The organism is Microbacterium sp. GbtcB4, assembly GCF_019091465.1.
Lineage (GTDB): Bacteria > Actinomycetota > Actinomycetes > Actinomycetales > Microbacteriaceae > Microbacterium > Microbacterium paraoxydans.
Map to the genome: position 1 here is coordinate 1 of NZ_JAGXJJ010000002.1, position 56129 is coordinate 56129.

54 protein-coding genes (1 of these 54 running past the window's edge) are annotated in these 56129 nt (G+C 71.0%); 19 read left to right on the plus strand and 35 right to left on the minus strand.

Annotated features, from left to right (window positions below; genetic code table 11):
- Positions 1-145: 145 nt before the first annotated feature.
- The 3 genes from KVS71_RS03805 to KVS71_RS03815 all read right to left on the minus strand — a co-directional run bounded on the left by KVS71_RS03805 (position 146) and on the right by KVS71_RS03815 (position 5407).
- Positions 146-3271, minus strand: coding sequence for a lamin tail domain-containing protein (locus KVS71_RS03805; RefSeq protein ID WP_217583934.1), 3126 nt, complete (start codon positions 3269-3271; stop codon positions 146-148).
- Between the two features lie 133 nt (positions 3272-3404).
- Complete coding sequence (locus KVS71_RS03810) at positions 3405-4421, minus strand: ABC transporter permease (RefSeq protein ID WP_217583936.1); 1017 nt, start codon at positions 4419-4421, stop codon at positions 3405-3407.
- The gene (locus KVS71_RS03815; RefSeq protein ID WP_217583938.1) at positions 4418-5407 is read right to left on the minus strand and encodes an ABC transporter ATP-binding protein; all 990 of its coding nucleotides are present in this window, start codon (positions 5405-5407) and stop codon (positions 4418-4420) included. Before KVS71_RS03815 ends, KVS71_RS03810 begins: the two co-directional genes overlap by 4 nt.
- An 89-nt stretch (positions 5408-5496) precedes the next feature.
- Here KVS71_RS03815 and KVS71_RS03820 point away from each other — a divergent pair, with 89 nt between their 5' ends.
- Positions 5497-5895, plus strand: a complete 399-nt coding sequence (locus KVS71_RS03820; RefSeq protein WP_060922036.1) for a YccF domain-containing protein — start codon at positions 5497-5499, stop codon at positions 5893-5895.
- 9 nt (positions 5896-5904) lie between these two features.
- On the opposite strand, the gene KVS71_RS03825 is transcribed toward KVS71_RS03820, so the two are convergent.
- Positions 5905-6891: a glycerophosphodiester phosphodiesterase family protein gene (locus tag KVS71_RS03825; protein ID WP_105950754.1), complete on the minus strand. Its 987-nt coding sequence runs from the start codon at positions 6889-6891 to the stop codon at positions 5905-5907.
- A gap of 92 nt (positions 6892-6983) precedes the next feature.
- Here KVS71_RS03825 and KVS71_RS03830 point away from each other — a divergent pair, with 92 nt between their 5' ends.
- Together KVS71_RS03830 and KVS71_RS03835 are read left to right on the plus strand one after the other, a co-directional pair.
- Positions 6984-7904, plus strand: coding sequence for a Bax inhibitor-1/YccA family protein (locus tag KVS71_RS03830; RefSeq protein WP_217583940.1), 921 nt, complete (start codon positions 6984-6986; stop codon positions 7902-7904).
- A 160-nt stretch (positions 7905-8064) separates the two neighbouring features.
- A complete protein-coding gene (locus tag KVS71_RS03835) occupies positions 8065-8337 on the plus strand; it encodes a GlsB/YeaQ/YmgE family stress response membrane protein (protein ID WP_025103755.1) in 273 nt (90 codons plus the stop codon).
- A gap of 96 nt (positions 8338-8433) precedes the next feature.
- Here the strand turns inward: KVS71_RS03835 and KVS71_RS03840 are convergent, their stop codons facing one another.
- From KVS71_RS03840 to KVS71_RS03920, 17 genes are all read right to left on the minus strand, one after another.
- Positions 8434-9729: a sigma-70 family RNA polymerase sigma factor gene (locus KVS71_RS03840; protein WP_217583942.1), complete on the minus strand. Its 1296-nt coding sequence runs from the start codon at positions 9727-9729 to the stop codon at positions 8434-8436.
- A 13-nt stretch (positions 9730-9742) separates the two neighbouring features.
- Entirely contained in the window at positions 9743-10171 is a 429-nt protein-coding gene (locus KVS71_RS03845) for a YciI family protein (RefSeq protein ID WP_217583944.1), read from the minus strand.
- Between the two features lie 197 nt (positions 10172-10368).
- Complete coding sequence (locus KVS71_RS03850; RefSeq protein WP_105949371.1) at positions 10369-11757, minus strand: glycosyltransferase; 1389 nt, start codon at positions 11755-11757, stop codon at positions 10369-10371.
- 8 nt (positions 11758-11765) lie between these two features.
- Positions 11766-13352 (minus strand): glutamine-hydrolyzing GMP synthase, encoded by a 1587-nt coding sequence (guaA, locus tag KVS71_RS03855; RefSeq protein WP_060922040.1) that lies wholly within the window; start codon positions 13350-13352, stop codon positions 11766-11768.
- On the minus strand, positions 13349-13861 hold the full coding sequence (locus KVS71_RS03860) for a DUF3817 domain-containing protein (protein WP_060922041.1): 513 nt from the start codon (positions 13859-13861) through the stop codon (positions 13349-13351). Before KVS71_RS03860 ends, guaA begins: the two co-directional genes overlap by 4 nt.
- A gap of 102 nt (positions 13862-13963) precedes the next feature.
- Entirely contained in the window at positions 13964-18604 is a 4641-nt protein-coding gene (locus tag KVS71_RS03865; protein WP_105949370.1) for an ExeM/NucH family extracellular endonuclease, read from the minus strand.
- Positions 18605-18845: 241 nt separating this feature from the next.
- Positions 18846-19604, minus strand: a complete 759-nt coding sequence (locus KVS71_RS03870; protein WP_217584103.1) for an SURF1 family cytochrome oxidase biogenesis protein — start codon at positions 19602-19604, stop codon at positions 18846-18848.
- Positions 19605-19661: 57 nt separating this feature from the next.
- Entirely contained in the window at positions 19662-20777 is a 1116-nt protein-coding gene (locus tag KVS71_RS03875; RefSeq protein ID WP_025103746.1) for a GuaB3 family IMP dehydrogenase-related protein, read from the minus strand.
- A 45-nt stretch (positions 20778-20822) separates the two neighbouring features.
- Positions 20823-22511, minus strand: coding sequence for an ATP-binding cassette domain-containing protein (locus KVS71_RS03880; RefSeq protein WP_217583946.1), 1689 nt, complete (start codon positions 22509-22511; stop codon positions 20823-20825).
- Between the two features lie 46 nt (positions 22512-22557).
- A complete protein-coding gene (locus KVS71_RS03885) occupies positions 22558-24369 on the minus strand; it encodes an ATP-binding protein (protein ID WP_217583948.1) in 1812 nt (603 codons plus the stop codon).
- The gene (locus tag KVS71_RS03890) at positions 24366-24713 is read right to left on the minus strand and encodes a response regulator (protein WP_105949367.1); all 348 of its coding nucleotides are present in this window, start codon (positions 24711-24713) and stop codon (positions 24366-24368) included. Before KVS71_RS03890 ends, KVS71_RS03885 begins: the two co-directional genes overlap by 4 nt.
- Entirely contained in the window at positions 24710-24853 is a 144-nt protein-coding gene (locus KVS71_RS03895; protein WP_157524008.1) for a hypothetical protein, read from the minus strand. Before KVS71_RS03895 ends, KVS71_RS03890 begins: the two co-directional genes overlap by 4 nt.
- Positions 24850-26337: a glycosyltransferase gene (locus tag KVS71_RS03900; RefSeq protein ID WP_060922047.1), complete on the minus strand. Its 1488-nt coding sequence runs from the start codon at positions 26335-26337 to the stop codon at positions 24850-24852. The genes KVS71_RS03895 and KVS71_RS03900 overlap by 4 nt, the downstream gene beginning before the upstream one ends.
- Entirely contained in the window at positions 26337-27050 is a 714-nt protein-coding gene (locus KVS71_RS03905; RefSeq protein WP_060922048.1) for a PHP domain-containing protein, read from the minus strand. Before KVS71_RS03905 ends, KVS71_RS03900 begins: the two co-directional genes overlap by 1 nt.
- A complete protein-coding gene (locus KVS71_RS03910) occupies positions 27047-28036 on the minus strand; it encodes an ATP-grasp domain-containing protein (protein ID WP_105949365.1) in 990 nt (329 codons plus the stop codon). Before KVS71_RS03910 ends, KVS71_RS03905 begins: the two co-directional genes overlap by 4 nt.
- On the minus strand, positions 28036-29082 hold the full coding sequence (locus KVS71_RS03915; protein ID WP_105949364.1) for a response regulator: 1047 nt from the start codon (positions 29080-29082) through the stop codon (positions 28036-28038). The genes KVS71_RS03910 and KVS71_RS03915 overlap by 1 nt, the downstream gene beginning before the upstream one ends.
- 138 nt (positions 29083-29220) lie before the next feature.
- Positions 29221-29532, minus strand: a complete 312-nt coding sequence (locus KVS71_RS03920; RefSeq protein WP_060923105.1) for a DUF2277 domain-containing protein — start codon at positions 29530-29532, stop codon at positions 29221-29223.
- A gap of 100 nt (positions 29533-29632) precedes the next feature.
- On the opposite strand from KVS71_RS03920, the gene KVS71_RS03925 reads away from it, so the two are divergent.
- Entirely contained in the window at positions 29633-30043 is a 411-nt protein-coding gene (locus KVS71_RS03925; protein ID WP_105949363.1) for a hypothetical protein, read from the plus strand.
- A 72-nt stretch (positions 30044-30115) separates the two neighbouring features.
- On the opposite strand, the gene guaB is transcribed toward KVS71_RS03925, so the two are convergent.
- The gene (gene guaB / locus KVS71_RS03930; protein ID WP_025103734.1) at positions 30116-31618 is read right to left on the minus strand and encodes an IMP dehydrogenase; all 1503 of its coding nucleotides are present in this window, start codon (positions 31616-31618) and stop codon (positions 30116-30118) included.
- Positions 31619-31934: 316 nt separating this feature from the next.
- Between guaB and KVS71_RS03935 the strand changes: the two genes are divergently transcribed.
- The 4 genes from KVS71_RS03935 (at position 31935) to KVS71_RS03950 (ending at position 35954) form a co-directional block, all read left to right on the plus strand.
- Positions 31935-33221, plus strand: a complete 1287-nt coding sequence (locus KVS71_RS03935; protein ID WP_060923108.1) for a branched-chain amino acid ABC transporter permease — start codon at positions 31935-31937, stop codon at positions 33219-33221.
- A gap of 3 nt (positions 33222-33224) precedes the next feature.
- A complete protein-coding gene (locus tag KVS71_RS03940) occupies positions 33225-34202 on the plus strand; it encodes a branched-chain amino acid ABC transporter permease (RefSeq protein WP_025103732.1) in 978 nt (325 codons plus the stop codon).
- A 100-nt stretch (positions 34203-34302) separates the two neighbouring features.
- A complete protein-coding gene (locus KVS71_RS03945) occupies positions 34303-35190 on the plus strand; it encodes an ABC transporter ATP-binding protein (protein WP_234024260.1) in 888 nt (295 codons plus the stop codon).
- Positions 35187-35954: an ABC transporter ATP-binding protein gene (locus KVS71_RS03950; protein ID WP_105949360.1), complete on the plus strand. Its 768-nt coding sequence runs from the start codon at positions 35187-35189 to the stop codon at positions 35952-35954. Before KVS71_RS03945 ends, KVS71_RS03950 begins: the two co-directional genes overlap by 4 nt.
- Before the next feature lie 65 nt (positions 35955-36019).
- Here KVS71_RS03950 and KVS71_RS03955 read toward each other — a convergent pair whose 3' ends face one another.
- The 3 genes from KVS71_RS03955 to groES form a co-directional block, all read right to left on the minus strand.
- The gene (locus KVS71_RS03955; RefSeq protein ID WP_060923111.1) at positions 36020-37276 is read right to left on the minus strand and encodes an ABC transporter substrate-binding protein; all 1257 of its coding nucleotides are present in this window, start codon (positions 37274-37276) and stop codon (positions 36020-36022) included.
- Positions 37277-37420: 144 nt separating this feature from the next.
- Positions 37421-38353 (minus strand): EamA family transporter RarD, encoded by a 933-nt coding sequence (rarD, locus tag KVS71_RS03960; RefSeq protein WP_217583950.1) that lies wholly within the window; start codon positions 38351-38353, stop codon positions 37421-37423.
- A 131-nt stretch (positions 38354-38484) separates the two neighbouring features.
- A complete protein-coding gene (groES, locus tag KVS71_RS03965) occupies positions 38485-38781 on the minus strand; it encodes a co-chaperone GroES (RefSeq protein WP_017203655.1) in 297 nt (98 codons plus the stop codon).
- A 151-nt stretch (positions 38782-38932) separates the two neighbouring features.
- On the opposite strand from groES, the gene KVS71_RS03970 reads away from it, so the two are divergent.
- The gene (locus KVS71_RS03970) at positions 38933-40138 is read left to right on the plus strand and encodes an SAM-dependent methyltransferase (protein WP_217583952.1); all 1206 of its coding nucleotides are present in this window, start codon (positions 38933-38935) and stop codon (positions 40136-40138) included.
- Positions 40139-40144: 6 nt separating this feature from the next.
- On the opposite strand, the gene KVS71_RS03975 is transcribed toward KVS71_RS03970, so the two are convergent.
- The 10 genes from KVS71_RS03975 to flgN are packed head-to-tail and all read right to left on the minus strand — an operon-like array spanning position 40145 to position 48338.
- Positions 40145-41326 carry a hypothetical protein gene (locus KVS71_RS03975; protein WP_217583954.1) on the minus strand — a complete coding sequence of 394 codons (1182 nt, stop codon included), beginning with the start codon at positions 41324-41326 and terminating at the stop codon, positions 40145-40147.
- A complete protein-coding gene (locus KVS71_RS03980) occupies positions 41310-42434 on the minus strand; it encodes a hypothetical protein (protein WP_105949357.1) in 1125 nt (374 codons plus the stop codon). The genes KVS71_RS03975 and KVS71_RS03980 overlap by 17 nt, the downstream gene beginning before the upstream one ends.
- Positions 42435-42445: 11 nt before the next feature.
- Entirely contained in the window at positions 42446-42928 is a 483-nt protein-coding gene (locus tag KVS71_RS03985; RefSeq protein WP_060923329.1) for a hypothetical protein, read from the minus strand.
- Complete coding sequence (gene tsaD / locus KVS71_RS03990; protein ID WP_144880721.1) at positions 42925-44013, minus strand: tRNA (adenosine(37)-N6)-threonylcarbamoyltransferase complex transferase subunit TsaD; 1089 nt, start codon at positions 44011-44013, stop codon at positions 42925-42927. Before tsaD ends, KVS71_RS03985 begins: the two co-directional genes overlap by 4 nt.
- Entirely contained in the window at positions 44010-44498 is a 489-nt protein-coding gene (gene rimI, locus KVS71_RS03995; protein ID WP_217583957.1) for a ribosomal protein S18-alanine N-acetyltransferase, read from the minus strand. The genes tsaD and rimI overlap by 4 nt, the downstream gene beginning before the upstream one ends.
- Positions 44495-45112, minus strand: a complete 618-nt coding sequence (gene tsaB, locus KVS71_RS04000) for a tRNA (adenosine(37)-N6)-threonylcarbamoyltransferase complex dimerization subunit type 1 TsaB (RefSeq protein ID WP_217583958.1) — start codon at positions 45110-45112, stop codon at positions 44495-44497. The genes rimI and tsaB overlap by 4 nt, the downstream gene beginning before the upstream one ends.
- 57 nt (positions 45113-45169) lie before the next feature.
- A complete protein-coding gene (locus tag KVS71_RS04005) occupies positions 45170-45541 on the minus strand; it encodes a flagellar assembly protein FliW (protein ID WP_217583960.1) in 372 nt (123 codons plus the stop codon).
- Positions 45538-46407, minus strand: a complete 870-nt coding sequence (flgL, locus tag KVS71_RS04010) for a flagellar hook-associated protein FlgL (protein WP_306304914.1) — start codon at positions 46405-46407, stop codon at positions 45538-45540. Before flgL ends, KVS71_RS04005 begins: the two co-directional genes overlap by 4 nt.
- Positions 46408-46432: 25 nt before the next feature.
- Positions 46433-47842, minus strand: coding sequence for a flagellar hook-associated protein FlgK (gene flgK / locus KVS71_RS04015; protein ID WP_217583962.1), 1410 nt, complete (start codon positions 47840-47842; stop codon positions 46433-46435).
- 13 nt (positions 47843-47855) lie between these two features.
- Positions 47856-48338, minus strand: coding sequence for a flagellar export chaperone FlgN (gene flgN / locus KVS71_RS04020; RefSeq protein WP_025104341.1), 483 nt, complete (start codon positions 48336-48338; stop codon positions 47856-47858).
- Positions 48339-48556: 218 nt separating this feature from the next.
- Here flgN and KVS71_RS04025 point away from each other — a divergent pair, with 218 nt between their 5' ends.
- From KVS71_RS04025 to fliG, 10 genes are all read left to right on the plus strand, one after another.
- Entirely contained in the window at positions 48557-49360 is an 804-nt protein-coding gene (locus tag KVS71_RS04025; protein WP_060923201.1) for a sigma-70 family RNA polymerase sigma factor, read from the plus strand.
- 81 nt (positions 49361-49441) lie between these two features.
- Positions 49442-50272 carry a flagellin gene (locus KVS71_RS04030; RefSeq protein ID WP_071327492.1) on the plus strand — a complete coding sequence of 277 codons (831 nt, stop codon included), beginning with the start codon at positions 49442-49444 and terminating at the stop codon, positions 50270-50272.
- Positions 50273-50360: 88 nt separating this feature from the next.
- Positions 50361-51749, plus strand: a complete 1389-nt coding sequence (fliD, locus tag KVS71_RS04035; RefSeq protein WP_217583964.1) for a flagellar filament capping protein FliD — start codon at positions 50361-50363, stop codon at positions 51747-51749.
- A gap of 2 nt (positions 51750-51751) precedes the next feature.
- Positions 51752-52138 (plus strand): flagellar export chaperone FliS, encoded by a 387-nt coding sequence (fliS, locus tag KVS71_RS04040; protein WP_060923204.1) that lies wholly within the window; start codon positions 51752-51754, stop codon positions 52136-52138.
- On the plus strand, positions 52135-52431 hold the full coding sequence (locus tag KVS71_RS04045; protein WP_217583966.1) for a hypothetical protein: 297 nt from the start codon (positions 52135-52137) through the stop codon (positions 52429-52431). The genes fliS and KVS71_RS04045 overlap by 4 nt, the downstream gene beginning before the upstream one ends.
- A 112-nt stretch (positions 52432-52543) precedes the next feature.
- Positions 52544-52885, plus strand: coding sequence for a flagellar basal body rod protein FlgB (gene flgB, locus KVS71_RS04050; RefSeq protein WP_060923206.1), 342 nt, complete (start codon positions 52544-52546; stop codon positions 52883-52885).
- A complete protein-coding gene (locus KVS71_RS04055) occupies positions 52882-53277 on the plus strand; it encodes a flagellar basal body rod protein FlgC (RefSeq protein ID WP_060923207.1) in 396 nt (131 codons plus the stop codon). Before flgB ends, KVS71_RS04055 begins: the two co-directional genes overlap by 4 nt.
- 41 nt (positions 53278-53318) lie before the next feature.
- Complete coding sequence (gene fliE / locus KVS71_RS04060; protein ID WP_060923210.1) at positions 53319-53579, plus strand: flagellar hook-basal body complex protein FliE; 261 nt, start codon at positions 53319-53321, stop codon at positions 53577-53579.
- Positions 53579-55201 (plus strand): flagellar basal-body MS-ring/collar protein FliF, encoded by a 1623-nt coding sequence (fliF, locus tag KVS71_RS04065; protein WP_105949349.1) that lies wholly within the window; start codon positions 53579-53581, stop codon positions 55199-55201. The genes fliE and fliF overlap by 1 nt, the downstream gene beginning before the upstream one ends.
- Positions 55198-56129, plus strand: partial view of a flagellar motor switch protein FliG gene (gene fliG, locus KVS71_RS04070; protein WP_060923209.1) — the 5' portion only. 73 nt of this gene lie beyond the right edge of the window; 932 of the gene's 1005 nt are visible here — the first part of the coding sequence; it begins with the start codon at positions 55198-55200; its stop codon lies off the right edge, out of view. Before fliF ends, fliG begins: the two co-directional genes overlap by 4 nt.

The window sequence follows — 56129 nt, forward strand, 5'->3', positions numbered from 1 at the left end:
CGATTCTCCCAGCACCCCGCGCTATCCACCGGATTCACCCCGGCGCGTTAACGGAAGGATCTGACCCACGCACCTAGGCGGCGGCACCGACATCGCGGTCCGCGTCGGGGAGGGATGCAGGCGACCGCCCGCACCCCTCCCCCGGTCAGGCGGTGCGCTTCCGACGGCGCAGCGCGAGGACCCCGGTCGTGAGGAGCATCAACGCGAGCGCGGTGGCGGCCACCGGCAGGTCCGCTCCCGTCGCGGCCAGCCCCTCGCCCGCGGCGGTGACGCGCAGGTCGGCCCAGCCGAGGAGCGTCCCATCCGCCGCGTAGACCGCGATGCGGTGCGCGCCCAGTGGCGCGTCCACCGGAACGGTGACCGTGAGGGCACCCGTCGCCGAAAGCGTCCCGGCAGCCAGGCGGACCGGGACGGAGTACATCCAGACCTCCGCCCGCGCTCCCGCGGCATCCGCGCCGACCGTGACGGTGACCCGCTGCCCCGGTGCGGCCACCGCCGGATCGACGGTGACGCCGTGGCGGTTGCCGTCCACGAGCTCCGTGCCGGGAAGCGGCGGGTTCTCCGCACCAGGGTTCTCCCCACCAGGGTTCTCGCCGCCGGGGTTCTCCCCACCGGGGTTCTCGGCGCCTGTGCCGCCCGGCAGCGTGCCGGTGCGCAGCGCCTCCGAGGCGAAGCCATCGGCGAACCACCACACCGGACGCTGTCCGTCGACCGCGAGCGACGCGGGAGCCGTCGCGAAGCCCTCGTTGTTGATGTCGGGCATGCCGGCGGGCCGCGCGTAGTGAGCGATCCCGGGCCGGGCGGTCCCGTTCAAGGTGAGCTCTGCGGAGCGGCCCTGGCAGCCGTCGTCGCACACCGCCCACAGGGTGCCGCGGACGGCATCCCAGTCGAGCGCCATGACACCGGTGAGCCCGGGGGAGATCTCGGAGACGAGCGTGGCCGTGCCGTCCGCGGCGAGCGCGAAGGCGTAGACGTGCCCGTTGTCCTCCACCGCGACGAAGAAGAGGCCGTCGCCGTGTCCCGGATGCACGGCCGGGTCGTAGGCGGTCCCGGTGGTGTCGTCGAAGAGCTTTCCGTTCAGCGCACTGTCCGGCACCCACTGCACGGCCTCGATGCCGAGGTTCGCGCCGACCGCCGGGAGCATCGCCGTGAGATCCCATTCCCGCTGCGCCACGAGATCGCCGGCCGCCGCGTCCGGATCGACCTGCAGCAGCACGTTCTGGTTCACGCCCTTGGCGCTGTTGTCGCGCTCGGACGCCACGTAGACCAGGCCCCTCCCGTCGACCGTGATGCCTTCGGTGTCCGGCCCTGCGGCGCCCGGGTTCCCGGCGTCCCTGGCGAAGCGCACACGCTTGCCCTCGTCCCAGCCCGCGGCCTTCTCCACCGAGCCGTCCGCGTGGGCCTCGAGCTTCCAGATGCGCCCCTCGCCGTTGTCCACGGCCCAGAGGAATGCCCCGTCCGCGGTCTCCTGCACGTCGAGGCCGGAGCTGTCCTCGAGGAACGTCGGCACGTCGTCGAGCACCCGCACTTCGGCCGACCCCGGCCAGGTGCCGACGGCGACCTCGCCCGCGCACACGTTCGGCGCGCCCTTCGTCGGCGTCGCGGTCGCCGCGAAGGCTCCCGTGGTGTCAGGGCAGCGGCCCCAGGAGGTCGCCACGTGGCGCTCGCCCCAGGCGGTCTCGTCGATGAGCAGCTCACCGTCGAAGAGGCGGACGGCGTCGCCCGCGCCCAGCCCGAAGCCGAGGGCCGAACGCTCGATGACGAAGAAGCCTCCGGCCGGGATCGTCGTGCCGACGGGAACGGTGTAGGCATGGGCGTCGTCGTCGTCCTTCACGACGACGCCACCGATCTCGAGCGAGGCGCCGGTCGGGTTGACGAGCTCGATCCAGTCGTCCGGCGCGCCGCCGTCCGACTCGACCTCGTTGATCCGCACCGGGTTCCCGCAGGCGTTGCGCTGGCCCTTCGTCGCTGCCGGCGCGTCGACGAACGCGCCCGTCCCGTCGGCGCAGCGTGCCCAGACGCCGTCGGCGTGCGCGGAGTAGACGTGCTCGTCGATCATGAGTCCGTTCGCGTCCCGCAGCGTCACGGTGTCGCCGTTGCCCAGCCCGAAGACGAAGTCGGCGGGCTGATCGAAGACCCGGTATCTGCCCGGAGGCAGCAGCGTCCCCGCCGGCAGCGGCGTCGTCTCCGAGGCGTGTCCGACCGGATCGCCGTCCATGACGGTCCAGCCGGACAGGTCGACCGCGGTGCTGCCGGTGTTCACGACCTCGACCCAGTCGGTCGCGTCGCCGTTGGACTCGATCTCGTTGATCGCGACATCAGGGAGGACGCAGGAGTTCGCCGCTCCCGGGGTCGCGTACGCGAGCACGAAAGCGCCGGTACCGTCCGGGCAGCGCGCGAGCGTGGCGGCGGCGAAGTCCCCGTCGATGGCGGCGTGTCCCTCCCAGGGCTGCGTATCGTCGACGAGCGTGCCCGCGGTGTCGAAGAGGCGGATGCGGTCGGCGCTACCGATGCCGATCGGGTCGCGGAACGCCGCCTCCACGCCGTCGACGAGCCCGATCGTGCCCTCATCGACGACGAGGAACGCTTCTGGTTCGATCGTGGTGCCCGGCAGGAAGCGCCACCGGTGGTCATCGGAGTTATCGCGGATCTCGTACCCGGAGACATCGAGCGCCTCCGTCCCCGGGTTGTGGAACTCGACCCAGTCGGCCGGCTGCGAGTCGACCTCGTTGATGCGGATCGACCCCGCGACCGGCGCGACCTGACAGTCGTTGGGCGCGCCCGGTGTCGCCGCCGTGGCATGCGCCCAGTCGCCCGTCCCGTCGGGGCAGCGCGCCCAGACCGCCAGCGGCGCGGTGTTCGCGTAGGCGTAGGAATCGACCTCGACCCCCTCCGGGTCGTGGAGGACGACCTCGTCCCCCTTGCCCAGCCCGAAGGCGAAGTCCACGTCCTTCACCAGGACGAGGAACGCGCCCGGCGCGAGCACCGTCCCGGCCGGTGCCGCGCCGAAGCTGTCGCGCTTCTCGTCCGAGACCCGCCAGCCGGTCAGGTCGACGCTCGCCGAGCCCGCGTTGTAGATCTCGATCTGGTCGGCCAGCCCGGTCGCCGCGTCGTCGTAGACGATCTCGTTGAGGACGAGCCCTGCGTCGTCGGTCGGCGCAGGCTCGCCGGGAGGGATGGCACCGGAGGCGGCGACGGGGGCGGCGATCAGGGCGGCGGCGCTCAGCGCGCACGCCGCCGTGACGGCCGCCACGGAGTGCAGTCGGGGCATGGGGGCTCCTGGAAGATGGCTCGACTGAGCGCAGACGGGTACCCGTCCAGACCACCGCTGCCGCATGGCCGTCCGTCGACCCGTCGGTGGACGGCCGGTGAACGGTCGGTGGCGTCTTCCTCGGCCCCGCCGCTCAGGCGATCCGCGTGCCGGGCGGCAGCCGCCGCGCGGGCGTCCGGGTGCGAGCCCATGCTCCCGCGAACAGCGCTCCGGCGAGCACGACCTGCACGCCGAGCCCGACGAACCAGCTCGGCACGGTCTCGTCGATCACCTGTTCGGCCGTCTGCGAACCGCTCTCCGGATCGCAGTCGTCCCAGCGCTGCTCCAGCGGCGAGAGCTGCGCGCTGCGGACACCCCACTTGATCTGCCCGTACAGATCGACCGGGTAGCCGTCCTTGCTGAACTCGGTGGGGGTCGCGTCGGCGAGCACGACGAACGGGTTGGCGGCGAGCGCCCACCACACGAGGTCGAACCGCGGCGCCTCGTACCTGTACTCCTCCCAGCTCTCGCAGTCCACGTTGCCGTTGCTGTCGTAGGGGCGGCTGTAGCTCGTCGCCTCGCTGCGCACGGCCAGACCGCCGAGCGCGAAGACGATGATCGTGCCGATGACGAGCGCGGACACCACGAGGTAGGTGGACGCGACGGAGAAGAGCGGGCGGGCGATGAGTCCGCTCAGGCCGACGCCGATCGCGGCGACGATGATGATCTCGACGGCGAGGATGAGCAGCGCCACGAACAGCACGATTGGATCGGTCCCGCCCGCCAGCAGCGACGCCGCGAGGAAGGGAACCGCCACCAGGAGGAACGCGCCGCCCGTCGCGATCGCCGCGAGCAGCTTGCCCAGCATGATGTCGCCGGTCGACGCCGCGGTGACCTGGATCGGCGCGAGCGTGGCCGCCTCCCGGTCGCCGTTGATGGCGTTGCCGCTGAGGGTGGGAGAGACGAGCACGACGAGCAGCAGGACCACGTTGACGACGATGGACGACACGCCCGCCCCGACGTCCTCCCCCCAGGAGTACACGGCGAACGACAGGCCGGTGACGCCGAGGAGCACGAGCGCGAAGACGCCGAGGAGCACGTACCAGCCGACGCTCCGCAGCCGCTGGGTCAGTTCGAGGCGCGCGATGACGCCGATGTTCGCGAGGCTCATGCTCCCGCCTCCGTTCCGTGGGGCGCCGCAGGCGGCGGGGGCGGCGGGGTCGTCTCCGCGGGCGGCTGCGGGTGCCGGAGGGCGAGGAACGTGTGCTCCAGATCGCTCTGTGCAGGTGCGAACTCCGCGACCGGCAGCCCCGCCTCCACGAGGAGACGCAGCGACCGGGCGGCGGCATCCTCCCCGGGGAAGCCGACGAGGACGGCGCCGCGGTCCACGGCGAGAGACTCGGGCGCCAGCCCGAGAGTCGACGCGACCTGCCACGTGTCCGCGTTCAGGCGCTCCGCGGTCGCACCCGCGAGCCGCACCCGCCAGGCGCGGACCGTGCTCTGCGCCGGGGCGGCATCCACGACGGCCCCGCCGACGAGGAAGACCGCGTCGTCGACGACCTCTTCCAGCTCGGACAGCACGTGGCTGGAGATGAGGACCGTGCGTCCTTCGGCCGCGAAGCGGCGCAGCAGCACCCGCAACTGCACGCGGGCCTCGGGGTCGAGACCCGACGCCGGCTCGTCGAGGAGCAGCACCTGCGGGTCGTGGACGAGAGCGCGGGCGAGGCCGAGCTTCTGCTTCTGCCCGCGGGAGAGCACCTTCGCGGCGGAATCCGCGAGCTCTCCCAGGCCGACGAGACCGAGGAGGTGCTGCGCCCGCCGCTCCGCGTCCGCGCGGTCGATCCCGTAGAGGCGGGCCGTGGTCACGATCGTCTCGCGGGCCGTGAGCGAGGGCCAGGCGCCGAGGGCGTCCGGCATCCACCCCAGCACGCGACGGGCGGCGAGCGGGTCGGCTTCGGGGTCGATGCCGCCGATGCGGATCGAGCCGCTGTCGGGGGCGAGCAGCGAGGCGAGCATGAGGAGCAGCGTCGTCTTGCCCGCGCCGTTCGGGCCCACCAGTCCCGTCACCCTTCCCGCCTCTGCCCGCAGCGTGGCCCCTCGCACGGCCTGCACGTCCCCGAACGCCCTGCTGACGTCGTCCACCACTATTCCGGTCATGCGGTCAGTCTGGCATCGCCGGGCGCGAGCGCGGGGGACCTCCGGGCTGATGCCCAGCCGCGCCGCGCCGCGGGTGACACAATCGCTGTATGCGCACGATCCTCAACATCATCTGGGTCATCCTCGCGGGCTGGGCGCTCTTCCTCGGCTACGTGCTGGCCGGCCTGCTGCTGTGCATCCCGATCATCACGATCCCGTGGGCCATCGCGTCGTTCCGTATCGCCGCCTACGCCATCTGGCCGTTCGGGCGCGAGGTCGTCAGCAAGCCGACGGCCGGCGTCGGGTCGTTCCTCGGGAACGTGCTCTGGGTCATCCTCGCGGGGTGGTGGCTCGCGCTCGGCCACATCGTGTCGGGACTCGCGCTGTGCATCACCATCATCGGCATCCCGATGGGCATCGCCGACTTCAAGATGGTCCCGGTGTCGCTCATGCCGCTCGGCAAGGAGATCGTCTCCACCCGTCAGGGCGCGTTCGACCGCACGCTCTGACCCGACGGGTCAGCTGCGGAAGAACGCCACGCCGAGATCGGGGTGGTCGACGAAGACGCCGTCCACGCCCTGCCGGGCGATCACGCCCCACTCGGCCTCGTAGTGCCCGAACGCGCTCTTGCCTCCCGGACCGCGGTAGGGCGCCGCGAGGAAGGCGTTCTCCGGGCGGCAGGTCCACGTGAAGACGGTCAAGCCGCGGGCGTGCGCATCGGCGACCAGCGCCGTGCCCGGCACCAGGAGCATCTTCTTGTCGACGCTGATCCCGTCGACCCGACCGACCAGGCGGTCCAGACTCCCGGGGGTCACGGTCTCCGGGTAGCTCAGGGCCTTCGACCCCTCGGCGACGAGGAGGTCGTACGGCTGTCCCGCCGCCTCGATGAGGTAGACGAAGCTCGCGTCGACCCCCACGGCGCGGAGCTGTCCGAGCACGGTCGATTCGAAGCTCTCCACGATCAGCGGCAGCTCCCCCGCCGCCCACCCCGCATCCCGCAGCTCCTGCGCGATGAGGGGCGCGAGGTCGAGCCCGATGCTCGCGAAATGCGTGGCGTGCTTCACCTCGAGCACGACGCCGATCGGCCGGCCCTGCTCCTGCGCGGCCGCCCGTACGAGGTCCAGGACGTCGCGCAGGCGCAGGATGGGTTCTGTGCCGTCGAAGGAGGCGCTGGATGCCCGGAGCTTCGGCAGCCGTTCCCGGCAGCGCAGCGTGGACAGCTCCGCCCAGGTGAAGTCCTCCGTGAACCAGCCGGTCAGTGCGGCGCCGTCCACGCGCCGCGTCGTGCGGCGGTCGGCGAACTCGGGGTGATCGGCGACGTCCGTGGTGCCGGAGATCTCGTTCTCGTGCCGCACGACCAGGACGCCGTCCTGGGTGGCGACCACATCCGGCTCGACGGCGTCGACCCCCATCGCGAGGGCGAGCTCGTAGGACGAGCGGGTGTGCTCCGGTCGGTGGCCCGGGGCACCGCGGTGCCCGATGACGAGCGGGGATTTGCTGGGCACGCTCACAGCGTAAGGCACCCCGGGAGTGTCGCCTCACGGGTATCGTGGAGGAAAGCGACCTACGACCCCCCTTTTGGAGTGAGGCCCACCTGATGAGCAACTTCGCTTTCAACAATCCTGCTTTCCAGCAGCAGGACCCGCGCAACGTCGCGACCTACCCGGGTGCGCCCCAGGGCGCTCAGGGCGCGCAGGCCGCGTCGCTCCAGCACGGCGCGATGGATGCCGCCGCCAACGCGCAGCTCGAGGGCATGTACGCCGCTCCCGCCGCGGGCGCCCTCGAGACCGACCGGATGTCCGTCGAGGACACCGTGTGGAAGACCGCCGGCCTCTTCGGCATCCTCCTCGTCACCGCCGCCGTCGGCTGGGTGCTGACGCTCGGCGGCCTCGACGTGCCGCGCTACGACCCGTACAACCCCGCCGCCGTCAACGTGCTGCCCTGGGCCCTCGGGGCGCTCGGCGGTTTCGTGCTGGCGATGGTCATCACCTTCACCTCGCGCAAGAAGGTCCGCCCCGCGCTGATCTTCGCCTACGCGGCCTTCGAGGGCCTCTTCATCGGCGGCATCTCGGCGTTCTTCGAGGTCCGCTGGCCCGGCATCGTCTTCCAGGCGACGCTCGCGACCGTCTCGGTCGTCGGCGTGACCCTCGCCCTCTTCGCGAGCGGCAAGATCCGCGCGTCCAAGAAGGCCACGAAGATCTTCATGATCGCGATGATCGGCTACCTGGTCTTCTCGCTCCTGAACCTCGTCCTCATGTGGACCGGCGTCAACACCAACGCCTTCGGACTCTTCAGCCAGGAGATCATGGGCATCCCGCTCGGCCTCATCATCGGCGTCCTGGTCGTGATCATGGCGGCGTACTCCCTGGTGCTCGACTTCGACCAGATCCAGCAGGGCGTCCGCAACGGCGCTCCGCGCAAGTACGGCTGGCTCGGCGGCTTCGGCATCATGGTCACGGTCGTCTGGCTCTACGTCGAGATCCTCCGGATCATCGCGATCGCCCGCGGCAACAACTGACGCGATCCGTCGCGACAAGAGGCCCGTCTCCCTGGGAAGGCGGGCCTCTTGCCATATCCGGGAGGGAGCGCGCAAGGGGTTGGCACGCGATTCCGCGGCCGGGCACAGTAGGTGTCACGAAGCCCCGGCACCCCGGGGCTCCTGACCCAAGGAGCTGACCATGAGTTTTCTCGGCTTTCTTCTTCTCGGCCTCATCGCCGGAGCCATCGCGAAGCTGATCCTGCCCGGCAAGCAGGGTGGCGGATGGTTCATCACCCTGCTGCTCGGCGTCGTCGGCGCCCTGCTCGGCGGCTGGCTCGGCAGCCTGATCCTCAACCGTCCGCTCACCGAGTTCTGGGACCTCGGGACCTGGCTCCTCGCCATCGGCGGTTCGATCATCGTGCTGCTGATCTACGGCCTCATCGCCGGCCGCGGCCAGCGGGTCAACGACTGACGCAGACCCCACTCGACGCGCTCCGCGTCACCCACGCCCGTCCCTCACGGCTGCGAGAGCATCCGTGAGGGGCGGGTCTTTTCGTGCCGCGGCCGGTCAGCTCGCGGCGCCACGCGCCTTGCGCTCCAGGAGCTCGCGCTCACGGTCGTTGCCGGCCAGTCCCGCGGCCGCCGCGAACTCGCTGCGCGCCTCGCTCTCCCGCCCGAGTCGGCGCAGCAGCTCGCCGCGCGTGGCGGGAAGCAGGTGGTAGCCGTGCAGCGCCCCGGACGCCGCCAACTCATCTATCAGCCGCAGGGCGGAGGCGGGCCCGGTGGCCATGGCCACGGCGGCCGCGCGATTGAGCTCCACCACCGGGGACGGAGTGAGCCGGCTGAGCGCCTCGTAGAGGACGACGATGCGGTCCCACTCGGTCTCCTCTAGGGACGGCGCGACGGCATGGCATTCGGCGATGGCGGCCTGCAGACTGTAGGGGCCGCGTCCACGGCCGAGCCCGTCCGCCCGCGCCAGGGCCGCTCTCCCCCGCGCGATGCGGCTGCGGTCCCACCGCCGACGGTCCTGATCCGCGAGCAGCACCGGGTTCCCGTTCCGGTCGGTCCGCGCCGGGAAGCGTGCGGCGGTGAGCTCCAGGAGCGCGAGCAGGCCGTGAACCTCCGGTTCCCGAGGCTGCAGCGCGGCGAGCACCCTGGCGAGCCGGATGGCCTCGTCGCTCAGCTCCGGCCGCATCCACTCCGGACCGCTGCTGGCCGCGTGCGCCTCGTTGAAGATGAGATAGAGCACACCGAGGACCGCGCCGAGCCGCGCCGGCTGCTCTTCCCGCGGCGGCAACTCGAACGGCGCGTGCGCGGCCGCCAGCGTCTTCTTCGCGCGCACGATCCGTTGCTGCACGGTCGCCGTGGGGACGAGGAAGGCGCGGGCGATCTCCTCACTCGACAGACCACCCACGACCCGCAGCGTCAGCGCGACCTGCGCCTCCCGGGAGAGCACCGGGTGGCACGCGATGAAGAGGAGGCGCAGCACATCGTCGTCCACGGCATCCGGGTCCCAGGGCAGCTCGGGCCCCTGCGCCTTCTCCCGTTCGAGGTCGTGCGCGATCAGAGCGAGGCGGTCGTCCAGCCGCTCGCGGCGGCGCCACCCGTCCACCGCCTTCCGCTTCGCCACGGTCGTGAGCCACGCCGCGGCGTTGCGTGGCACCCCCTCAACGTGCCACTGCCGCAGCGCGGCGACCAGAGCCTCCTGCGCGAGGTCCTCCGCCAGACCGAAGTCGCCGACCATGCGCGTCAGTGTGCCGACGATGCGCGCGGACTCGATGCGCCACACCGCCGCGACGGCCCGCTCGGCCGCCTCCTGCGCGGAGGCGGCCGAGCTCGTCACGGGGTCGGGTGAGCGGTCCATCAGCGGAGCGGCGTCACGCCTGCTCGGCGCGGCGGGCCTGCTCCTCCCGCCAGCCCGCCTCCTTCTCGATCCACTCGTTGTCGGCGGGGAAGTCCTCCGGCCCGGTCACCCGGCGCACCTCGAGGAACGATCCCGGTCCGAGCGGCGCCCGGCTCGCCCATTCCGCGGCCTCCTCCCGCGAGGAGACCTCGATGATCCAGAAGCCGTTGAAAAGCTCCTTCGTCTCCCCATAGGGGCCGTCAGTGATGAGCGGCTTCTCGGCGCTGAAGTCGACGACGAAGCCCTCGGCCGCGTCGGTCAGCCCCTCGCCCGCGACGAGGACGCCCGCCTTCATCATGTACTCGTTGTACCGGCCCATGGCCTCGATGACCTGCTCGAAGGGCATCTCCTGATATGCCGCCACCGCGTCGTCGGTCGCGCGCATGATGAGCATGAACTTCATGATGTTCTCCTTGTTCCGAAGGGCCGTGTCTCGACCCTCTCATCACAGACGTCGAACGGGAACGGCGGAGATCGACATCGGGGGCGAAAGTTCTTTCCGCTCCCACGCCGGGCGCCCTGTTCGACATCGTCGGGGCCGGGGGCGCGGGAGCGCTACGGACCCGACGTACCGCGACGCCCCATCGGGACGGTCGCGTTTCAGCGGCGCCGTGACGGAGCCTGCACGACGGCTGAGATGGTCGCGGCCAGCGCCTCCATCGACCGCTCCGGACTCCACGCCGCAGCGACGGCCGGCGCCTCGGCACGCAGCGCCGTCAGACGCTCCGGGTCGGTCAGCAGTTCCCGCAGCGCAGCGCCCAGCGCAGCGATGTCTCCCGCGGGGACGAGAACGCCACCGCCCGCGCCGAGGACATCGCGGATGCCGTACCGCACGTCGTAGGACACCACCGGCGTGCCGTGCAGGAGCGCCTCCACGATGCCGAGCGGCTGTCCTTCGAACGCGGTGGAGGTGATCAGGACGGACGCACGATCGAGCACGGTGGCCGGGTCCGCGGTATAGCCGCAGAGCCGCACGCGGTCCGCGGCGTCGAGCTCGGCGATCAGTGCCGCCAGCTGCTCCTGCTCCGCTCCCGTGCCCCAGATCTCCATCCGGGAGCCCGGCACGTCCGCCTCGACGAAAGCGCGGATGGAATGGTCGATGCGCTTGCCGGCCGCGAGCCGACCCAGCACGACCACGAGACCCTCCTCGCGCAGGTCGTCACGACGCTCGACCGGCGCGATGGGATTCGGCACCACGACATGGTTGGCGGCCTCACCGAACCGCGCCACGACGTCGTCCCGCTGCGTAGCGGTCGGCCAGATGACCGCGTCGAAGCGGTCGGCCAGCCGGAACCAGCGCGTCCAGAGCGTGTTGAGGGTCGCGTCGGGCGTGTAGGGCGCCTCCACGTGCATGGTGTGGATGGGGTGCAGGATGCGCACGCGCGGGTCCCCCCAGTCGGCGACCAGTTCGCCGAGCTGACGGGATTCGCAGATCACGACGATCGGCCGGTCGCCCAGCGCCGCCGTGACGTGGTCGAGCCAGGCGCCGTAGAGCCCGCGGAAGCCGTGCAGCGCCCCGACGACCGCACCGCTCTCGTCGTGGACGGGGACGGGCTCGTCCGTGAGGTGCCAGTCCGGGTCGCCGGGGATCACCGGGAGGGCCACGAAGGGACGACCCTCCGGGTCCGCGAGCACCCGGTACTCCACATCGGGGTCGGCCGTCACCGCATCGTCTGCCGCGTCCCGCAGCCAGGCGGCGGCTCCGCCCTGCGGGGCGACGGCCTCGTCGAAGAGGTTCCGCAGACGATCCGGGTCCGCGAGCGCGCCGCGGTCGGCGAAGACGCGGCGGTGCTCGGCGTGATCCGCGCGCGTTCCCGGGTCGAACGTGAGGAGCTGCGGACCCCGGCCCTCACCGGCGCCCGCTCCAGCGAGCATCCTGGCGCGCGCGAGCGTCGCGATGGTGTACCCGCCGTCCAGACCCGGGATCAGGCGACTGGACAGCACCAGATACTCGGCGTCCGGGAGGACCGGTGCCGAGACCGGGGGCATCGTGCCCCCTACTCCCACTCGATCGTCCCCGGCGGCTTCGACGTGACGTCCAGCACGACGCGGTTGACGTCGCGGACGCCGTTCGTGATGCGGTTCGAGATCTTCGACAGTACGTCGTACGGCAGACGGGTCCAGTCGGCCGTCATGGCGTCTTCGCTGGAGACCGGACGCAGCACGATCGGGTGACCGTAGGTGCGGCCGTCGCCCTGCACGCCCACCGAGCGCACGTCAGCGAGGAGCACGACGGGGCACTGCCAGATCTCCTGGTCGAGTCCCGCCTTGGTCAGCTCCTCGCGGGCGATGGCGTCGGCCTCACGCAGAATCTCGAGACGGTCAGCGGTGACCTCACCGATGATCCGGATGCCGAGGCCGGGCCCCGGAAACGGCTGCCGTCCGACGATCGCCTCGGGGATGCCGAGCTCGCGGCCGATCGCGCGGACCTCGTCCTTGAAGAGGGCCCGCAGCGGCTCGATGAGCTCGAAGTCGAGGTCGTCCGGCAGCCCCCCCACGTTGTGGTGCGACTTGATGTTCGCGGTCCCCGCGCCGCCGCCCGACTCGACGACGTCCGGATAGAGCGTGCCCTGCACGAGGAACTTCACCGGGGCGCCGCCGTCGGCCTTCGCCTCCTCGACGAGGTCGAGCTGCACCTTCTCGAACGCGCGAATGAACTCGCGGCCGATGATCTTGCGCTTCTCCTCGGGGTCGGTCACGCCCTTCAGATGGCCGAGGAAGGTCTCCGCGGCGTCGACCGTGATGAGCCGCACACCGGTGGACTCGACGTAGTCCTTCTCGACCTGCTCGCGCTCGCCCTTGCGGAGGAGACCGTGGTCGACGAAGACGGCGGTGAGCTGGTCGCCGATGGCCTTGTGCACGAGAGCGGTCGAGACGGCGGAGTCCACGCCGCCGGACAGCGCGGAGATGACCCGGGCGTCGCCGACCTGCTCGCGGATGCGCTCGACCTGCTCGGCGATCACGTTGTCGGGGTTCCAGTCGGACGCGAGGCCCGCCCCCTTGTGGAGGAAGTTCTCCAGCACGCGCTGGCCGTGGTCGGAGTGCTTGACCTCCGGGTGCCACTGCACGCCGTAGAAGCCGCGCTCCTCGTTCGCGAACGCGGCGACCTTCGTGGCCTCCGTCGTCGCGAGCACCTCGAAGCCCTCCGGTGCCTTCGCGACCTGGTCGCCGTGGCTCATCCACACGTTCTGCTCGGTCGGCTGCCCGCTGAGCAGCGTGCCGCCGTCGCCGGAGATGACGGCATCCGTGGCGCCGTACTCGCGGAGGCCGGTGTGCGCGACCTCCCCGCCGAGGGTCTGGGCCATGTACTGGAAGCCGTAGCAGATGCCGAGCGTGGGGACGCCGAGGTCGAAGACCGACGGGTCGAGCTTCGGCGCGCCCTCCTCGTACACCGACGAAGGTCCGCCGGAGAGGATGATCGCGACGGGGTTCTTGGCGGCGATCTCCTCGGCCGTGGCGGTGTGCGGCACGATCTCGCTGTAGACGCCGGCCTCGCGGACGCGGCGGGCGATGAGCTGCGCGTACTGGGCGCCGAAGTCGACGACGAGCGCGGGGCGCTGCTGGGTCTCGGACTGTTCGGTCAACGGACACCTTCCGGAGCGATCGCGGAGGCCTCGGCGGCCTCCCGGGTGGCGAGATAGGTCTTGACTTCACGGGCGACGACCGCCTCCATGAAGAACGACAGCAGCGGCACGACGCCGCCGAGCGCGAGCAGGATGAACCGCGGGAAACGCCAGCGCATCAGGCTCCACATGCGGAAGCACGCGAAGAGGTAGACGACGTAGAACCAGCCGTGGGCGACGAGGATGAACAGCGAGATGTTGAAGCCGTCCCCGAGGGAGGTCATCTCGCACGAGTTCGTCCACGGCGCGAACAGCGACCACCACTGGCAGTCCGGCCCCGCGATGACGCCGGCGAACCAGAGCGGGCCGCCCGATCCTCCGGCGAAGAGCTCGAGGTGGATCGGGGTGTACTTCAGCACCATCTCGGCGAGCAGCAGGAGCAGCATGACTCCCGTGATGATCGACGCGATCTGGTAGAACTTCAGCGCACCGCGGATCGCCGGAAAGCTGGCGACTTTCGGTTCGGGCATGCCCCCAGTCTAGTCGGCAGCGGGCGACGCCCCGACCCCGCGGGAACGACGGAGGCCGCGGGTCTCCCCGACGGCCTCCGCCTCGTCATCCGCCGATCGGCATCAGAACCATCCGGTCAGGAGGTCCCACAGCCAGTCGACGATGTCCTTGATGATCCCGCCGATGCCGCCGGCGCGGTTGACGGTGACCGTGGCCGTGGCCTCGTCCCCATCGGCCTGCGCCACCGCGACGGTGTACTTGCCGGGCTGGGCGTTCTTCGGCACCGTCACCGAGGCGCTGAACGTGCCGTCCTGCCGGACCTGCACCGTGCCCACCTGGACGCCCTGCCCCTTCTTCGGCCGGAGCTCCACCGTGACGGTCTCGCCGGGCTGGTAGCCCTCGCCGGTGACGTCGAGCTTCTTACCCGCGGCCACCTTCGAGGAGCCGAGCGCGATGGTCCCCGCGAACTCCTCCTCGCCGGCGATCGTGAACGGCACCTGCACCGTCGTGCCCGTCGCCGGGACCTCGACCGTGAGCTGCTGCTCACCGAACACTCCGGACGGCACCGCGAAGGTGAGGGTGGCGCGGCCGCCCTCGTCGGTGGTGTCCACGATGGTCGGGTCGACCGTGCCGGCCGCGAGCTGGGTGTCTCCGAGCGACAGCGTGACCGCTCCCGGTGCCGCCTCGCCACCGCTGAAAGCCAGCGAGGAGAGCGAGACCGTCACCTGGTCGCCCGCGCGGTAGCCGTCGGCGTCCGCCGGACTGACGGTCACGCCGACCGCACGCTGGGCGAGGTCCGGCGAGGCCGTCTTGTTCGCGTCGAACCAGTCGACCATCGACTGGAGGTCGATCTTGCCGGTGTCCCGCTTGCCCGCGCCCTCCTTGAAGGTGGCGAAGTTGTCGCCGCCCGCAGCGAGGAAGGAGTTCGCCGCCACCGTGTACTCCCCGTTCGGGTCGATCGCGGTGCCGTTCAGCGTGATCGAGGTGATCCGCGAACCCGCGGCCGCCGTCGGGTCGTAGGTGTAGACCAGACCCTCGGAGACGCCGAGCTTGAGGAACGGTCGCGCCGATCCGGCCGGCTGCCACTGCTCCTCCAGCACGCCCTTCAGCTGCGTCCCGGTGAGGGTCAGCGTGACCAGGGTGTTCGCGAACGGCTGGACGGTCGCCGCCTCTCGGTAGGTGACGTTGCCGTTCGGGTCGGCGGCGTTGCTCGACGCGTAGGTCAGGTTGGCACGGATGCCACCCGGGTTCATGAGCGCGATGTCCGCACCCGTGGACCACTTCTGCACGTCGGCGACGAAGTTGCCGATGGTGGACTCGCCACCGCGGTTCTCCGAGCCGTTGGTCTGCCGCGCGCGGTTGAAGTCGGCGGTGATGTCGCCCACCTTCACCGCTCCCAGCACGTCGGCCTCCGCCTTCGCCTTGTCGACGATGGCCTGCACCTCCGGCACCGCCGGGTACAGCGGCTTGCCTGCGGACGTGAGGGGCTTGATCTCGTTGGTGATCGAGAGCAGCTCCTTCGTCTTCGGGTCGACCTGGATGTTCATGAGGCCGAGGTTCTCGCCGTACTGCCCCGCCGAGACGACCGGCCGGCCGTCGATGACGTGGTTGTAGGCGAGGTGCGTGTGCGCCGAGACGATCGCGTCCACGTCGTCGTCGACTCCGTAGACGATCTCGCCCAGCGGCGAGTCCTCGGTGATCGCGGACAGCGCGGTGCTCTCCGCACCCTCGTGCACGAGCAGGATCACGACGTCCGCCTCGCCGTTCGCGGGGTCCCCGTCGCGCAGGTCGTCGGCCACGGCGTTCACGGAGTCGACGATGCTGCGCACCTCGAGATCCGCGATGCCTTCAGGCGAGACGAGCGAGTCGAGGTCTTCGGTGACGGCGCCCACGAAGCCGACGCGCACCCCGTCGAGCTCCTTGACCCAGGCCGGGGCGAGCGCGGGCTCACCGGTCTCGGTGAGGAACACGTTCGAGGAGATGTACTCCCAGTCCGCGCGCTCCTGCACCCGGTCGCGCAGGTCTTCCCACCCCTGGTCGAACTCGTGGTTGCCCGCAGCGCTCACGTCCAGGCCGGCGGCGTTGAGCGCGTCGATCGTGGGGTTGTCATCGTTGATGAACGAGGTGAACGTCGAGGCCCCGATCAGGTCGCCGGCTCCGGCGAAGATCGTGTTCGGGTTCGCCGCGCGGAACTGCTGCACAGCGCCCGCGAGCACCGCGGCACCCGCCGCGGCCCCGTCGGCCTCGATACGGCCGTGGAAGTCGTTCACCGTCACGACGTCGATGTTCACCGGCGGGATCTCCGAGGAGACGCCGACGAGGATCGGGTCGTGGTCGCTGGACCGGTAAGGGGTGCCCTCCTCGGTGGCGCCGAACGCATAGCCGCGGTCGCTCCACTCCGGCGAGTTGATGCCCCACACACCGGCGCCCGTGATCGACGGGACGAGCGAGGGCGACGCGATCACGTGGTCGAGCGAGCCGAGCTCCCCGTCGAACGTGTACGTGTACTGTCCTGCGGCCTCGTCGGCGGCCACGTCGCTCCACCCCTGCGAGGTGAACACGTCGATCGGGTCTTCCTGCCCGTAGGCGTTGAAGTCGCCGATCAGCAGCATGTCGCTGCTGCCGCTGGTCTCGGCCAGCTCGTCCGTGAAGGCGAGGATGGCCTGCGCCTGCTTCACCCGGTCGGCGTTGAAGAAGCCCTGGCCGTCGGCCGGCTCCGCCCCGGCGCCCTGCGGCGGGGACTTCGACTTCAGGTGATTGGCGACGACGGTGACCACACGGCCGTCGATGTCGAACGCCTGCGCGATCGGCTCGCGGGCGTTGCCCCACACCGACTCGTCGGTGACGGTGGCGCTGTCGCCCACCGTGCTCACGGCGTCCTTCTTGAAGATGATCGCGTTGGTGATGTAGTCCGTCGTCGCCGGGTCCTGCAGGGCCTTCGGCGTGCGGACGTAGTCCCACACGTCCGAGCCCGCGTCGGCGTTGAGGCCGGCGACGAGGTCCTTCAGGGCGGTGTCGACGGGCTTGCCGAGCTTGACCGAGTTCTCGATCTCCATGAGCGCCACGATCTCGGCATCGAGGCCGTTGATGGCCGAGACGATCTTGGACTTCTGGATCGCGAACTGGGCGGCGTTCGCCGCGCCACGGGCGTCGGCGTTCTCGCTCTTCAGCGTCGTGAAGTAGTTGTAGACGTTGAACGACGCCACCTGCGCGTCACCGCCCACCTCCGGAGCCTTCTCGGGACGCGGGTTGGTCGCCTCGAAGGTGACCTTGCGCTCCGCGGGGGAGGCGTCGTCGATCGGGACGACCGGCTGCAGACGCCAGTCGTCGAAGCCCCACTGGAGCACGTAGCCGTTGGACCCGAAGTCGACGGTGTCGCCGTTGCGGACCACCGTGTCCTCCGTGAAGTACGGCTGCTGGCCCGGGTGGCCGTTGTTGGTCACCTGGATGGACCAGGCGTCGTCCAGCAGGATGCGGTTGGCGCGGTTCTCGGCCGCGATGGCGGCGGCGTCGGCCCCGGGACGCGTGGTCTCGGTGCTCTTGACGTTGAGGTCGTCGCCGGCGTTCAGCCACAGCGCCCCGTAGTTGTAGAGCTGGTGGCTCGACGCGAGCCGGTAGGTGCCTGTCGGGGCGACGTACATGTTCTCGTACTGCTCGCGGTCGGCACCGCGCACGGTGTCCGGGAGCGGCGTGAGGGCGGGCACGCCCACACCGGCGGTGACGACGGAGACGTCGGCCACCGCGGCGGGAGCGATCTGGGTCTGGCCGTAGTACTCGCTCACGGTGCCGGTCACCGAGACGAGGTCGCCGATCTCGAGCGTGGGCGCCAGCGCGTTCAGGAACACGAACACGCCATCCGAGGCGCCGGGGGTCGCGTCGGTCTCGCCGCCCGAGCCCTGCGTCTGGATCACGATGCCCTTGTAGCCGCCGGTGCGGTGATCGGCGGTGACGACACCCTCGACGCGGACGCGCTGTCCGGCCAGCGGCGAGACGTCGCCGGTGCCCTGGACCTCGGCGATCGTGGCGGTCTTGGGCTCCGTCCCCGGCTCCTCGCCCGGGTCGGTGCCGGGGTCGGTGCCACCGGAGTTCTGCGGGGTGATCGTCGCCGACAGCGCGAAGTCCGCCTTGTTGTCGTCCTTGTCGGCACCCGCGGTACGGTTCAGCGAGCGGACGTCGGTGTTGCTCGAGGGTGCGGCGGCGGCCGCCGTCTCGAAGGTGTTCGAAGTGCCGTAGCCCAGGAGATCGATCACGCCGTCCACGCCGACCGTCGAGCCGGGGGTCAGGGTGACCGCCGCGGTGCCCTCGACGAGGGCCAGCGTGCCGTTGGTGCCGCTCGGGCTCAGCGTCGTGGTGGCGTCGGGGGTCGGGAGGGCGGCGCCGTTGGTGCCGTTGCTGTTCCCCTGCACGAGGAAGTAGCCGCCCGCGGGGATCGTGCCCTTCAGCGGCGCGACGCCGTTGAAGGCGCCGGTCCCCGCCGCGGAGCGGTACTGCAGCGACAGGCCGTCGAGGGTGACGGGCGCCGTCGTCGAGTTGTACAGCTCCACGAACTTGTTCGTGAACGCCGCCCCCGCGCTTCCGCCGGACAGGTAGGCCTCGTTGATCACCACCCCGGTGCCCTCGGTGTTCGCCGACGCGGGCGCGGCCACCAGCGAGCCGAGGCTCAGGGCGGCGACGCACGTCGCGGCGAGGGCGCCCACGCGCCCTCGGATTCTGCGGTGCGAGACGGGGGTCAGGGTCTCCCCGTGCTCAGGAGCGGACATCATCGGTGCTGTCTCCTCGATCGTGTTCCGGCGCTGCTCAGGACGCTGTCATCGCACACATCGGGAACTCCCAGCGTGCGCACATGGAGCGAGCATACGGAGCGGTTCGGACATCCTCAACGGAGTTTTCCCATTGGTCATCCAGCGCTCACCGAATGGCCGCGACACCCCCTGACGAAGGTTCACACGGAGCCGTCTCGGCGCGCAGAAGCGCAGCGTCCGTCGCGCGGATGCGCAACAGCGGTCAGACGGCCGCGGACCCCTCGGCGTCCTCGAACTCCTCCAGCTCGCGCTCCCAGGCATCCTTCGCCAGGCGGTACCAGAGGTAGAACGCGAAGCCGGCGAAGATGACCCACTCGGCGGCGTAGAACACGTTGAGCCAGTTGACCGGCGACTGCTCGTCGGGCGCCGGGGAGGCGATGTCGGCGAGGCCTGCCGTCGCGGTCGTAGAGGCGAGGTACGGACGGTAGACGTCGAGCTGCTCGATGTCGTGCCAGCGGCTCAACAGAGCCGCCGGCGACATCCGGTCCAGCTGCTCCGGATCGGTGCGCGGCGGCACCGACGGACCCTCATCCGAGATGATGCGACCGGCGACGGGGACCACGCTGCCGTCCGCGTCGGCCTCGAGGCGCTCCACAGCGGCATCGGCGGCCTCCCGATCCGGTGCCCAGCCGATGGCCACCGCCAGCGAGACCCGCTCGTCGACGCGGAGCTGACCGGTGACCCAGTACCCCTCGACGCCGTCGTTGAAGCGGCTGCCCACGACGAGGAAATCCCCGGGGACCCAGACGCCCTCGGTCTCCACGCGCTGCCCGACCAGGGGCTCGGGGAGGTACTCCCCCGGCACTACGACGTCATCGAGCGGTCGGACCTGCTCGGTCGCCCCCGGCGCCGGAGGATCGGTCTCGATCGCCCGCTCCAGCTGCCACTGACCGAGCCAGGCGAACACCCCGGCGACGACGAGACACAGCAGCAGCATCGCGATCCAGCGTCCCCGCAGCATGACCTCACGGAGGGTCGGCGGGAAGGGAGCAGGTGCGGTCACGGTGATGCGGAGACCTCAGGCCTCGTACGGAGCCAGCACGACCTCCACCCGCTGGAACTCCTTGAGGTCGGAGTACCCGGTGGTGGCCATCGACTTGCGCAGCGCGCCGATGAGGTTCGCGGTGCCGTCGGCGACCGGAGCGGGGCCGTAGAGGATCTCCTCCAGCGTGCCGATGCCGCCCACCTCGACGCGTCGTCCACGCGGGAGCTTGGGGTGGTGCGCCTCGGGACCCCAGTGGAACCCCTGGCCGGGAGCGTCCGTCGCGCGAGCCAGGGCGACCCCGAGCATGACCGCGTCGGCGCCCATGGCGAGCGCCTTCACGATGTCGCCGGAGGTGCCGACGCCGCCGTCGGCGATCACGTGGACATAGCGCCCGCCGGACTCGTCGAGGTAGTCACGGCGAGCCGCGGCCACATCCGACACCGCGGTCGCCATGGGCGCGTGGATGCCGAGGGTGGCACGGGTGGTGGACGCCGCACCGCCGCCGAAGCCCACGAGCACGCCGGCCGCGCCGGTGCGCATGAGGTGGAGCGCCGCGGTGTAGGTCGCCGCTCCGCCCACGATCACCGGCACGTCGAGGTCGTAGATGAACTTCTTGAGGTTCAGCGGCTCCGCCACGCTCGACACGTGCTCCGCGGAGACGGTCGTGCCGCGGATGACGAACAGGTCGACCCCGGCCGCGGCGACGGTGTCGTAGAACTCCTGAGTGCGCTGCGGGGTGAGGGAGCCGGCGACGGTGACGCCCGCCTCCCGGATCTCGGCGAGGCGGCGGGTGATGAGCTCGGGCTTGATGGGCTCGGAGTAGAGCTCCTGCATGCGCACGGTCGCCCGGTCCTCCGCGAGGCCCGCGATCTCGGCGAGCAGCGGCTCCGGGTCCTCGTAGCGGGTCCAGAGCCCCTCCAGATCGAGCACCCCCAGACCGCCGAGCTGTCCGAGCATGATCGCGGTGCGCGGGCTGACGACCGAGTCCATCGGCGCCCCGAGCACCGGGATCTCGAAGCCGAAGGCGTCGATCGTCCACGCGGTGGACACGTCCTCCGGGTTGCGCGTGCGCCGCGAGGGCACCACCGCGATGTCGTCGAACGTGTACGCGCGACGCGCGCGCTTTCCTCGGCCGAGCTCGATCTCCATGGTCACCCGTCCAGCCTACCCGGCGCCCGGCGGCCTCCGCGGCGGTCAGCGCGCACGGGCCACCCGCCGCTCGTCCCACACCGGCTCGTCGGACTCGTAGACCTCGCCGTCCGTTCCGAACACGAGGAACCGGTCGAAGGAGCGCGCGAACCACCGGTCGTGCGTGACCGCCACCACGGTGCCCTCGAAGCGCCCGAGCGCCTCCTCCAGCGCCTCGGCCGACTCGAGGTCGAGGTTGTCGGTGGGCTCGTCGAGGAGCAGCAGCGTCGCGCCGGACAGCTCGAGCAGGAGCACCTGGAACCGCGCCTGCTGTCCGCCGGAGAGCGATTCGAACGGCTGCTGCGCCTGACGCACGAGGCCGTACCTGTCCAGGGCCGAGCTCGCCGCGTCGCGGGGTATCCCGTCTCGGAGGTCGTCCCCGCGGTGCAGGATCTCGAGCAGGGTGCGGCCGACGAACTCCGGATGCGCGTGGGTCTGTGCGAAGAGTCCTGGAACGACGCGGGCGCCGAGCACCGCGCGACCGGTGTGCGCGACCGGGCTGAGCTCCTCCGCGACCGCGGTCACGTGCCCGAGGGACGGATCCGGGTCGGTCCCGCCGCGGGCCAACAGCCGCATGAAGTGCGACTTGCCCGAGCCGTTGGAGCCGAGCACGCCGACGCGGTCGCCGTACCAGATCTCGGTGTCGAACGGACGCATGAGGCCGGTCAGCTCCAGCCGGTCCGCGACGACGGCCCGCTTGCCGGTCCTGGCCCCGCGGAGGCGCATGTCGAACTCCTGCGCCGGGGGCCGCTCCTCCGGCGGGCCCGCCTCCTCGAACTTCCGCAGCCGCGTCTGCGCCGCCTGGTAGCGGGACGCGAAGCCGTCGTTGGCGGACGCCTTGACCTTGAGGTTCGCGACGAGGACGCGGAGCTTCTCGTGCTGCTCGTCCCACCGCCGGCGCAGCTCGTCGAGCCGGTCCATCCGGTCGGTGCGCGCCTGGTGGTAGGTGGCGAAGCTCCCGCCGTGCACCCAGGCGGTCGACCCCGCCGCGCCGGGCTCCAGCGTGATCAGCCGATCGGCGGCCCTGGCGAGGAGCTCGCGGTCGTGCGAGACCAGCAGCACGGTCTTGTCGGTGGCGCGCAGCCGCTCCTCGAGCCACCGCTTGGTCGGCACGTCGAGGTAGTTGTCCGGCTCGTCGAGCAGGAGCACCTCGTCCGGGCCGCGCAGCAGCGCCTCCAGGGCGAGCCGCTTCTGCTCGCCGCCGGAGAGGGAGGTGAGCTCGCGGTAGCGCGCCCGCTCGAACGGCACGCCGAGCGCCGCCACGGTGCACTGATCCCACACGGTCTCGTGCTCGTAGCCGCCGGCGTCCGCGTACTCGGCGATCGCGGAGGCGTAGGCCATCTGGGTGTCGTGCTCGTCGCGGTCGATGAGGGCGTTCTCCGCCGCCTCCAGCGCCTGCGCGGCGAAACGGACGCGGGTGGGAGCCACCCGCACGAGCAGCTCGTGCACGGTCTGGCCCGGCTCGCCGTGTCCGACGAACTGGTCCATGACGCCGAGGCCGCCGTCGATCGTCACCACCCCGTCGTCGGCCGGCTGCTCGCCGCGGATGATCCGCAGCAGCGTCGTCTTGCCCGCCCCGTTCGGCCCGATGAGAGCACTCGTCGAGCCCGCCCCGACACGGAAAGACACCTCGTCGAGAAGCGGTCTGCCATCGGGAAGCGTCAGCGAGATCCCGGATGCGTCGATGTACCCCACAGGCGTGGCCGTCCTTCCGCCCGCGGACAGCGAGCCGACCAGGCTATCAGTCCGCGCGGCTGAGGGTCTGCAGCACCTCGGTCTTGGGTGCCGCCGGGAGGAAGAACCGGAACTCGGTGCCCACCCCCTCCTCGCTGGTCACGTCCATGGAGCCGCCGTGGGCCAGCACGATCGCCCGCGTGATCGTGAGACCCAGTCCCACGCCCGGCACGGCGTTGCGGGTGGCCGTCGAGGCCCGGAAGAACCGGGTGAAGAGCATGCGCTGCTCGTCCTGCGGGATCCCGACCCCGGTGTCCGCGATGGCGACCTGCACCCCGCCGTCGACGCGACGCACGGCGGCCGTCACCCGACCCCCGCGCGGGGTGAACTTGATGGCGTTCGAGAGGAGGTTGTCCACGGCCTGCCCGAGGCGTCCGGGATCGACGAGCAGCGGGATCGGCTCGTCGCCGACCTGCAGGTCCAGCTCGATCCCCTCGCGCTGCGCGTGCGGTCCCGCCGAGGCCACGGCCGAACGCACGAGCGCCGCGACGTCCGCCTCGTCCCGCTCCAAAGGGAAGCGCCCCGACTCCACCTGCGCCGTGAAGAGCAGGTCGCCGACGAGGTTCAGCAGGCGCTTCGCATTGCGCTCGATGATGCCGACGAACTCCTGCTGGTCCTCGGTCAGCGGCTGACCCGGATCGTTCTGCAGCAGGTCGAGGAAGCCGATGATCGCGCTCAGCGGCGTCCGCAGCTCATGGGAGATCATCCCCACGAACTCGTCCTTCATGCGCGCGACCTCGACGGCTCTCGTCTCATCGGTGAGCACGAACAGGTAGCCCTGCTGCGCGCCGGACGGATCCTTGTGCGGCGTCACGGTCACCCGGGCGGGTACCGTCGTGCCGCCCGCGGTCCTGACCTCGATGTCTCCGTCGACGGTATGCCCGGCGTCCGCCTGGGCGAAGAGCTCACAGAGGCCCTCCGAGACGCCGGTGCGCGCGGTCGGATCGCTCGCCGCCCCCGCATCCCCTTCGCGCGCGGCGGTGTCCTCGGCCAGCATGGCCAATGCCGACGACGAGAAGAAGCGGTCGACACGCACGTCGTCGAGAGCCTCGTCGTGAGAGAGCCCGAGCAGGCGGACGGCCCCGGGGTTCCACGCCGTGACGCGCCCCTCGCGATCGGTGCCGATCACGGCCTGCGCGGTGATCGACGCCCACAGGCCCTCGAACGAGTCGAGCAGCACGCGGTACTCGTGCTCCTTCTGTCGCAGCTGCACGATCATCGAGACGTTCTCGGACAGCGCCTTGGTCCGCTCCGTGACCAGCTCCTCCGCCTGCTGCACCCGCAGGCGCTGTTGCCGGGAGAGCTCGTTCACCACGGCCGCGACGGCCGCGAAGACGAGAGGACCGACGACGCCGCGGAGCCACACGACCGCGTTCGTCGGCGGTTCGATGACGTAGGGGATCAGCAGCGCGAGCGACGTGAACGCGCCGACGACGAAGACCCAGCGGATTCCTGGCGCCGCCGCGATCCAGATCACGGGGAGCAGCACGAGCGAGCTGAAGAGCGAGGCCGCGCCTCCCGTCCCGGCGCGGAAGAGCCCCAGCCCCAGGATGTCGACCATCGGGACCAGGAGCACGATCCAGCCCTCCCGGATGTGCAACGCGCTGAGCACTCCGGCGTGGAGCGTCGCGACGAGGACGATCGCGAGGCCGGCCAGGGCGAGGGCGACATCGGTGAACGGCAGGCTGGGGATGGCCCAGGTCATCACGCCTGCGATCGCGGCGGCGACGAGCGTCGGGATCTGCTTGACGATCGGGTTCGGGTTGTCGATGACCCGGTACCAGCGGTTCTCGGCGCGCTCCAGCGGTGTCGCCCTCATCGCGGAACCCGTTCCACGGCGCGATGCAGGTCGGCCCCGGTGATCGGCTTCGGCAGGGCCGCGTCCGCCGGCGGGTACTCGGCGACGTCCAGCACCGAGCTGACGATGAGGAAGCACTCCGGAAAGCGTTCGTGGATCAGCCGGCAGCAGGCCTGCCCGGAGATTCCGGGGAGCAGCAGGTCCAGGACGGCGACCCTGGGGTCGATGTCCGGGAAGGCGGCGATCGCAGACTCGGCGTCGGACGCGACGAACACGTCGAAGCCCTCGCGATCGAGGTACCGGCCCAGCAGGGTCGCCTGATCCGGAGCGTCCTCGACGACCAGGGCGAGCGGTCGTCCGGTCATCGCAGGAGCAGCTCTCGGACGACGACGATCACGACCACGACGGCGAGGGAGATGAGCGCCTGCGGGATGAGGCGGCGCTCCTTCCGGGCGTCGGCCGCGATCTCCTCCACCTCGGCGTCGTGCGATGGTGCGTCGGTCATGAGTCGACCCGTCCGATCTTCTCGGTCTTGATCCAGGAGGCGTCCGCGCGACGCCACTCCTTGAGGTACGAGTCGGCGGTGATCGCGCACAGCAGCGATCCGTAGCCGCAGATGTAGAGCAGCAGGCCCGCGAAGAAGCGTCCGGCCGGAAGCGGCTCGACCGCTCGCGCGAGCCAGATGCCGAGCATCGACACCGGCCCCCAGAGGGCGAACGCCAGCAGCCACAGCACACGCGTCTGCTCCGTCGACTCCTGCCCGGCCGCGCCGATCAGGCCGTCCAGGGCCCAGGGGAACAGCGCCAGGGCCATGAGGATCAGCGCCCCGAGTCCCGGGAACATGATCGCCTCGCGCCACGACTGCCGCCCGATGCGCGGATCGAGCTGGACGGAGTAGAGCATCGAGAAGATGTAGATGGCCGCCGCGGCGATCCACATGAACCGGAACACGAACTCCGCGACGTCGCTGTGCAGGAGCAGGAGGACGATCATCGCGGTGGCGGCGAGGAGCAGGAGCGCCGGCATCAGCAGGATCGTGAACCAGGCCAGCCCGAAGGGGATGCTGCCCAGGTTGTGGTCGCGACTCGGACGGAACCAGAGCCTCTTGTAGATCGAGGTGAGCTGCACGTTGCCGCGCGCCCAGCGCAGCCGCTGCTTCCAGAGACTGTCGATCGTCCGCGGCTCCTCGGCGAGCACCACGGCGTGCGGCTCGAACACCATCCGGCGTCCGTGGAGCTGACTCTCGAAGGTCGTCATGGTGTCCTCGGCGAGCGTGCCCGTCGGGATGCGTCCGCCGATCGCCTCGAGGTTCGCGCGGGAATGCAGCTGGGCGCCCCCGGCGAGGCAGGCGATCGCTCCCCCGACGTTCTGCGTGCGCCGTGCCGAGAGCTGGCCGATGACGTACTCGATCGCGATGAACCGGGTGAGGTAGTTGCGGTCCCTGCTGCCCTCCGCGATGTAGGCCGTGACGGCCCCGACCTCCTCGTCGGCGAGGTGCCGGGTGAGCTTGCGCAGGGAGTCCCGCGCGAAGATCACGTCGGCGTCCATGATGAGCACCGCTTCGGTCCACGGGTCGGCGAGCACGACGTCGAGGCCGTGGTTCAGCGTGTGTGCCTTGCCTTCCCCGCCCTTCTCGCGCCGCAGGTGGACGACCCGCCCCGGGTGGGTCGCCGCCTTCTGCTGCACGATCGCCGGGGTGTCGTCCGTGGACGCATCGTCGACCACGAAGACACGGAGGCGCTCGGCGGGGTACTCGAGCTGGAGCAGCCGCTCGATCGCGGGGCCGATCACCAGGCCCTCGTTCCACGCCGGGATGACCACAGCCACGTTCGGGTGGTACGGGGCAGCCTTGCCGTAGTGATTGCGGAAGGCGTGCAGCGGCAGCATGAGGAACTGCAGACCGGTGTTGACGACCGGCAGCGTGCCGATCAGCACGCACAGCAGGAGGATGACGACGACGACCGTCTCGATCCAGGTCAGTTCGGGCATCAGCGTCCTTCCGTCCCTGTGAGCAGCGGGACGATGCGGGAGTACCGGCCGACGTCTGCGGCCACGTGGCTGTCGGTGGAGGCCACGATGCCGGCGCCCGCGCGCTCCAGGGCGTTCAGCGCCTCCGCGCCGGGGCACACCCACTTCTCGTTGACCTCGACGAGCGTGTCCGTCTCCGCGGCGGCTCGCGCCCACGCGTCGAGGCGCTCGACCCCGAGCTCCTCCTCCGCGAGACCGATCTTCGGCAGGATCGAGAAGCAGTGCGCGAGCTGGTTGCCCGGATGGCGGCGCATGGTCGCGACGACGGCGTCCACGAACTGGTCGAGGACGTCGGCCGGCGCCCAGCCCGCGGCGATGCGCTCGCGGACCGCGGTGGGTCCGAGCGGCCCGTCCACACCGGGGAACTGATGATCGGCGATGAGGATCCGGTCGATGCCCGCCGGAAGCGCCGGGATGTCGAGCGCGCCCGAGGCGTCGAGGATCTTCGCCTCGACGCCGGTGAGCACCGTCAATCCGTCCGGGACGTCCAGCCGGCGGACGGCGGCGAGGTACTCCGGCACCCAGGTCGTGGTCTGCCGCACGTGGTCGACGAGACGGACGGTGTCGAGACCGACGGCCGCAGCCGCGGCGACGTTCTCCTCCAGCGTGGAGACCGCGTCGTCGGAGAACGTGGAGTGGACGTGGTGGTCTCCGCGCAGGGCGGGATGACTCACAGCTCCTCCTGGTGACCGGCGTGCGCCGACACGAGCACGTCGTCGACCTCGACGATCACGTCCTCCAGGAAGCGCACGGAGGCGACCTCCCGGAAGGGCACCTGCACCGGGATCTCCCGGCCGAGGAAGAGGTCGGCGACGAGCGAGGGGATGTCGACTCCGGCGGCGATCGTCAGCGGGAGCGCGCCGGGGAAGCGCGGGTTGACCTCGAGCAGCACGGCGCGCCCGTCGCGATCGCGGCGGAGCTGCACGTTGGCGACGCCGACCAGGCCGATCGCCCGCGCGATGGCGGCAGCGGTCTCCTCGAGCTCGGGGTCGCGGAGCGTGCGGCCGGCGATCGCGACCCCGGAGTCCACGCGGGCACGGGTGCGCGGCACCGCGGCGACCACGCCGCCGGAGGCGTCGGCGATCACATCGACCGAGTACTCCTCGCCCGGGAGGAAGTCCTGCACGATCAGCCCCTCATCCGTGGGGAGGGCGGCGAGCGCCTCCGCGTCGGGGACGAGGCGCACGCCGCGGCTGCCCGCGCCCTGCCGGGGCTTGGCGAACACGGGGAACTCCCACGCGACCTCCGCGGCGTCCGGGCCGGCGAGCACGGTGCGCGGCACACGACCGGTCGGCGCGCAGCGCTCCGCGAGGGCGAGCTTGTCGAGGGCGGTGTGCAGCGTGTCGGCGGGCGGCGCGGCGAGGACGGCCGGGGCCAGCTCGTCCCGGCGGTCCGCGAGCGCGATCAGCTCCACGTCGACGGTGGAGATCACGAGGTCGAGACCGTCCTCGGCGACCATCCGCGCGATCGCCGGCACGAAGTCCGCGTCCCGCCCCGGGGGAACCAGACGACGCTGCGCCGGCGGGACGAGGTAGAGGCCGCTCGCCCAGCCGTCCATGTCGGCCGCGAAGACCGTCAGATCGGACCGTCGCAGCAGGGAGCGGATCACCGCGACTCCGGCGGGGCCCCCGGCTCCGGTGACCAGTACGCGCTTCGTCATCAGCTCTCCCGTCGGGTCAGTTCATGGGCGCCGATGAACTCGGCGGTCTCGCGCACGACCTCCAGCGGCTCGACGGCCACGCCGCCGCCGAACCGCGACCAGTAGCGGGCGGTGGCCGTGACGAACTCCGGCGCGAGGTATTCCCGGTTCGCGGCGGCCTGGGACTGGAAGCACTCCAGCAGCCGCAGCTTGTCGTCGAGGAAGCGGTCGATGCGGACGAAGCGCGTGGGCCGGTAGTCGATGGTCGCGGAGGGGCTCTGGTAGCACGCGACCGTGCCGACGCGGCGCGTCGCGACGATCGTCGCCTCGTTCACCGCGCGGTGATCCTGGTGACGGTCGTGGTGCGAGTGCGTGTAGACGATGGTCGGCTGGATCTCCTGCACGACCTCCTCGATGAGGCGGACGGTCGACCCGCCGCCGGAGATCTCGGTGTCGACGAGGTCTTTCACGAACAGCCGGGCACCCAGTTGCTCGGCGGCGGCGAGGGACTCGTGCTGGCGGCTGTCGGCATCACCGCCGCGCGCTCCGCGGGAGAGCGTGAGGATGGTGATGCGATCGCCGGCGGCGGCATGGGCTGCGAGGATGCCGCCGACACCGATCTCGACGTCGTCCGGGTGCGCTCCGATCGCGAGGACGACCTCACCGGTCTTCGCCTCCGCCTTCCGGCGCCGGGACTCCTCGACGAGCCGGGTGACCGACTCCACGAGCCGGGCGTTGTCGAGCGGCTTGGTGAGGAACTCGTCGGCCTGCGCCCGGAGCGCGGACACCGCGTACTCGACCGACACGTGCGCCGTCATGACGATGACCGGCACGGTGGGCATGACGCGGCGCAGCTCCGCGAGCAACTCCAGACCACCGAGTCCCGGCATCTCGATGTCGGTGACGACCACGTCGGGTTTCACCGCCGCGGCCTTCTCGAGCGCCGAACGGCCGTCGTCCGCGAGATCGACGACGCAGCCCGCTCGCCGTTCCAGGACGGTCTTCACAAGCAGGGCGACGTCGTGGTCGTCGTCGACGACGAGGATGCGAGGGGGGACCTCAGCCATGTACAGCTCTCCTTGGGGAGATTCCCTGCCGAGGGGATTCGGCGGTGCGACCGCGGTGCCTTCATCACCGGGCCGCAGGGAAAGTCGAGCGGGGTACGTCGATTCTGGCACAGGGCTCCACCCCCGGCCCGCAGCGCTTCAGCCCGCGCGCGCCGCCCGCTTCTCCTCCTGGTAGAGCCGGATCGCCTCGTACCGCTCCGCCGATCGCGCCCGCCTCTTCGCCGCCTGCTCCTCGCGGTTCTTGGGCGGCGCCGCGGTCACGAGGTCATCGAGCAGCCGCCGCGTGGCCACGGCGATCTCGGCCACCGCGCGATCGAAGACCTCACGGTTCGCCCGCGACGGCGCCGTCGTCCCGGAGATCTTGCGGACGAACTGGAGCGCAGCCTCGCGGCACTCCTCGTCGGTGGCCGCGGGCTCGAGGTTGTTCAGAGGCACGATGTTCCGGCACATACCGGCACCGTACGCGCGGCCCGCGGGCCGCGAAAGGGGGATGGCATGCCCGGCCCGCCGTCGCTACGCTCTGGGCTACGACCGGAACCGAGGAGAGATCATGACCGATACACCGCCGCCCGACGCCCCGCCGCCGTACAACCCGCCACCTCCCGGCGGCACGCCCTCGCCGTATCCCGCCGCCTCCGCTCCCCCGCCCGGCACCCCCTACGCGCAGGACGTGCCGACGTCGCCCCCGGGACGGGTGCTGTCGATCATCGGCCTCGTGCTGGCGTTCCTGCTGCCGCCGGTCGGCCTCATCCTCAGCATCATCGCCGCCGTGCAGCTCGGCAAGGCGAAGGCTCCCAAGGGCATCGCGATCGCCGGCATCATCGTCGGCGCCGTCCTGACGATCTTCGCGATCATCGGCATCATCCTGCTGGCGACCGTGCTGGCCGGCGTGATCGGGACGTGCGCCGAGCTCGGCCCCGGGGTCTGGGACGTCGGCGGCGTCACCTACCGCTGCGGCTGACCGCACCGCGAACGACGAGGGGCCGGATGCAGCGCATCCGGCCCCTCGTGCGTCCCCCTGCGGGGGTCGCGGTCACTTCTTGTAGTTCGGCGCCTCGACGACGATCTGCACGTCGTGCGGGTGCGACTCCTTGAGCCCGGCCGAGGTGATGCGCACGAACTTGCCGCGCTGCTTGAGCTCCTCGATGGTGCGAGCGCCGACGTAGAACATCGACTGCCGCAGGCCGCCGACGAGCTGGTACGCGACGGCCGAGAGCGGGCCGCGGTAGGGCACCTGGCCCTCGATGCCCTCCGGGATCAGCTTGTCGTCGCTGGGCACGTCGGCCTGGAAGTAGCGGTCCTTCGAGTAGGAGGTCTGCTTGCCGCGCGTCTGCATGGCGCCGAGCGAGCCCATGCCGCGGTACTGCTTGAACTGCTTGCCCGACTGGAAGACGATCTCGCCCGGCGACTCGTCGGTGCCGGCGAGCAGCGAGCCGAGCATCACGGCGTCAGCACCGGCGACGAGCGCCTTCGCGATGTCGCCCGAGTACTGCAGGCCGCCGTCGGCGATCACCGGGACGCCGGCGGGGCGCGCCGCGAGCGATGCCTCGTAGACGGCCGTGACCTGCGGCACGCCGACACCGGCGACCACGCGGGTCGTGCAGATCGAGCCGGGACCCACGCCCACCTTGACCGCGTCCACGCCCGCGTCCACCAGCGCCTGCGCGCCCTCGCGGGTGGCGACGTTGCCGCCGATGACGTCGATGTGCGCGAACGACTCGTCGGCCTTGAGGCGCTTGACGAGGTCGATCACGCCCTGCGACTGCCCGTTGGCGGTGTCGACGACGAGCACGTCCACTCCGGCGTCGCGGAGGGCCTCGGCGCGCTCCCACGCGTCGCCGAAGAAGCCGATCGCCGCGCCCACCCGCAGGCGGCCCTGGTCGTCCTTGGTGGCGAGCGGATACTTCTCGCTCTTGTCGAAGTCCTTGATGGTGATGAGGCCGGCGAGCTTGCCGTCCTCGTCGATGAGGGGCAGCTTCTCGACGCGGTGCTTGGCGAACAGCGCGATGACCTCGCCCGCCGCGACGCCGACGGGGGCGGTGACGAGGTTCTCCCTCGTCATGACGTCCTTGACGAACGTGCTCTGACGCTCGAAGCCGGAGACGAAACGCATGTCGCGGTTCGTGATGATGCCCACCAGGCGACCCTCGTCGTCCACGACCGGGAGGCCGGAGATCCGGTACTTGGCGCACAGGGCGTCGACCTCCTCCACCGTCGCGTCCTGCGTCGTGGTGATGGGGTCGGTGATCATGCCGGACTCGCTGCGCTTCACGCGGTCGACGTGCGCGGCCTGGTCGGCGATCGAGAGGTTGCGGTGCAGGATGCCGATGCCGCCCTCCCGGGCCATGGCGATCGCCATGCGGGATTCGGTCACCGTGTCCATCGCGCTGGAGAGCAGCGGCGTCGCGACGGAGATCCGTCGGGTGATCCGGGACGACGTGTCGGCCTCACTGGGGATGACGTCGGTGTGCCCGGGGAGCAGCAGCACGTCATCGTAGGTCAGTCCGACGAAGCCGAAGGGATCGTGCTGGTCCATGGAATCTCCTCCTGCGCGAGTGGCGCGGATCCGGGTGCGAATGGGGGGTCGACGTCGGCCGGTGCGCGGGCGTGACCCGTATGGAGATTCTAAGCGAGACACGCCCGAGAACATTCCCAGGGCCCTGTCGTTACCGGACCGTTGGCCCGGACGATAGGTGATTCGCCGATCGCCCATTACGCTCAAGTGCGTCGTCCATCCCCGCGGTTCGACCCGAGCCCGCGGAGACAGCACTCACAGTGGAGGTTGCGTGGGACCCACAGCACTCGCCGGACCGCGAAAGCGCCCTTGGGCCTTCGCCTTCTTCGGAATCCTGATGGCGCTCGCGGCATCGCTCCTGCTCCCTCCCTCAGCGGCCTCCGCCGAGACCACGGACGACGGGCAGGAGGTCACCGACTTCTACTTCGCCGGGGTCGTCACCGACGGCGACGAGCCCGTCGAGGGCGTCGTGATGACGATCGAGGGCAACGGCTTCGACGCCGAGACCGAGACCGACGCCGAGGGCAAGTGGCGCCTGTACGTGCCGGAAAAGGAGACGTACACCCTCACGGTGGACGAGTCCACGCTTCCGGACGGCGTGATCGTCGACGCGACGCAGCTCCCCGAGGGGATCCAGCCCGTCTCGGGCACGACCGCCTCGTTCGAGCTGGAGTTCGGGCTCACCGGGACGAAGATCGTGAACCTCTTCCTCGGCGAGGGAGAGCGGGTGACCGTCTCCTTCCTCGACCAGCTCCTGTCGCGCCTGGTGGGCGGCCTGAACTTCGGGCTCCTGCTGGGTCTCGCCTCGATGGGCGCCGCGCTCATCTACGGCACGACCCGGCTGTCGAACTTCGCGCACGGCGAGATGGTGACGTGGGGCGCGGTGATCACCCTCGTCGTCACCTCCTTCTGGCAGCTCCCGCTGTGGGCCGGCATCATCGCCGCAGTCATCGGCGGCGCGGCGCTCGGCTGGGCGCTCGACGCCGGCATCTGGAAGCCGCTGCGTCGGCGCGGACTGGGCGTCGTCCAGCTCATGATCGTCAGCATCGGCCTCTCGCTGGCCCTGCGCTACGGCCTGCAGTACATCATCGGCGGCAGCACCTATCAGCTGCCCGGCGCGAGCCCGGAGCCGATCCGCCTCGGCCCGATCTCCCTGTCGTACATCGACATGATCGGCATGGCCACGAGCATCATCGTGATCCTCGGCGTCGCGTTCTTCCTCACCCGCACCCGCATCGGGAAGGCGACGAGGGCGATCTCGGACAACCCGCAGCTCGCCGCCGCCTCCGGCATCGACGTGGACAAGGTCATCCGCGTCGTCTGGATCCTCGCCGGCACCCTGGCCGCGATCTCCGGCATCCTCTGGGCGTACTTCCGCCCCGGCGTGAAGTGGGACATGGGCATGCAGATGCTGCTGCTGATGTTCTGCGCCATCACGCTCGGCGGTCTCGGCTCCGCGATCGGCGCGCTGATCGGCTCGATCATCGTCGGCCTCGCCGTCGAGGTCTCCACGCTCCTCGGAGTGCCGACCGACCTCAAGTACGCCAGCGCCCTCGTCGCGCTGATCATCATCCTGCTCGTGCGACCGCAGGGCATCCTCGGACGCAAGGAAAGGTTGGGCTGACGCATGGACTTCGGAAGCATCTTCGGCAACACCGCCTCCTACCTGTTCAGCCCGACGACGATCGCCTACGCGCTCGCGGCCACGGGCCTCGCGGTGCATTTCGGGTACACGGGTCTGCTCAACTTCGGCATGGCGGCGTTCATGGCGATCGGCGGCTACGGCTACGCGATCTCGATCCTCACCTTCGGATTCCCGTGGTGGCTGGGCGTGCTCGTCGGCATCACCGGCGGCGCGCTCTTCGCCCTGCTGCTGGGCATCCCGACGCTGCGGCTGCGCGCCGACTACCTGGCCATCGCGACCATCGCGGCCGCGGAGGTCGTGCGCCTGATGTTCGTCACCGAGCTCTTCAAGGACTGGACGAACTCCGCCGGCGGTCTCTCCGGCTACCACCAGAGCTTCCGCGACGCGAACCCCTTCCCCCCGGGGACCTACGGCTTCGGCCCGTGGACGTACAACGCCAACGACCTCTGGGTGCGGGTGTTCGGACTGCTCACCCTCGCTCTCACGATCCTCGTGGTCTGGGCGCTCATGCGCAGCCCCTGGGGTCGCGTGCTCAAGGGCATCCGCGAGGATGAGGACGCCGTGCGCTCGCTCGGCAAGAACGTCTTCGCCTACAAGATGCAGGCACTCGTGGTGGGTGGCGTGATCGGTGCACTGGGCGGAATCGTCTTCGTCCTGCCCTCGGCGGTCATCCCCGGCAGCTACTCGACGTCGCTGACCTTCTTCCTGTGGACGATCCTGCTCCTCGGCGGCGCGGCCACGGTGTTCGGCCCGACGCTCGGCGCCGTGCTGTTCTGGGTGGTGTTCGCCTTCCTCGGCGCGCTCCTCCCCGCGATGGCCACGGCCGGCTACCTGCCCATGACGAGCGCTCAGGCCGACGTGGTGCGCTACATCCTCATCGGCATCGTGCTGATGCTCATCGTCGTGTTCCGCCCGCAGGGCATCCTGGGGAACAAGAGGGAGATGACCTTTGTCAAATGAGAACGACGCGGCCGTCACGCCCGCGAAGAGCACTCCCCGCGCGAAGACCACCGGCCTCGCCGCGGGTCCCGCCGCCCCCGGAGTCAAGAAGGTCGACCCGATCCTCGTCGTGGACGCCGTGCAGCGGCGCTTCGGCGGCCTCACCGCGGTCGACGTCGATCACCTCGAGATCCCGCGCGGCGCCATCACGGCGCTCATCGGCCCCAACGGCGCCGGCAAGACCACGCTGTTCAACCTCCTGTGCGGCTTCGACAAGCCCAACAGCGGCACGTGGTCCTACGACGGCAAGAACCTGTCCGGCATCCCGTCGTTCAAGGTCGCCCGGATGGGACAGGTGCGCACCTTCCAGCTCACGAAGTCGCTGTCGCTGCTGACCGTGCTGGAGAACATGAAGCTCGGCGCGAAGGATCAGCGCGGCGAGGGCTTCTGGGCAGGCCTGTTCCCCTTCCTCTGGCGCAAGCAGGAGCAGGAGATCGAGCAGCGCGCCCACGAGCTCCTCGTGCGCTTCAAGCTCGATGCCAAGGAGCAGGACTTCGCGGCTTCGCTCTCCGGTGGTCAGCGCAAGCTGCTGGAGATGGCCAGGGCCCTCATGAGCGACCCGAGCCTGGTGATGCTCGACGAGCCGATGGCCGGGGTGAACCCCGCCCTCACCCAGTCGCTCCTCGATCACATCCTCGATCTCAAGGACCTCGGCATGACGGTGCTCTTCGTCGAGCACGACATGCACATGGTGCGTCACATCGCCGACTGGGTGGTCGTGATGGCCGAGGGGCGCGTGGTGGCCGAGGGGCCGCCGGAGACCGTCATGGAGGACCCCGCGGTGGTGGACGCCTACCTGGGTGCCCACCAGGACGTGGACCTGGGCGCCGTCACCGGCCGTCTCCCGGTGATCTCCGACGCCGATGCGGAGCGCATCCGCGAGCAGATCGAGACCGAGGTCGAGGCCGAGGTCGAGGCCGAGGACGTCGCCGAGGAGGACAAGGCATGAGCACCGCAACCCCCGCCGAAAGCGCCGCCCCGGCCGACGACGTGGTCGTCGAGCTGAAGGACGTGCACGCCGGCTACCTGCCGGGAGTGAACATCCTCAACGGCGCGAACCTCGTCGCCCGCCAGGGCGAGCTCATCGGCATCATCGGCCCGAACGGCGCCGGGAAGTCGACGCTCCTCAAGGCGATCTTCGGCATGGTCAACGTCCGCGAAGGCGACATCACGGTCAAAGGCGAGAGCATCGTCGGCCTCAAGGCCGACAAGCTCGTGCGCCGCGGTGTGGCCTTCGTGCCGCAGACGAACAACGTGTTCCCGTCGCTCACCATCCAGGAGAACCTGGAGATGGGTCTCTACCAGAACCCGAAGATCTTCGCGGAGCGGCTCGAGTTCGTCAGCAGCATCTTCGCGGAGATCGGCAAGCGTCTGAAGCAGCGTGCCGGCTCGCTCTCCGGCGGCGAGCGGCAGATGGTCGCCATGTCGCGGGCTCTCATGATGGACCCGTCGGTGCTGCTGCTCGACGAGCCGTCCGCCGGCCTCTCCCCCGTGCGGCAGGACGACGCCTTCATCCGCGTCTCCGACATCAACAAGGCGGGCGTCACGACGATCATGGTCGAGCAGAACGCCCGTCGGTGCCTGCAGATCTGCGACCGCGGATACGTGCTCGACCAGGGCAAGGACGCCTACGAGGGCACCGGCCGGGAGCTGTTGAACGACCCGAAGGTCATCGGCCTCTACCTGGGCACCCTCGGCACCGACGCCGCCTGAGGCCGGTTCCTGGTACGACGAAGGCCCCGGATGCCGAAGCATCCGGGGCCTTCGTCGTCGCTGCGTTACTTGATGCGCGAGGTGACGTTCTCGGCGTCGAACTCGTAGACGCCGATCGCGGCACCCTTCGGGTCGTTGTTCTCGTCGAACGTGATCTCGCCGGAGAGACCGTCGTAGTCCGGCGTGCCGCCGTCGTTGATGATCGCGGCGCAATCGGCGAAGTTGTCGCACTTCTCGCCGTCACCGTCACCGCCGGAGACGGTGATCATCTCGGCCGCGATGTCCGGGCCCTCGACCGAGCCGGCCTTCAGCGCCGCCAGGGCGATCAGCACCACAGCGTCGTACGCCTCGGCCGAGTAGGTCACGGCGTCGATCGGGTCGTTGCCCTCGGCCGTCCAGACCTCGTTCAGCTGGTCGAGGAAGTCCTGCGGCAGCTCAGCACCGGCACGGGTGCCCTTCGAGCCCTCGAGGCTGACCGAGACGTCCGAGCCCCAGTCCTTGAGGTTGCCGTCGACGAGGTACAGGGACCCGGTGTCGACCCCGGCGTTGCCGAGCAGCGGCGCGATGGTGGCGAACTGGTCGTAGGAGACGACCGCGACCGCGTCCGGGTTCGCCGCGGCGATCTCCGAGACCTGCGCGTTGAACTGACCGTCACCCTGGTTGTACGACGCGTCGGCGACGACCTCGCCGCCGGTGCTCTCGAAGGTGGCCTTGATCGCCTCGAACAGCCCCGTGCCGTACGGGTCGTTCTGGTAGATGATGCCCAGCGTCTTGTGGCCGTCCTCGGCGATCTCGTTGCCGAGGACCTCGCCCTGGAGGTTGTCGCTCGGCGCGGTCCGGAAGTACAGCGGATTGATGCCCGTGAAGTCCGGCGAGGTGTTCGACGGGGACACGGTGAGGATGTCCGCGCCCGCGTTGCCGTCGAGGATCAGCTTGGTGACGCTGGAGGACGCCGCGCCGATCATGGCGGTGATGTCGTCGTTGCGCAGGTTGTTGATGGAGGTCTCGTAGGCCTTGTTGTCGAGGTCGCCCTCGTCGGCCGTGCTGACGTCGATCGTGATGCCGGCGTCGGCCTCGTTGATCTGGTTGACGGCGAGCTGGACACCGGCCTCCATCGGCGCGCCCAGGAACGCGAGCGTGCCGGTGGCCGGCAGCAGCGAACCGAGCTTGAGCGTCAGGTCGGCGGCCGGCTTGTCGCCACCCCCGTCCGACGGCTCCGCGTTCGGCGTGCTGCTGCAGCCCGCGATGATGAGGGCGGAGGCGCTGACCAGCGCGATCCCGGCGAAGATCCTCGCGCTGCGCGAGCCCTTCAGTGCGTTCATGATGCTCCCTTGCGTAAACGAACGTGGATGGTGACCACAGTCGGGTGCTCTAACACTAGGGCGTGCGCCCCGCGCGCAGGAGGGGCAAGTATCTCGGTGCGTTAACGATCCAGGACCGCTGTTTCCGCCTGCGAGCGGGCGGGATCAGAACCCCGCGGCGGGGGTGTCCCGGCGGCCGCGCCGCGCGGCGAGGAGCAGATCGACGACGAAGACCGCGATCGCGATCCACACCAGGACGAACCCGATGCAGCGCTCCGGTGGCATCGGCTCCTGGAGCACGGCGACCCCGATCACGAACTGCAGGACGGGGGTGAGGAACTGCAGCATGCCGATCACGGCGAGGTCGACCCGACGCGTGCCGGCCGCGAAGAGCAGCAGGGGGACGGCTGTGGCCACACCCGCGAACGCCAGCAGCACGGCGTGCGACCAGCCCGCCGTTCCCATCGTCAGCCCGACGGGCGTCGTCGCCACGATCACGAGCTGCACCACCGCGATGGGGATCAGCCAGAACGACTCGAGCGTCAGCCCGCTGACCGCGTCGACGGCGGGGCCGATCTTCTTCTTGATGAGCCCGTACAGGCCGAAGGAGGCCGTGAGCGTCAAGGCGATCCAGGGGACGTGGCCGTACGCCACGACGATGACCACGACCGCGATGGCCGCGATCCCGACGGCCACCCACTGCAGCCGGCGGAGGCGCTCCTTGAGCACGAAGACGCCGAGCAGCACCGTCGTGATCGGGTTGATGAAGTAGCCGAGCGCCGTCTCCACCACGTTCCCGCTCAGCGTGCCGAGGACGAAGACCTGCCAGTTGACGTAGATGAGGAGGCCGGCCAGGGCCGTCCACCCCAGCAGTCGCGGACTCCGGACGATCGCGAGGAAGGCGGCCCATCCTCGGGTGACCGTGAGCAGCAGGAGACAGAAGACGAAGGAGAGCAGCACCCGCCAGGCCACGACCTCCCACGGACCGGTGGGCTGCAGCAGGAGGAAGTAGAGCGGCAGGACGCCCCACAGCAGGTAGGCGCTCCCGGCGTACGCGACGCCCGCCGTCCGGGTGGCGCGGCTCGTCTCGGGGGTCACCGCACAACCCTATGCCCGCGAGGACCGGGGCCGCGCCGCTCAGGATGCCGAAGAGGGCCCGGATGCCGAAGCATCCGGGCCCTCTTCGAACCGGGCTCCCATCCGGCGTGCGGAGGGAACCGGGTGTGCGATCAGCGGACGACGACCGCCAGGACGTCGCGAGCCGACAGGACGAGGAACTCGTCTGCACCGAACTTCACCTCGGTGCCGCCGTACTTGCTGTAGAGCACGCGGTCGCCGACGGCGACGTCGAGCGGAACGCGGTTGCCGTTGTCGTCGATACGGCCGGGGCCGACCGCCACGACCTCGCCCTCCTGGGGCTTCTCCTTGGCGGTGTCGGGGATGACCAGGCCACTCGCGGTGGTCTGCTCGGCCTCGACCTGCTTGATGACGATGCGGTCCTCGAGCGGCTTGATGGAAACCGACACGGTCTACCTCTTCTTTCTTGACGCTGACACGAAAGACTCGTTCGCACTCTCAACCCGAGAGTGCTAATGCCAGTGTAGGCGGTCGGCTGGCACTCATGCAATGCGAGTGCCAACCCGGGTCGGGGCGGCGAGCGCGCCGTAGGCTGGGAGGGTGGAGATGTCCGAGCTGCGCGCCCTGCTGACCCCCGCCGGCCTGGAGCTGCTCGATGCGCTCGGGCCGGTCACCTCCACCGCGGAGGCCGCAGCCGCCGTCTCCCGGCTGCGGGCTGCGGGACACTCCCGCGACCTCGTCTCCGCCGTCGTCGGGCAGGCGCACCTGCGCGCCAGGGCCACGGCGAAGTTCGGCCCCTTCGCCGCCCGCATGCTCTTCACCCGCGCGGGCCTCGAGCAGGCCACCCGCCTCGGCGTGGCCGCCCGCCACGCCCAGCGGATCCGCCGAGCCGGCCTCACGAGCGTCGCGGACCTCGGCTGCGGGATCGGCGGCGACGCCCTCGCGTTCGCCGGCGCGGGACTGGCGGTCCATGCGGTGGACGCCGACGAGGTGACCGCTGCCCTCGCCGCCTACAACCTCGCCCCGTTCGGCGACGACACCACGGTCCGGCACGCCACGGCGGAGGACGCGCTCGGAGAGCCGGTCCCCGGCCAGGCGATCTGGATGGATCCCGCCCGCCGCACCTCCGGACACAGCGAGACCCGGCGCGTCTCCGCCGACGACTACTCGCCTTCCCTCGACTGGGCGTTCGCCGTCGCCGCGCAGCGCCCCACCGGGATCAAGCTCGGCCCTGCCCACGACCGCGACGCCCTGCCCACGGACGCGGAGACGCAGTGGGTCAGCGCAGACGGGAGCGTCGTCGAGCTCGTGGTGTGGTCGCGCGAGCTGGCGAGGGAAGGGGTCCGGCGCTCCGCACTCGTCATCCGCGGCGAGCGCTCGCACGAGCTCACCGGCGCCGCAGACGCCGAGGACGCTCCCGTCCGTGCACTCGGGGCCTTCCTGCACGAGCCGGACGGCGCCGTCATCCGGGCGCGTCTCATCGGCGACGTCGCCCGCAGCCTGGACGCAGGGATGCTCGACGCGCGCATCGCCTACCTCACCTCCGATGCGGCCCTGACGAGCCCGTTCGTGCAGTCCTTCCGCGTCCGGGAGACGCTGCCGATCACGCCGAAGACGATCAACGCCGCCCTGAAGACCCACGGCATCGGCCGCATCGAGATCAAGAAGCGCGGGGTGGACGTCGATCCCGCGGCCTTCCGGCGCAAGCTGACCCTCCGCGGCGATGCTGAGGCGACCCTGATCCTCGCCCGATTCGGCGATCAGCGCCGCGCGATCCTCGCCGACCGGGTGCCCGCCGCGGACTGAGGACGGTCAGTCCTCCGACTCCCGGCCCGGGATGTCGACGCGGATCGGATCCCCGGGCGGCCCGGTGGTCACCAGGTACGACTCGCCCGTCGCTTCGTCGACCACGGCCGGGCCTGAGGTCACGGTGAGGTAGGGCGTCTGCCAGCGAGTGAAGTCCACCTCGATGACGGATGCCGACAGCAGCTCCCCGGTCTCCTGGTCGACGTCGAGCAGCTGTACGCGGAGCCCGGACTGCACCGCTTCGTCGATCGTGGCGCACTGGCGTGAGCCGTCGGCGTCGACGATCAGGCAGCGCTGGGAGGGCCCGCTCTCCGTGCTGCGGTCGCCGAGCCAGACCGGCTGCTCGCGGAAGGACCCGAGGACGGAGAGGTTGAGGTCGTAGCCGTCCCCGACGAGCTCCTCCGCCCTTGCGCGCTCCGCCTCGCCGAACTGGGCGACGAGCGTGGAGCTGCCTCCCCAGCGCTGGATGCTCACCATCGGCTCGTCCGTGGTAGAGAAGAGCATGACCGCCGTCACGCTGTCGAAGGAGAAGGAGTCCTCGGCGTCCGCTGCGGAGGACGGGACGGGGAGCGAGGCGTACAAGCCCGGTCCCGCCTCCTCCCCCGCCAGACAGGTCGACTGGGAGTCCGTGCCGACGTCGAGGATCAGACACCGGCTGGCCCCGTCGTCCTGCGTGGCGAACCAGGCGAGCGCGCCCTCCGCCTCCGCCACCGGACGCACGGAGCCGGGGTCGTAGCCCTCACCGGCGAGTGCGATGCGCCGGTCCTCCTGCGCCTCCGTCAGGCGAAACGCGTCCGACCGCGGGGCGAACAGCGCCCACCCGGCCCCCACGCCGATCGCGAGGAGAGCCGCCGACGCCACGAGCACCGGCACGAGACCGCGGCGGTTCACGGCCGACGCCTCCGTCCGGGAGACGTCGTCCGGGGTGGCCGGAGGGGTGTCCTCCGCGGCCGGCACGTCCTCCGGCGCCGGGCGAGCGGTCACGGACTCCGGCGCGTCATCGCCCACGGATGGCGATTCCATCGGCTCGTCCTGCGCGAAAGGGGTCAAGCGACGATGTTCCTCCTGAAGCTCCTGAAGCCGACGGGCCGCTGCGGCGTCGAGCCCGCCGTCGCGGCCGTACGCCGCGCGCTCCAGCGCCCGGCGCTCCGCTGCCGCGGCGTCCTCTCCGTCAGTCTCCGCCCGCACCGGCGTCGCTCCCCTCGCGGATGATCGTGAAGGACGGCACTCCCGCGCTGGTCGGCAGCTCGTACGTCGTCACCTGCCCGGTCGTCGCGTCCGTCACCTGCAACCGCAGCCGCCCGTCGTGCTCCGCCAGCGTCTCGGTCTCCTCGCAGGCCATCGGAGCGTCGGCCGTCGATCCGTCGTAGACGAGACAATGCCGCCCCGAATCCTGCGCGGAGGCCGTCCAGATGGGGACATCGTCGTCGTACCCGACGACCCAGATGGAGTTCGGGTCGAACCCTTCCTCGACCAGACGCGCGGCCGCGCGGGTCTCCGCCTCGTTCGCATAGGTGATGCCGCCGCCGTCACCGATACCGTACTCCGAGACGTCGACGCTCACCGCCGGTTCGCCGTCCGGCGTGAGGATCAGCTGAGCCATGATCTGGCGCGTGTAGTCGTCGTCGCGCTGCGTCGTCACCTCGCCCCACAGGCCTTCCTCCTGCACGGTCTCGCGCCGATTGCAGCTCGGCGTCGTGCTCTCCGCCGACCGGAGGACCAGGCAGATGCTCGCGCCGCCGTTCTGCGTCGCCGTCCAGACGACCGCGTCGTCCTCCGTGGCGAGCGCACGCACCGAGCCGGCGTCGTACCGTCCGGACGCGACGAGCTCGGACTGCCACTGCTGCTGCGTGGAGCTCAGGGCGACGGCTGCTCCGCCGGTCCGGCCGAAGGCCAACCAGCCGATGCCGACACCGAGCAGCAGCACCACCACCGCGGCGAGCACGCGCGTCCCGAGGAGACGGCCCTGCCCCGCCCGGAGAGTCGGGGAGTCGGTCCGGGCGGTCGCGACCTCCTCGGATTCCTCCTCCGGCATCGCGGAATCGCCGCCGGGGGCCGGAGGTTCGTCGTCGTGCGGACCGGACGAGGCCCCGGAGGATGGCGGAGGGCCGGGGGGCCGGGTCTCCTGGACGGGATCGGTCATCGACGCGGACGCGGGCGGCCCCGCCGAGCGTGTCCGATGGGAATCCTCGAGCGCGCGCAGCCGGGCGGCCTCCGCGGCGGTCAGCGCCCCGCCGGGCCCGTACGCCTTGCGCTGCAGGGCCCTGCGCTCCTCGACGTCGTCGTCGTCCGTCATGGCCACCCCGCCTAGCCGAGTCTCTCGAACTGCATGCCCGCCCAGACCAGCCATCCCAGGCTGTACACGGTCGCGCACAGACCCAGCACGAGCGCCCAGCGCGCGATCGCGCGGTTCTCGACGGGGCGGCGCAGCGACATGATCGCGGCGATCACGGCGACGACCGCGACCGGGATCCCCCACCCCACGAAGAACGATGCGCCGAGAGCGACGATCGCCGCGAGCAGCGCCCACGGGGCCAGGCGGGTGTCGTCGACGACGGCCGGCTCGACCGCAGGCTCCCACCCCTCGTCCTCCCCGTGGTCGAGGTCGGGTCCGCTGACGACCACCGGTTCGATGCCCACCGGACCCGTGGGGAGCTTCGTGTACCCCTCCCGCGGGGCTCCGGGAAGGCGCGCCGTCCCCGCCGGACGTTCGACCTGCCCGCTCGCGCGCTCGACCCGCGCACGGGGCGTGGCCCCGTCCGGCTCCGGTCCGCGCGCGAGCCCGCTCACGCCGGCACCGCCTCCGCGACCTGGATCTCGGTGACCGGCAGCGTCGAGTCGGCGCCGAAGCCGAGCGTCGAGGCGGGGCGCCCCGACGCGATGAGCTCAGCGGCGAGCGCGGCGATCATGGCGCCGTTGTCCGTGCAGAGGGAGAGCGGCGGGATGCGCACGGTGACCCCGGCCTCGGCGGCCCTGGCCAGCGCCACCTCGCGGAGCCGACGGTTCGCGATCACACCGCCGCCCAGGAGCAGCCGCGGCACCCCGAGGTCGGCGCACGCGTTGAGCGCCTTGGTGACGAGGACGTCGACGACGGCCTCCCGGAAGCTCGCGGCGATGTCGGCGATCGGCAGCTCGCGCGCGTCGGTGCCCGCGGCGGCGTTCTCGGCCTCGAAGCGCTCGATCCAGCGGGCGACGGCGGTCTTCAGCCCGGAGAACGAGAAGTCGTAGCGATGCTTCGCGAGGTCGGAGGCACGGGAGAGCCCGCGCGGGAAGCGGATCGCATCCGGGTCTCCGCCGACGGCGGCCCTGTCGATCTCGGGGCCGCCGGGATACGGCAGGGACAGCAGCCGGGCGACCTTGTCGAAGGCCTCGCCCGCGGCGTCGTCCACGGTCTCGCCGAGCAGCTCGACATCGGTCGTGAGGTCGCGCACGTGGAGCAGGGAGGTGTGGCCGCCGGAGACCAGCAGCGCGATCGTCGGGTACTCCAGCGGCGCCGCATCCGGGGTGAGGATGTCGGCGGCGATGTGGCCGACGAGGTGGTTGACCGCGTACAGGGGCTTGTCCAGGGCGACCGCGAGTCCCTTCGCCGCCCCCACGCCGACCATGAGCGCTCCCGCGAGGCCAGGGCCGCTCGTCACCGCCACCGCATCGAGGTCGGCGAGGCGGACGTCGGCCTCGGCGAGGGCGGCGTCGATGGCCGGCTGCAGCGCTTCGAGGTGTGCGCGGGCGGCGACCTCCGGCACGACGCCGCCGTACCGGGCATGCTCGTCCATGCTGGAGGCGATCGTGTTGGACAGCAGCGTGCGGCCCCGCACGATGCCGATGCCGGTCTCGTCGCAGCTCGTCTCGATGCCGAGCACCAGGGGCTCACTCATGCGGTCGCCTCCTCCGGCGTATCGGCGGGCGCCGGATGGCGGCGCAGGTCCAGACGCATCACGATCGCGTCGACGTCGTCCGGCTGATAGTAGCGGGGGCGCCTGCCGATCTCCTCGAAGCCCTCCGCGCGGTACAGGCCCTCGGCCGGCGGGTTGTCGGCGCGCACCTCGAGGAACACCTCGTGCGCACCCCGGGCCGCGGCCGTCCGCAGCAGGGCACGCAGCAGCGCCCGCCCGCGTCCCTGTCCCCGGACCTCGGCGAGGAGGGCGATGGTCTGGATGTCGGCGTCCGCGCCGCCCTGCAGGACCCTGACCCCGCCGTAGCCGACGATGGCCCCGCCCTGCTCGTCGACGAGGTAGCGGCCGTGCGGGCTCGCCAGCTCGCTCGCCATGGTGTCCCGGCTCCACGCGTCGGTCGGGAACGAGCGCTCCTCGATGGCCATGATCGCGTCGAGGTCGGCCGGCCTGGCGTCCCGGAGGGTCATGCGCCCACCTTCTTCGGGGCACCGGGCAGGGTGACGTCCGGGTGCCGCAGGTAGAGCGGCTCCTCGCCGGCGAGGACCCTGCCGGCGGCGAGCGCCCGTGCCCCCACCCGGGCGAGGTCGACCGCGGACAGCGTCGTCACGTCCACCCGGCGGAGGCCCGCGAGGTGCTCGTCGGCGTCGGCGGCCCGCACGAGCACGGTGTCGGCGATCGTGCGCGGGATCCCGTCCTCGTCCTGCCCGTCGAACACGGTGACGGCGACCTCGCGGCGGCGGGCGTCGGTGACGACGGCGAACGGTCCGGTCACGGTGGCCTGGATCGTGAGAGCGGCCGCCGTGTGGCTCGGGACCGGGACGACGGAGACGCCGCGGCCGAGGGCGAACGCCCGCGCGGTCGCGATGCCGATGCGCAAACCGGTGAACGGGCCGGGCCCCATGCCGGCCACGACGTGCGTGATGCCGTCGGATCCGCCCTCGCGGAGCACGTCGCGCACGAGGTCGCCGATCACCTCGGCGTGGCCCAGCGGATCGGCGGTACCGGCCTCGGCACGACGCGTCCCATCCGGGTCGATGAGGGCGACGGCGGTGCCAAGGGAGGTGTCGACGGCGAGGATCACCTCTCCAGGGTAGTCGTCACCCCGCCCGTCACGGCCGGCGCCCCGGCCCCGCACGGGTCAGCCCAGCGGCGCCCGCACGGGGTAGTCCTGGCCTTCGAGGATGACCTGCGTCGCCGCTCCCGTCGCCCGGTTCACGACGACCGGCGCCAGCAGGTTGACGCTGACACCCTCGGCGGCGGGGTGGGCGACCACGAGCACGAAGGCGTCGTCCGCCGAGGAGAGCGCGAGGTCGGCGACCTGCGCGTCCGTGAGGATCGGCGCATACTCCGTGAGGACGGTGTTCGGGTCGACCAGGTAGAGCCGCAGGGCCTCGTCCTCGACCGCCCGCATCGCGAAGAGCCCGTCCGCGCCCTCGACGGGCACGAGGGCGAAGTCCACGTGCGGAGCCAGGCCGGGCGGCGGGGCCGTGAAGGTGAGCGCGGCGGTCATCGCAGGAAGTCCATCAGCGACGGCTGCAGCACGCGCGCGTTCACCGCGAGCGCCGAGCGGTACACGAGCTCCTGCGCCTGCAGGCGGATGAGCACCTCGACCGAGTCGACGTCCTCGACCGCGGCGCGGCGGGACTCGAGGGACACGGAATTCTGCACTGCCGCCTCCTTGGCGCGTTCGATCTGGGCCTGTCTGGTGCCGACCGCGCCCTGCACGCCCAGCATCGCCGTGCGGCGGTCGTCGATCTCCGCGAGCCGTGGCCCGACGTTGGTGCCGGAGCGGAGGTCGGCGACGATGCGGTCGACGAGGGCGAACACCGAGTCGTCGCCCGTGCCGAACACCGCCGCCCCGTCGGTGTCGACGCGGACGGCCGCCGCATCGGACACGCGGCGCGTGACCTCGGAGCCGGCGACACCGCTGTACGAGTAGTCGGCGGCGAAGGCCGCCGTGTCCGAGGTACCGGCGAACACGGACCGCCCGAGCAGCCGGGTGTTCGCCTGCGAGAGCAGCTCGTCGCGGATGCCCTCCAGCTCCACCGCGAGGGCCTCCTTCGCCGCGGCGTCCAGCGCCCCGTCGTTCGCTCCCTGCGCGGTGAGGTCCCGCACCCGCGAGAGCAGGGAGGTGCTGGAGGTGATCGCCGTGTCGGCCGCGGTCACCCACGCCAGGCCGTCGTCGATGTTGCGCGCGTACTGCTCGGTGCGTCGCTGCTCGGCGTGCAGGGCGAGGGCGGCGGCGGCCGCGGCCGGGTCGTCCGAGGGGGCGGCGAACGCCTTCTGCGACGTCGCCTGCTCCTGCAGCCGGGCGAGCTCGGAGAGGTTGGACTGCAGCTGGCGCATCGCCGTCTGCGTCATGGTGGTCTGGGTCACGCGAGAGATCATGGAGCTTCTCCGATCAGCGTCCGACGACGCCCGTGCGGTTGATGAGGACGTCGAGGGCCTCGTCGACGGCGGTGAGCACGCGGGCCGCTGCCTGATAGGCGGTCTGGTAGGTGAGGAGGCTGATCGTCTCCTCGTCGCCGTCCACGGCCGCGACGGACTGCTGCGCGCCGACGGCGCCGACCGCCGCCGCATCCGAGACCTTCGCGCGCTGCACGTCGGCCGCGGTGGCCACGCCGAAGCGGGTCACCTGGTCGGTCCACAGCGCATCCGGAGAGGTCGCGCGTTGCCCGATCTGAGAGATGAGGTCGGCGTTGGTCGCGTCCTTGGAGCCGGCTCCGGGCGCGGCGAGAGCGAGCTCGGCCGCCGTGGTGACGGCCACCTGCAGCCCGAGCGCGGCGGAGCCGGTCGCCGGGAGGGTGAAGAAGTCGCCACCCGGCTGTCCGGATGCCGTCACACCGGCGCGGTGCTGCGCATTGAGCGACTCCGCGAGCGCCGTCGCCACCCGGTCGTAGGTGGCGGCGAGCTGTGCCAGCATCCCGCCGTCCGCCGCGGGGGCGAGCACCGCGAGCGAGCCGCCGAGCTCTCCGCCGTCGACGACGAGGGGCAGATCCGGCACCGACTCCCAGGCGACCCCGACGCGCGGAGCACCGTCGATCGTCGCCGAGCCGGTCAGCGCGAGGTGACGGGCGTCGCCGCCGGCGACCAGGGCGTTGCCGCCGAGGCGCACCGTGAGCGTGCCGTCCGTCTCCAGCGTCGCCGTCGCGCCGGCGAGCCGGGCCACGTCCTCCGCGAGCAGGTTGCGGCGGTCGGTGAGCTCGTTGGCCGAACGCCCCGAGGCCAGAGCCTCGCGGATCTCGCCGTTCAGCACCGCGATCTGGTCGGCCGCGGCGTTGACCTGGCTGACGGTGCGCTCGGCGGTCCCCCGGGCGGCCGTCCACTGCGCGGCGACCGTGCGATAGCCACCGGAGATGTGGGCGGCGAGCTCCTTCGCCGACTCCAGGATGCTCGCGGCCGCGGCACCGGAGTCCGGGGTGTTGGCGAGGTCCTGCCAGCCGGCCCAGAAGTTCGTCAGCCGGTTGGCGAGCCCCTTGTCCGTCGGCTCCGCGAGCGCCGACTCGGCGGTCGTCGCGGCGAGCGCGCGCGTGGCCCAGTAGCCGGAGGCGCCGAGGGTGTCGCGGACCCGGGCGTCCAGCAGGGCGTCGCCGAGGCGGGACACCCCGTCGATGGAGACGCCGTGTCCGGGGAGCGCGCCCATGCTGAAGCGCCCCGTCTGCGCGACGGCGGCGATGGAGGAGGTCTCGACGCGCTGCCGCGTGTACCCCTCGGTCTTCTGGTTGGCGATGTTCTGCCCCACCACATCCATGCCCCGCCGCGCGGCGGCGAGGCCGCTGGCGGCGGTGGTCAGTCCACTGAAGGTCGACATGAATCCCTCTCGGTCACATCTCGGTGTCGATGATGCGGGCGGCGTCCTCGCGGGCGCGGTCGCCGCGGGTGGTGTATTCGCCGCTCTCCTGGCCGAGAGCGGCGATCGTCTCCTGGGTGGCGCGAAGCACCCCGCTGAGCTGTTCCGCGGCGGCGTCGCGCATCTGCTCGACCTCCGCCGTCAGCTTCACCAGCGCGCGCATGTGGTCGGTGAAGACGTCGCCCCAGGCCCCGTCCGGAGCGTGCTCGATGAGCTGGCCGATCGTCGCGTCCTGAGGAGCCCCCCACTCCTCGGCGACACCGGCGACCTCGACGGCCCTGGCCAGGCTCGCGGCGCGCAGGCGGTCGAGCACCTGATCGATCTCCCTGGCCGCGAACTGGATCCAGTGCGACCGGCCGGCGGCGAGCAGCAGCTGTTGCTCGTCGAGCTTGAAAAGCAGCATCTCGAGCAGCTCGCGCTCGCGCCAGAGCTGCATCGATAGTTCGTTGGCTCCCATGATCCCCTTGTCCCCAGCGATCCCCCGCCCCACGCAGGTGCGATCGGCCCGCTTGTTAACGGTTCATAAATCTCTATCGGCCGCCGCGCCCCTAAGGTTACTATGTGGACTGGCGGCGGTTAGTGCTCCCCATGGACATATCCCGGACCTTGTGATATGACCATCTACCCCTCGCCATGGAGCTTCCGGAGTGCATCCAGAGAGGTGGATCATCCCCCATGTCGTCGCGCGCTGAGCGCAACCGCCTCGTCGAGGCCAACCTCCCCCTGGTCGGCTATCTCGCTGCAGACACCCATGCTCGGGCTACCCATATCCCCCGCGAAGAGCTCGCCGCCGTCGGCGCGCTCGCCCTCGTGACCGCCGCCGACGCCTACGACCCCGCGCTCGGCGTCCCGTTCGGCGCGTACGCCCGCCGCCGCATCCTCGGCGCCTTCGCCGACGAGATGCGCGCCATGGACTGGGCGTCCCGCGGCATCCGCAAGCGCATCAAGGAGACCGTCGCCGTCCGCGACACCCTCACCGCCGCCCTCGGTCGCACGGCGACCGCCACCGAGATCGCCACCGCCATGGGCTCCCCCAAGGAGGCGGTCGTGGAGGCCCTCGCCGACGCTGCACGCACGGTCGCCCCGCTCGACGACCCCGCCACCCGGGACCTCGTCGCCGACATCCCTCTCCCCGAGGAGTCCGCGCTGGTCGGCGAGCGTCGAGAGGTGCTCGAACACGCCATCACCGCTCTCCCCGAGCGCATGCGGCGCATCGTCGTGGCCGTCTACGTCGAGGAGCGCCCCGTCAAGGAGATCGCCGAGGAACTCGGCGTCACCCACTCCGCCGTCTCGCAGCAGCGGGCGGAGGCGGTGCGCCTGCTCCGCGACGCCCTCGACCGCTACTTCGCCGAGGGCGGCACGGAGACCACGACCACCACCCGGGTGTCGCCCGCCGCGCGGGATGCGTACTTCGGCCGCATCGCCGAGGCCGCCGGCGTCCGGATCGGCGACGTCTTCCGCGCCGCCGCCCCCGCCTAACGCGTCCGCATCCTCCGCCGATAGGTGAGGGCAGGAGACCACGGATGGTCTCCTGCACAACACATCACGGAGGAAACCCTCATGGGTATGCAGATCAACACCAACGTGGGCGCGCTCAACGCCTACCGCAACCTGTCCAACACGCAGAACGACCTGTCGAAGTCGCTCGAGAAGCTCTCGAGCGGTCTGCGCATCAACCGCGCCGCGGACGACGCCGCCGGCCTCGCGATCTCCGAGGGCCTGCGTTCGCAGGTCAACGGCCTGAACGTCGCGGCCCGCAACGCCCAGGACGGCATCTCGGTCATCCAGACCGCGGAAGGCGCCCTGACCGAGGTGCACTCCATCCTGCAGCGCGTTCGCGACCTGACCGCTCAGGGCGCGAACGACTCGAACAACGCGAAGTCGCGCGAGGCGATCCAGAAGGAGATCAACACCCTCGGTGACGAGCTCACCCGGGTCGCCGACAGCACGAACTTCAACGGCATCAAGCTGCTCTCGGGCGGCACGACGCTGACGTTCCAGGTCGGTGCGGGCTCGGTCGCCGCCGATGACCAGATCTCGGTCGCCCTGACCGATTTCGACACCCTCGGCGCCGACATCAAGACGCTCGCGGCCACGATGACCGACGCGGCATCGTACGGTGCGGCTCTGGCGGGCATCGACACGCAGATCCAGGCGGTCTCGACCGCACGTGCCGGCTACGGTGCGCTGCAGAACCGCTTCGAGTCGACCATCAACAGCCTCAACGTGTCGGCCGAGAACCTCGCCGCCGCCGAGAGCCGTATCCGCGACACCGACATGGCGTCCGAGATGGTCAAGTTCACGTCGGCGAACATCCTGTCGCAGGCGGGAACGGCCATGCTGGCCCAGGCCAACCAGGCCAACCAGGGCGTGCTCCAGCTGCTGCGCTGATCCGCGCCGCCGCACGGAATCACTCCGGGGGTCCGGGTGACGGCTTCGGCCGTCGCCCGGGCCCCGCCGCACACAGAAGGGAAGCCGCATGTCGCTCTCGCTCGACGGCCTCGTGTCGGGGCTCAAGACCACCGAGGTCATCAAGGCCCTGATGGACGTGCACGCCATCCCCCGCACGCTGCTCAAGGCCAAGATCGACGACAAGAACGTCGTCATGACGCAGCTGCGCACCCTCAACACGGCCGTGCAGAACCTCGCCGCCGCCGCCGAGAAGGCCGCAGCACCCGGTGGTCTCGACCGCTTCACCGGCAGCGCGTCGTCGGAATCGGTGAAGGTCGCCCTGCGCACCGGCGCGGCGCCCGTGTCGACCGACATCGTCGTCGACCGTCTCGCCCAGGCGCACACGGTGGTCTCCGCATCCGCGACCCGCTGGCCCGCGGACCCGCCCGTCCTGACACTCGAGGACTCCACGGGGAAGCGCGTCCAGGTGCAGGCCGACTCGACGTCGATGCAGGACATCGCCCAGGCCATCAACGACGCCGACACCGGTGTCCTCGCCACGGCCGTCCCCGCCGGCAAGGATGCCGACGGCACCCCCGTCTACCGCCTGCAGCTCCGGGCCGAGGAGTCCGGAGAGGCCGGGCGGTTCCGCGTCTACGCGGGCGACCTCGCCGCCGTGGCCGCCGGCACCGCCACGGACGTGTCCGCGGAGCCCGGCGCCGCCGTCATCGCCACGGGCACGGATGCGCAGCTGCGCCTCTGGGCCGGCACCGCGGCCGAACAGGTCATCACCTCGTCCGGCAACACGTTCACCGATCTCTTCGAGGGCGTCGACGTCACGGTCTCCACCGTCTCGACGACCCCCGTCACGGTCACCGTCGCCGTCGACGGCGAGGCCAGGACCAAGGCCTCCGGCGAGTTCATCGCCCTCCTCACCGACATCTTCACGCGCATCGACAACGGCTCGAAGGCGACGGTCGCCGCGGGACAGGGCGAGAAGACCACCCTCGGCGTCTTCACCGGCGACAGCACCATCCGCGGTCTGCGGACGGCCCTCGCCGATGCCGTGCAGCACCCCGTGGACGGCGTCTCGCCCTCCACGATCGGCATCTCGACCGACATGTACGGCAAGCTCACGTTCGACGAGGAGAAGTTCTCCGAGGCACTGGCGAAGGACCCCGCGGCCGTCGGCGCGCTCTTCTCCGCGGTCGCGGCACGCGTGGAGCAGACGGCGACGTCCTACTCGGACAAGTACGACGGCCTGCTCACCTCGCGGATCACGTGTCAGGAGAGCGAGGTCAAGAGCCTCGGCGAGCAGATGGAGCGCTGGGACGTGCGCCTCGCGCAGCGCAAGGCGTCGCTGGAGCGCACGTACGCGCGCCTCGAGGTCATGCTGTCGCAGATGCAGTCGCAGTCGTCGTACCTCGCCTCCCAGATCAACGCGCTGCCGAGCAGCCGCTCCGGGTCGGACTCGTGAGCATGAACGCCGCTCTGCGTGCCCAGCAGCGGTACCGCGAGGACGCCATCCTGTCCGCCTCGCCGGAGCGCCTGGTCACGATGCTCTACGACCGGCTCCTGCTCGACATCGAACGCGCCGAGACGGCACAGCGGGCTGCCGACTGGACCGAGGCCAACACCCAGCTCCAGCACGCGCAGGCGATCGTCGCCGAGCTGTCGTCGTCCCTCACCGACGACTGGAGCGGCAGCGCCGGGCTGCGCTCGCTGTACGTCTTCCTCTCGCAGACGCTGATCGGCGCCAACATCGGCCGCGATCCGGAGCGCACGCACGCCTGCCGCGAACTCGTCGTACCGCTGCGCGACGCCTGGCACGCCGCCGCCCTGGCCGTCGTGGAGGGCCGCGCATGACGGACGAGGACTGGGCCGCGCTGCTCGACCGGCTCGAAGCGGACGCCGACCGGATCCTCGCCGCGCCGGCGGGAGCCGTCGAGGTGCACGACATCGTCCCCTGGGCGCCGCCGTCCTCCCCGCTCCCCCCGCACCTGGCCGATCGCGCCCGCGCGGTGATCGACCGGCAGCACGCCGCCATGGAGCGCGCCCGCTCGGAGCTCGAGGGGCTGCGGCAGCACCTCGGTGCCGTCCGGCGGGTGCCGGCGCCCCGCTCTCCTGATGCCTCCGCGTACCTCGACGTGGACGGGTGAGCGACCCTCCTAACGAATCCGCACGGACGGCCGACAGTCTCCCGAGAGCACGGATCGCTCGCAAGACTCGGCCAGGGAACGGCCACTTCGCCCACACACGGGGAGCCGGTTCGTGTTCGACTCTGTGACCATCACCGCACTGACGAGTGCGCTGAACGGCCTCTCGCTGCGCCAGCGAGCCATCGCCGACAACATCGCCAACATCAACACCCCCGACTACCACGCCAAGCGCGTGCAGTTCGAGGCCGCGCTCGCCGACTCGATCGCCGCCGGCGACGGGGAGGTGTCCGCCACGGTCGGGACATCGCTCGAGCCGACACGGCTGAACGGCAACAACGTGAACCTCGACACCGAGACGCTCTCCAGCATCGACACCATGCTGCGCTACCAGTTCGCGACGCAGGCCGTGAACGGGTCGTTCTCCTCGATGCGCACCGCGATGAGGACGTCATGACCTTCGACGCCATCGGGATCGCCGGCACGGGACTGACCGTGCACCGGAAGTGGCTCGACGCCATCAGCGACAACATCGCCAACATCAACACCGCGACACCGACCGACGGCGCGGCGTTCCGAGCGCGCTACATCCTGGCGCAGACCAGCGACCAGTCCCCCGGGGTCTACGTCGCCGGCACCGTCCAGGGCGACGCGGAGGGCCGGCTCGTGCACCAGCCCGACCATCCACTCGCCGACGCCGACGGCTACGTGCGCTACCCCGACATCGACCTGGGAGACCAGATGAGCCAGCTGATCCTCGCGCAGCGCGGATACCAGGCGAGCGCGGCGATCGTGGACCGTGCCCGCAACTCCTACGAGGCGGCGCTGCAGATCGGACGGAACTCGTGAGCGCCGTGGCCGGCATCGAGGCCGTCGCCTCGTCCCTCGGCATGACCACTTCGCCCGTGACGGGCGCCAAGACCGGCGACGACGCGGCCTTCGCGAACAGTGTCACCGGGGCGATCGACGAGCTGCGCTCGCTGCAGTCCGAGTCCGACGCCCTGAAGGTCGCCGCCGTGACCGGCGACCTCGACGACATCCACGCCGCGATGATCGCCTCCTCGCGCGCTGCCGTCACCCTCGAGCTCGTCGCCGCCGTCCGCAACAAGGGCGTCGACGCGTTCAACGAGATCATGCGGATGCAGGCCTGATGCCCCCGGCAGTGACCGGGGCGTTCCAGCGGATGCGGCGGATGATCGCCGGATTCTCGCTCGCGCAGCGGACCATCGCCATCATCGGCATCGCCGTGCTCGCGCTCGGCATCATCGCCCTGTCCAGCTGGCTCAGCCGCCCGACCTACACGCCGCTGTTCTCCGGCCTGAACGCCTCCGACGCGAACGCCGTCGTGGAGCAGCTGCGCTCCGCCTCCGTTCCCTACGAGCTCGCCGACGGCGGCGCCACCGTGCTCGTCCCCGAGAAGGACGTCTACGACCAGCGGCTCGCCGCCGCCTCCGCCGGGCTGCCGAGCGCCGGATCCGCCGGATACTCGCTGCTCGACGACATGGGCGTCACCACGAGCGAGTTCCAGCAGTCGGTCACCTACAAGCGCGCGATCGAGGGCGAGCTGGCCGCCACGATCTCGGCCATCGACGGCGTCTCCGCGGCGTCCGTGCAGCTCGCGATCCCCGAGGAGAGCGTCTTCGTGTCGGAGACGGTCGACGCGACCGCCTCCGTGTTCGTGGAGACCGCCGGACGCACGACGCTCGACCAGAAGCAGGTCGAGGCGATCGTGCACCTCACCTCGGCTGCGGTCAGCGGCATGAAGCCGGAGAACGTGGCCGTCGTCGACCAGACCGGGCGCACGCTGTCGACTGTGGGTGGCGGAGCCACCGGCGGCCTCGACCAGCAGGCGAGCGACTACGAGGCCCGTGTGGCCGCGAGCGTGCAGCAGATGCTGGACACCGTGGTCGGCCCGGGGAACGCGACCGTGACCGTGGTCGCCGAGATCGACCGCTCCGTGAACGAACGCGTCGAGGAGACCTACACCCCGGCCGAGGGCACACCCCCGCTCACCGAAGAGGTCCGCGAGCAGAACAGCAACGGCTCCACCTCGGAGGCAGGCGTGCTCGGTCCGGACAACATCGCGGTTCCGAACGGGAACGGCGACGGCACCTACACGAACACGGAGGAGACGCGCACCAACGCCGTCAACAAGGCCACCGAGAGCACCTCCACCCCCGCCGGAAACCTGCTGCGGCAGTCGGTGTCGGTCGCCGTGGACGCCGGGGCCGGGGGCGATCTCAGCTCCGCCCAGCTCAGCGATCTCGTCGCCACCGCGGCCGGCATCGACCGCACCCGCGGCGACGAGCTCGCCGTCGAACTCGTCGCCTTCAGCCAGACCGATGCCGAGGCCGCCCAGGCCGCGCTGCAGGCGGCGAAGGAGGCCGAAGAGGGCGCCCGTCAGGCCGCGCTCCTGAACACCGTCATCATCGCCGCCGCCATCGCCATCCCCCTCATCGCCGCGATCGCCGCCCTCATCGTCCGTTCGCGGCGGAAGGCACGCGGTGTGGAGGAGTTCGACCAGCTCTTCGGCGACCGCCCCGCCGAGTTGTCCGCGCTCTCGGCCGACGCGCCGACGGCCGTGCTGGAGGCGCCGACCACACCGCTCGCCTTCCTCGAGCCGGTCCCCGACCTCGACCCCGAGCCGGACCCCGAACCCGCGCAGATCAGCCTGGAGCGCCGCCGCGCCGAGATCGCCGCCCTCACCCGTCAGGATCCGCAGCGCACCGCGGAGCTGCTGCGCACCCTCATCGACGACAGGTCGCGGGTATGAGCGGACTGACCGATCGGCAGACGGCCGCGATCGTCCTGATGAACCTCGACCGCGCACAGGCCGTCGAGGTCATGAAGCACCTCTCCGAAGCGGAGGCCGAGGCCGTCGCCGCCGAGATCATCGGACTGCAGGATCTCGACGCGGAGACGACGGTGCAGGCACTCGGGCAGTTCCATCGCATCGCCGCCGGGCACCTCCCGCCGGCGCGCGGCGGACGCGACATCGCCGCGGGCCTGTTGGAGGCGTCGTTCGGCTCCGAGCGGGCGGCGGCCGTGCTCGGCCGGGTCGGCTCGACCTCGATGAGCGCGTCCTTCGACTTCCTCGCCTCCGCCGATGCCGCCCATCTCGCCACGCTCCTCGACGGCGAGCTGCCGCAGACCGTCGCCCTCGTGCTCGCCCATCTCCCCGCCGATCAGGCCGCCGCGGTCCTCGCCGCGCTGCCCGATCCGGCCAGGACCGACGTGGCCCAGGCCATCGCCACCATGGGCACCGCCTCACAGGAGGCCATCACGATCGTCGCCGATGCCCTCAAGGCCCGCACCGGCAGCCTCGCCTCGCGGGACAGCCCCGAGGTGCTCGGCGGAGTCGAGCCGCTCGTGGAGATCATCGGGCGCTCCGGCGCGACGATCGAGAAGGCGCTGCTCGCCAGCATCGAGGACCGCGACAGTGCCCTCGCGGAGGACATCCGGTCACGCATGTTCACCTTCGCCGACATCGTCAAGCTCGACGACCGCGACACCCAGCGCGTGCTGCGGGGCATGGACATCCGCTCGCTGGCCCTGGCTCTCAAGGGCGCACAGCAGCCCATCGTCGACCTCATCCGCCGCAACGTGTCCGAGCGCAACCGCGAGAACCTCGACGAGGAGGCCAGGACGCTGGGTCCGGTGCGCGTCTCCCAGGTCGAGGAGGCGCGCGCCGAGATCGTCCG

Excerpts from the sequence above, each read along its gene's own strand:
- KVS71_RS03805 (WP_217583934.1), bottom strand. The coding sequence starts at position 3,271 with ATGCCCCGACTGCACTCCGTGGCGGCCGTCACGGCGGCGTGCGCGCTG.
- KVS71_RS03810 (WP_217583936.1), bottom strand. The coding sequence starts at position 4,421 with ATGAGCCTCGCGAACATCGGCGTCATCGCGCGCCTCGAACTGACCCAG.
- KVS71_RS03815 (WP_217583938.1), bottom strand. The coding sequence starts at position 5,407 with ATGACCGGAATAGTGGTGGACGACGTCAGCAGGGCGTTCGGGGACGTG.
- KVS71_RS03820 (WP_060922036.1), top strand. The coding sequence starts at position 5,497 with ATGCGCACGATCCTCAACATCATCTGGGTCATCCTCGCGGGCTGGGCG.
- KVS71_RS03830 (WP_217583940.1), top strand. The coding sequence starts at position 6,984 with ATGAGCAACTTCGCTTTCAACAATCCTGCTTTCCAGCAGCAGGACCCG.
- KVS71_RS03835 (WP_025103755.1), top strand. The coding sequence starts at position 8,065 with ATGAGTTTTCTCGGCTTTCTTCTTCTCGGCCTCATCGCCGGAGCCATC.
- KVS71_RS03840 (WP_217583942.1), bottom strand. The coding sequence starts at position 9,729 with ATGGACCGCTCACCCGACCCCGTGACGAGCTCGGCCGCCTCCGCGCAG.
- KVS71_RS03845 (WP_217583944.1), bottom strand. The coding sequence starts at position 10,171 with ATGAAGTTCATGCTCATCATGCGCGCGACCGACGACGCGGTGGCGGCA.
- KVS71_RS03850 (WP_105949371.1), bottom strand. The coding sequence starts at position 11,757 with ATGCCCCCGGTCTCGGCACCGGTCCTCCCGGACGCCGAGTATCTGGTG.
- KVS71_RS03860 (WP_060922041.1), bottom strand. The coding sequence starts at position 13,861 with ATGCCCGAACCGAAAGTCGCCAGCTTTCCGGCGATCCGCGGTGCGCTG.
- KVS71_RS03865 (WP_105949370.1), bottom strand. The coding sequence starts at position 18,604 with ATGATGTCCGCTCCTGAGCACGGGGAGACCCTGACCCCCGTCTCGCAC.
- KVS71_RS03870 (WP_217584103.1), bottom strand. The coding sequence starts at position 19,604 with ATGCTGCGGGGACGCTGGATCGCGATGCTGCTGCTGTGTCTCGTCGTC.
- KVS71_RS03875 (WP_025103746.1), bottom strand. The coding sequence starts at position 20,777 with ATGGAGATCGAGCTCGGCCGAGGAAAGCGCGCGCGTCGCGCGTACACG.
- KVS71_RS03885 (WP_217583948.1), bottom strand. The coding sequence starts at position 24,369 with ATGAGGGCGACACCGCTGGAGCGCGCCGAGAACCGCTGGTACCGGGTC.
- KVS71_RS03890 (WP_105949367.1), bottom strand. The coding sequence starts at position 24,713 with ATGACCGGACGACCGCTCGCCCTGGTCGTCGAGGACGCTCCGGATCAG.
- KVS71_RS03895 (WP_157524008.1), bottom strand. The coding sequence starts at position 24,853 with ATGACCGACGCACCATCGCACGACGCCGAGGTGGAGGAGATCGCGGCC.
- KVS71_RS03900 (WP_060922047.1), bottom strand. The coding sequence starts at position 26,337 with ATGCCCGAACTGACCTGGATCGAGACGGTCGTCGTCGTCATCCTCCTG.
- KVS71_RS03910 (WP_105949365.1), bottom strand. The coding sequence starts at position 28,036 with ATGACGAAGCGCGTACTGGTCACCGGAGCCGGGGGCCCCGCCGGAGTC.
- KVS71_RS03915 (WP_105949364.1), bottom strand. The coding sequence starts at position 29,082 with ATGGCTGAGGTCCCCCCTCGCATCCTCGTCGTCGACGACGACCACGAC.
- KVS71_RS03920 (WP_060923105.1), bottom strand. The coding sequence starts at position 29,532 with ATGTGCCGGAACATCGTGCCTCTGAACAACCTCGAGCCCGCGGCCACC.
- KVS71_RS03925 (WP_105949363.1), top strand. The coding sequence starts at position 29,633 with ATGACCGATACACCGCCGCCCGACGCCCCGCCGCCGTACAACCCGCCA.
- guaB (WP_025103734.1), bottom strand. The coding sequence starts at position 31,618 with ATGGACCAGCACGATCCCTTCGGCTTCGTCGGACTGACCTACGATGAC.
- KVS71_RS03935 (WP_060923108.1), top strand. The coding sequence starts at position 31,935 with ATGGCGCTCGCGGCATCGCTCCTGCTCCCTCCCTCAGCGGCCTCCGCC.
- KVS71_RS03940 (WP_025103732.1), top strand. The coding sequence starts at position 33,225 with ATGGACTTCGGAAGCATCTTCGGCAACACCGCCTCCTACCTGTTCAGC.
- KVS71_RS03950 (WP_105949360.1), top strand. The coding sequence starts at position 35,187 with ATGAGCACCGCAACCCCCGCCGAAAGCGCCGCCCCGGCCGACGACGTG.
- KVS71_RS03955 (WP_060923111.1), bottom strand. The coding sequence starts at position 37,276 with ATGAACGCACTGAAGGGCTCGCGCAGCGCGAGGATCTTCGCCGGGATC.
- KVS71_RS03980 (WP_105949357.1), bottom strand. The coding sequence starts at position 42,434 with ATGACGGACGACGACGACGTCGAGGAGCGCAGGGCCCTGCAGCGCAAG.
- tsaD (WP_144880721.1), bottom strand. The coding sequence starts at position 44,013 with ATGAGTGAGCCCCTGGTGCTCGGCATCGAGACGAGCTGCGACGAGACC.
- rimI (WP_217583957.1), bottom strand. The coding sequence starts at position 44,498 with ATGACCCTCCGGGACGCCAGGCCGGCCGACCTCGACGCGATCATGGCC.
- KVS71_RS04005 (WP_217583960.1), bottom strand. The coding sequence starts at position 45,541 with ATGACCGCCGCGCTCACCTTCACGGCCCCGCCGCCCGGCCTGGCTCCG.
- flgK (WP_217583962.1), bottom strand. The coding sequence starts at position 47,842 with ATGTCGACCTTCAGTGGACTGACCACCGCCGCCAGCGGCCTCGCCGCC.
- flgN (WP_025104341.1), bottom strand. The coding sequence starts at position 48,338 with ATGGGAGCCAACGAACTATCGATGCAGCTCTGGCGCGAGCGCGAGCTG.
- KVS71_RS04025 (WP_060923201.1), top strand. The coding sequence starts at position 48,557 with ATGTCGTCGCGCGCTGAGCGCAACCGCCTCGTCGAGGCCAACCTCCCC.
- KVS71_RS04030 (WP_071327492.1), top strand. The coding sequence starts at position 49,442 with ATGGGTATGCAGATCAACACCAACGTGGGCGCGCTCAACGCCTACCGC.
- fliD (WP_217583964.1), top strand. The coding sequence starts at position 50,361 with ATGTCGCTCTCGCTCGACGGCCTCGTGTCGGGGCTCAAGACCACCGAG.
- fliS (WP_060923204.1), top strand. The coding sequence starts at position 51,752 with ATGAACGCCGCTCTGCGTGCCCAGCAGCGGTACCGCGAGGACGCCATC.
- KVS71_RS04045 (WP_217583966.1), top strand. The coding sequence starts at position 52,135 with ATGACGGACGAGGACTGGGCCGCGCTGCTCGACCGGCTCGAAGCGGAC.
- KVS71_RS04055 (WP_060923207.1), top strand. The coding sequence starts at position 52,882 with ATGACCTTCGACGCCATCGGGATCGCCGGCACGGGACTGACCGTGCAC.
- fliE (WP_060923210.1), top strand. The coding sequence starts at position 53,319 with ATGACCACTTCGCCCGTGACGGGCGCCAAGACCGGCGACGACGCGGCC.
- fliF (WP_105949349.1), top strand. The coding sequence starts at position 53,579 with ATGCCCCCGGCAGTGACCGGGGCGTTCCAGCGGATGCGGCGGATGATC.